47 protein-coding genes and 1 pseudogene (1 of these 48 running past the window's edge) are annotated in these 57,671 nt (G+C 44.8%); 36 read left to right on the top strand and 12 right to left on the bottom strand.

The annotated features are described in order from the left end of the window. Together nifU and GPK58_RS01495 are read left to right on the top strand one after the other, a co-directional pair. Positions 1-162 carry the end of a Fe-S cluster assembly scaffold protein NifU gene (nifU, locus tag GPK58_RS01500; RefSeq protein ID WP_015526995.1) on the top strand. Its footprint begins 285 nt before the window's first position, so the window shows 162 of its 447 coding nt (coding positions 286-447); its start codon lies off the left edge, out of view; the stop codon is at positions 160-162. An 89-nt stretch (positions 163-251) separates the two neighbouring features. Then, a complete protein-coding gene (locus GPK58_RS01495; protein WP_215638090.1) occupies positions 252-2,810 on the top strand; it encodes an HAD-IC family P-type ATPase in 2,559 nt (852 codons plus the stop codon). Positions 2,811-2,953: 143 nt separating this feature from the next. On the opposite strand, the gene GPK58_RS01490 is transcribed toward GPK58_RS01495, so the two are convergent. Together GPK58_RS01490 and GPK58_RS01485 are read right to left on the bottom strand one after the other, a co-directional pair. After that, positions 2,954-5,068, bottom strand: a complete 2,115-nt coding sequence (locus GPK58_RS01490; protein ID WP_215638089.1) for a hypothetical protein — start codon at positions 5,066-5,068, stop codon at positions 2,954-2,956. 75 nt (positions 5,069-5,143) lie between these two features. Then, positions 5,144-5,962 carry a histidinol-phosphatase HisJ family protein gene (locus GPK58_RS01485; protein WP_215638088.1) on the bottom strand — a complete coding sequence of 273 codons (819 nt, stop codon included), beginning with the start codon at positions 5,960-5,962 and terminating at the stop codon, positions 5,144-5,146. A 305-nt stretch (positions 5,963-6,267) separates the two neighbouring features. Between GPK58_RS01485 and gap the strand changes: the two genes are divergently transcribed. From gap to tpiA, 3 genes are all read left to right on the top strand, one after another. Next, positions 6,268-7,287: a type I glyceraldehyde-3-phosphate dehydrogenase gene (gene gap / locus GPK58_RS01480; RefSeq protein ID WP_021652276.1), complete on the top strand. Its 1,020-nt coding sequence runs from the start codon at positions 6,268-6,270 to the stop codon at positions 7,285-7,287. Between the two features lie 185 nt (positions 7,288-7,472). Then, positions 7,473-8,669 (top strand): phosphoglycerate kinase, encoded by a 1,197-nt coding sequence (locus GPK58_RS01475; RefSeq protein ID WP_015527000.1) that lies wholly within the window; start codon positions 7,473-7,475, stop codon positions 8,667-8,669. A gap of 44 nt (positions 8,670-8,713) precedes the next feature. Next, positions 8,714-9,463, top strand: coding sequence for a triose-phosphate isomerase (tpiA, locus tag GPK58_RS01470; protein WP_015527001.1), 750 nt, complete (start codon positions 8,714-8,716; stop codon positions 9,461-9,463). 115 nt (positions 9,464-9,578) lie between these two features. On the opposite strand, the gene GPK58_RS01465 is transcribed toward tpiA, so the two are convergent. Beyond that, positions 9,579-9,857: a helix-turn-helix domain-containing protein gene (locus GPK58_RS01465; RefSeq protein WP_015527002.1), complete on the bottom strand. Its 279-nt coding sequence runs from the start codon at positions 9,855-9,857 to the stop codon at positions 9,579-9,581. Between the two features lie 101 nt (positions 9,858-9,958). Between GPK58_RS01465 and GPK58_RS01460 the strand changes: the two genes are divergently transcribed. From GPK58_RS01460 to GPK58_RS01430, 7 genes are all read left to right on the top strand, one after another. Beyond that, positions 9,959-10,180, top strand: a complete 222-nt coding sequence (locus GPK58_RS01460) for a hypothetical protein (protein WP_021652279.1) — start codon at positions 9,959-9,961, stop codon at positions 10,178-10,180. Positions 10,181-10,363: 183 nt separating this feature from the next. Next, a complete protein-coding gene (locus GPK58_RS01455; RefSeq protein WP_215638087.1) occupies positions 10,364-11,482 on the top strand; it encodes an Mbeg1-like protein in 1,119 nt (372 codons plus the stop codon). A gap of 53 nt (positions 11,483-11,535) precedes the next feature. Beyond that, positions 11,536-12,831 carry a homoserine dehydrogenase gene (locus tag GPK58_RS01450; protein WP_118513128.1) on the top strand — a complete coding sequence of 432 codons (1,296 nt, stop codon included), beginning with the start codon at positions 11,536-11,538 and terminating at the stop codon, positions 12,829-12,831. Positions 12,832-13,042: 211 nt separating this feature from the next. Continuing rightward, on the top strand, positions 13,043-14,584 hold the full coding sequence (gene gpmI / locus GPK58_RS01445) for a 2,3-bisphosphoglycerate-independent phosphoglycerate mutase (RefSeq protein WP_215638086.1): 1,542 nt from the start codon (positions 13,043-13,045) through the stop codon (positions 14,582-14,584). 257 nt (positions 14,585-14,841) lie between these two features. Next, positions 14,842-16,194, top strand: coding sequence for an MATE family efflux transporter (locus GPK58_RS01440; protein WP_015527008.1), 1,353 nt, complete (start codon positions 14,842-14,844; stop codon positions 16,192-16,194). Positions 16,195-16,321: 127 nt separating this feature from the next. Further along, positions 16,322-17,956 carry a L,D-transpeptidase family protein gene (locus tag GPK58_RS01435; protein WP_252195739.1) on the top strand — a complete coding sequence of 545 codons (1,635 nt, stop codon included), beginning with the start codon at positions 16,322-16,324 and terminating at the stop codon, positions 17,954-17,956. 82 nt (positions 17,957-18,038) lie between these two features. Then, complete coding sequence (locus GPK58_RS01430) at positions 18,039-18,338, top strand: DUF3784 domain-containing protein (protein ID WP_015527011.1); 300 nt, start codon at positions 18,039-18,041, stop codon at positions 18,336-18,338. A gap of 106 nt (positions 18,339-18,444) precedes the next feature. On the opposite strand, the gene GPK58_RS01425 is transcribed toward GPK58_RS01430, so the two are convergent. Together GPK58_RS01425 and GPK58_RS01420 are read right to left on the bottom strand one after the other, a co-directional pair. Beyond that, complete coding sequence (locus GPK58_RS01425) at positions 18,445-19,803, bottom strand: MATE family efflux transporter (protein ID WP_173775648.1); 1,359 nt, start codon at positions 19,801-19,803, stop codon at positions 18,445-18,447. A gap of 2 nt (positions 19,804-19,805) precedes the next feature. Next, positions 19,806-20,426: an HAD family hydrolase gene (locus GPK58_RS01420; protein WP_173775632.1), complete on the bottom strand. Its 621-nt coding sequence runs from the start codon at positions 20,424-20,426 to the stop codon at positions 19,806-19,808. Positions 20,427-20,729: 303 nt separating this feature from the next. On the opposite strand from GPK58_RS01420, the gene sfsA reads away from it, so the two are divergent. The 3 genes from sfsA to GPK58_RS01410 are packed head-to-tail and all read left to right on the top strand — an operon-like array spanning position 20,730 to position 23,491. After that, the gene (sfsA, locus tag GPK58_RS13025) at positions 20,730-21,410 is read left to right on the top strand and encodes a DNA/RNA nuclease SfsA (RefSeq protein WP_173758972.1); all 681 of its coding nucleotides are present in this window, start codon (positions 20,730-20,732) and stop codon (positions 21,408-21,410) included. Positions 21,411-21,422: 12 nt separating this feature from the next. Further along, positions 21,423-22,478: an A/G-specific adenine glycosylase gene (mutY, locus tag GPK58_RS13020; RefSeq protein ID WP_252195738.1), complete on the top strand. Its 1,056-nt coding sequence runs from the start codon at positions 21,423-21,425 to the stop codon at positions 22,476-22,478. Continuing rightward, a complete protein-coding gene (locus GPK58_RS01410; protein ID WP_021652289.1) occupies positions 22,475-23,491 on the top strand; it encodes a glycosyltransferase family 2 protein in 1,017 nt (338 codons plus the stop codon). The genes mutY and GPK58_RS01410 overlap by 4 nt, the downstream gene beginning before the upstream one ends. 25 nt (positions 23,492-23,516) lie before the next feature. On the opposite strand, the gene GPK58_RS01405 is transcribed toward GPK58_RS01410, so the two are convergent. Both GPK58_RS01405 and GPK58_RS01400 read right to left on the bottom strand, forming a co-directional pair. Then, positions 23,517-24,206 (bottom strand): phosphatase PAP2 family protein, encoded by a 690-nt coding sequence (locus GPK58_RS01405; protein ID WP_021652290.1) that lies wholly within the window; start codon positions 24,204-24,206, stop codon positions 23,517-23,519. Positions 24,207-24,279: 73 nt separating this feature from the next. After that, a complete protein-coding gene (locus tag GPK58_RS01400) occupies positions 24,280-25,212 on the bottom strand; it encodes a diacylglycerol/lipid kinase family protein (RefSeq protein ID WP_118752573.1) in 933 nt (310 codons plus the stop codon). A 180-nt stretch (positions 25,213-25,392) separates the two neighbouring features. Here GPK58_RS01400 and GPK58_RS01395 point away from each other — a divergent pair, with 180 nt between their 5' ends. The 6 genes from GPK58_RS01395 (at position 25,393) to GPK58_RS01370 (ending at position 31,677) form a co-directional block, all read left to right on the top strand. Next, complete coding sequence (locus GPK58_RS01395) at positions 25,393-26,067, top strand: response regulator transcription factor (protein ID WP_118752572.1); 675 nt, start codon at positions 25,393-25,395, stop codon at positions 26,065-26,067. 154 nt (positions 26,068-26,221) lie between these two features. Further along, on the top strand, positions 26,222-28,417 hold the full coding sequence (locus GPK58_RS01390; protein ID WP_118752571.1) for a DNA topoisomerase III: 2,196 nt from the start codon (positions 26,222-26,224) through the stop codon (positions 28,415-28,417). Between the two features lie 48 nt (positions 28,418-28,465). Continuing rightward, a complete protein-coding gene (locus tag GPK58_RS01385) occupies positions 28,466-28,912 on the top strand; it encodes a DUF6483 family protein (protein WP_015527020.1) in 447 nt (148 codons plus the stop codon). Continuing rightward, a complete protein-coding gene (locus tag GPK58_RS01380) occupies positions 28,912-29,583 on the top strand; it encodes a YkgJ family cysteine cluster protein (protein WP_118752570.1) in 672 nt (223 codons plus the stop codon). The genes GPK58_RS01385 and GPK58_RS01380 overlap by 1 nt, the downstream gene beginning before the upstream one ends. 79 nt (positions 29,584-29,662) lie before the next feature. After that, entirely contained in the window at positions 29,663-30,562 is a 900-nt protein-coding gene (locus tag GPK58_RS01375) for a LysR family transcriptional regulator (protein ID WP_215638085.1), read from the top strand. A gap of 326 nt (positions 30,563-30,888) precedes the next feature. Beyond that, positions 30,889-31,677, top strand: a complete 789-nt coding sequence (locus GPK58_RS01370) for a shikimate kinase (protein WP_021652296.1) — start codon at positions 30,889-30,891, stop codon at positions 31,675-31,677. A 141-nt stretch (positions 31,678-31,818) separates the two neighbouring features. Here the strand turns inward: GPK58_RS01370 and GPK58_RS01365 are convergent, their stop codons facing one another. After that, positions 31,819-32,727, bottom strand: a complete 909-nt coding sequence (locus GPK58_RS01365) for a LysR family transcriptional regulator (RefSeq protein WP_173775628.1) — start codon at positions 32,725-32,727, stop codon at positions 31,819-31,821. Between the two features lie 286 nt (positions 32,728-33,013). Between GPK58_RS01365 and GPK58_RS01360 the strand changes: the two genes are divergently transcribed. From GPK58_RS01360 to GPK58_RS01340, 5 genes are all read left to right on the top strand, one after another. After that, a complete protein-coding gene (locus tag GPK58_RS01360; RefSeq protein WP_215638084.1) occupies positions 33,014-33,853 on the top strand; it encodes a sugar phosphate isomerase/epimerase family protein in 840 nt (279 codons plus the stop codon). Between the two features lie 113 nt (positions 33,854-33,966). Next, positions 33,967-35,892, top strand: a complete 1,926-nt coding sequence (locus GPK58_RS01355; protein ID WP_015527026.1) for an FAD-dependent oxidoreductase — start codon at positions 33,967-33,969, stop codon at positions 35,890-35,892. Between the two features lie 144 nt (positions 35,893-36,036). Beyond that, positions 36,037-36,918: a shikimate dehydrogenase gene (aroE, locus tag GPK58_RS01350; protein ID WP_015527027.1), complete on the top strand. Its 882-nt coding sequence runs from the start codon at positions 36,037-36,039 to the stop codon at positions 36,916-36,918. A gap of 5 nt (positions 36,919-36,923) precedes the next feature. Further along, a complete protein-coding gene (locus tag GPK58_RS01345) occupies positions 36,924-38,123 on the top strand; it encodes an MFS transporter (RefSeq protein ID WP_021652301.1) in 1,200 nt (399 codons plus the stop codon). A 231-nt stretch (positions 38,124-38,354) separates the two neighbouring features. Beyond that, positions 38,355-39,737, top strand: coding sequence for a hypothetical protein (locus tag GPK58_RS01340; RefSeq protein WP_129974530.1), 1,383 nt, complete (start codon positions 38,355-38,357; stop codon positions 39,735-39,737). Positions 39,738-39,973: 236 nt separating this feature from the next. Here the strand turns inward: GPK58_RS01340 and aroD are convergent, their stop codons facing one another. The 3 genes from aroD to GPK58_RS01325 form a co-directional block, all read right to left on the bottom strand. Beyond that, positions 39,974-40,735: a type I 3-dehydroquinate dehydratase gene (gene aroD / locus GPK58_RS01335; protein ID WP_059085374.1), complete on the bottom strand. Its 762-nt coding sequence runs from the start codon at positions 40,733-40,735 to the stop codon at positions 39,974-39,976. 37 nt (positions 40,736-40,772) lie between these two features. After that, a complete protein-coding gene (locus tag GPK58_RS01330) occupies positions 40,773-41,651 on the bottom strand; it encodes a shikimate dehydrogenase (protein WP_215638083.1) in 879 nt (292 codons plus the stop codon). 221 nt (positions 41,652-41,872) lie between these two features. Continuing rightward, on the bottom strand, positions 41,873-43,870 hold the full coding sequence (locus GPK58_RS01325; RefSeq protein WP_215638082.1) for an oxidoreductase: 1,998 nt from the start codon (positions 43,868-43,870) through the stop codon (positions 41,873-41,875). Positions 43,871-44,257: 387 nt separating this feature from the next. On the opposite strand from GPK58_RS01325, the gene GPK58_RS01320 reads away from it, so the two are divergent. From GPK58_RS01320 to GPK58_RS01290, 7 genes are all read left to right on the top strand, one after another. Beyond that, positions 44,258-44,761, top strand: coding sequence for an NUDIX hydrolase (locus tag GPK58_RS01320; RefSeq protein ID WP_092069605.1), 504 nt, complete (start codon positions 44,258-44,260; stop codon positions 44,759-44,761). Between the two features lie 341 nt (positions 44,762-45,102). Continuing rightward, positions 45,103-45,468 (top strand): BMC domain-containing protein, encoded by a 366-nt coding sequence (locus tag GPK58_RS01315; protein WP_015527035.1) that lies wholly within the window; start codon positions 45,103-45,105, stop codon positions 45,466-45,468. 11 nt (positions 45,469-45,479) lie between these two features. Then, on the top strand, positions 45,480-45,911 hold the full coding sequence (locus GPK58_RS01310) for a BMC domain-containing protein (RefSeq protein ID WP_015527036.1): 432 nt from the start codon (positions 45,480-45,482) through the stop codon (positions 45,909-45,911). A gap of 18 nt (positions 45,912-45,929) precedes the next feature. Next, positions 45,930-46,460: a EutP/PduV family microcompartment system protein gene (locus GPK58_RS01305; protein ID WP_021652307.1), complete on the top strand. Its 531-nt coding sequence runs from the start codon at positions 45,930-45,932 to the stop codon at positions 46,458-46,460. 304 nt (positions 46,461-46,764) lie between these two features. Next, positions 46,765-48,216: an alanine/glycine:cation symporter family protein gene (locus GPK58_RS01300; protein WP_021652308.1), complete on the top strand. Its 1,452-nt coding sequence runs from the start codon at positions 46,765-46,767 to the stop codon at positions 48,214-48,216. Positions 48,217-48,219: 3 nt separating this feature from the next. Then, entirely contained in the window at positions 48,220-49,830 is a 1,611-nt protein-coding gene (locus GPK58_RS01295) for an amidohydrolase (protein WP_173741533.1), read from the top strand. A 263-nt stretch (positions 49,831-50,093) separates the two neighbouring features. Next, positions 50,094-50,657, top strand: a complete 564-nt coding sequence (locus GPK58_RS01290; protein ID WP_252195737.1) for a hypothetical protein — start codon at positions 50,094-50,096, stop codon at positions 50,655-50,657. Between the two features lie 88 nt (positions 50,658-50,745). Here the strand turns inward: GPK58_RS01290 and GPK58_RS01285 are convergent, their stop codons facing one another. Continuing rightward, positions 50,746-51,609, bottom strand: a complete 864-nt coding sequence (locus tag GPK58_RS01285) for an AraC family transcriptional regulator (protein ID WP_044961974.1) — start codon at positions 51,607-51,609, stop codon at positions 50,746-50,748. Between the two features lie 199 nt (positions 51,610-51,808). Here GPK58_RS01285 and GPK58_RS01280 point away from each other — a divergent pair, with 199 nt between their 5' ends. The 3 genes and pseudogenes from GPK58_RS01280 to GPK58_RS01270 all read left to right on the top strand — a co-directional run bounded on the left by GPK58_RS01280 (position 51,809) and on the right by GPK58_RS01270 (position 57,565). Continuing rightward, the gene (locus tag GPK58_RS01280; RefSeq protein ID WP_215638081.1) at positions 51,809-54,847 is read left to right on the top strand and encodes a glycoside hydrolase family 2 TIM barrel-domain containing protein; all 3,039 of its coding nucleotides are present in this window, start codon (positions 51,809-51,811) and stop codon (positions 54,845-54,847) included. A gap of 169 nt (positions 54,848-55,016) precedes the next feature. Continuing rightward, positions 55,017-56,413: pseudogene (locus tag GPK58_RS01275) on the top strand (MFS transporter). A 351-nt stretch (positions 56,414-56,764) separates the two neighbouring features. Further along, positions 56,765-57,565 carry a helix-turn-helix transcriptional regulator gene (locus tag GPK58_RS01270; RefSeq protein WP_015527044.1) on the top strand — a complete coding sequence of 267 codons (801 nt, stop codon included), beginning with the start codon at positions 56,765-56,767 and terminating at the stop codon, positions 57,563-57,565. Positions 57,566-57,671: the final 106 nt, after the last annotated feature.

Below are 57,671 nucleotides of genomic sequence, written 5' to 3'. Positions count from 1 at the left end.
GGACTTCCGCCGGTAAAGATCCACTGTTCCCTGCTTGCTGAGGAAGCAATTCATGCAGCTCTCTGGGATTATGCAGAGAAACATCACATTAAGATCGAGGGTCTTTCCAAACCGAAGTCTGATATCCACGAGGGTGAAGAGGATACAGAAGAGGAGTATTGATCCCTTTTATTTACGATCATAACCGGGGCATGAGCAAGCTTCAGTCGAACAGAACCGTAAGCCATTGAAAGGACAGGTAAGTAAGAAGCATGACAGGACTTACGAACGAAGAAGTTCAGGAAAGAATTGCGCAGGGCCAGGTAAATAATAACGAAAACCCCAACACCAGGACATATAAGCAGATCATTCTGGAGAATACGTTGACATTCTTCAATTTTCTGAACCTGGTGCTGCTGGTTCTCGTACTGCTGGTTGGTTCCTACAAAAACTCCATGTTTGTAGGAATCATTTTTATTAATACCGTGATCGGGATCATTCAGGAGGTCCGTGCTAAGAAGACGATTGACAAGCTGGCCATCCTGACAGAATCCAAGACGGTTGTTCTGCGTGAAGGAAAAAAATGGAAAATTTCTACAGAGAAGCTGGTTGTCGATGATCTGATATTCCTGAAGGCCGGAGAACAGGTTCCGGCAGATGCGAAGATCCTGGAGGGAAGCCTTGAGGTCAATGAATCTCTGCTTACCGGTGAGGCAGACAATCTTCCGAAGAATCCGGGAGATGAGCTTTTTTCCGGAAGCTTTGTGACGGCGGGACAGGCCTGCTGCCAGATCATCCATGTGGGAAGTGATAACTATGCGTCAAGGATCACCAGCGAGGCAAAGGAATTCAAACGACATAATTCAGAGCTTAGAAATTCCCTGAATGCCATTCTGAAGGTGATCAGTATCATTATCGTACCAATGGGTGCGCTGCTTTTTTATAAACAGTATTATTTTGTGGGAGACAATATCCGGGATTCTGTTGTCAATATGGTTGCAGCGGTCCTGGGAATGATCCCGGAGGGACTGGTCCTTCTTACCAGTGTGGCACTGACTCTGGGTGCGCTGAAGCTGGCCCAGAAGAAGACGCTGGTACAGGAGCTGTACTGTATAGAAACTCTTGCACGCGTGGATACGCTCTGCCTGGATAAGACAGGAACTATCACAGAGGGTACCATGTGTGTGGAGGCGGTGGAGAGCTATCCGCCGGTGTATGATGAGATTTCAGAGACAATATCCGGGAAAGATCCTGAATCCGGCGAAGGTGACGGCAATGGAACTGAGAGTTCTGCGACTTCTGCAGTTTCAGCAACAGATGCGATCGCAAAGGAGGATGGAAGCGCGAATCTCGTATTACAGGAAAAGTCAGAAGCTGACCCGGAGAAACATAGTCAGGAAGATCCGGAGAAGATCCGGGAGATCGAGCATATCATGGGAAATCTGCTTTCTGTGCTGAAGGATCAGAATGCCACTGCCGATGCACTCAGGGCAAGATTTAAAGTATCTCAGGATATGAAGCTGGATCATGTGATCCCGTTTTCTTCTGACAGGAAGTACAGCGGAGCTGCATTTACAGATACAGGTACTTATCTGATGGGTGCAGCGCAGTTTCTTTTTCCGGAAGGGAACCTGGAGCTGATGGAGTATTGTGGCAGGTTTGCAGAGGAAGGTCTTCGTGTGCTGGTTCTTGCCCATAGTGTAAATGTGAGTGAGGGAGTGGAGCTTCCGGAGGGACTGGAACCTGTCGGACTTTTGCTTATTACAGATGTGATCCGTGCAGAGGCACCGGATACGCTGGCATATTTTGAAAGCCAGGGAGTTGATCTGAAAGTGATCTCCGGTGATGATCCGGTGACGGTTTCTGCCATTGCCAGACGTGCCGGTCTTAAAAATGCAGAGCATTATATCGATGCGACAACGATCACAACCCAGGAACAGATGGACGAGGCAGTTGCAGAATATAGTGTGTTCGGGCGTGTAACACCTCAGCAGAAGCAGGCAATGGTGAAGTCTTTACAGGCTCAGAAGCATACGGTTGCCATGACCGGTGATGGTGTCAATGATGTTCTGGCGCTTAAAGAGGCGGACTGCAGTATTGCCATGGCTGAGGGCAGTGATGCTGCCAAGAATATTGCCAATGTGGTATTGCTGGATTCTAATTTTGCAGCAATGCCGGAAATTGTGAATCAGGGACGCCGGGTTGTAAATAATATCCGTACTGCGGCATCTATGTTTTTGATCAAAACGATTTTTTCCGTGCTGCTGTCACTGATCACGATCTTCTTCGGGGATTCCTATCCCTTTGAGCCGATCCAGATGTCTCTGATCAGTGCCTGCGCTGTTGGTATTCCTACATTCCTTCTGGCACAGGAGAATAATTATGAGAAGATCGACCATACATTTTTGCGTCATGTATTTATGAATGCATTTCCGGCTGCTGTGACCATCACGGGCTGTGTGTTCAGTGTGATGCTGGTATGCCAGAATGTATACCATTCCAATGTTATGCTGAATACAGCCTGTGTGCTTGTAACAGGATGGAATTATATGGCGGCACTTAAGACAGTTTACGCACCTCTGAATAAGTATCGAAAGGTGATCATTTACAGTATGCAGGTGATTTTTTTCGGTGCGGCGGTGGTTCTGCAGAAGCTTCTGACACTGGGATCGCTGGAATTCGGAATGATCATTCTGGTGTTCCTTCTGATGACATTTTCTCCGATCCTGATCGATGTGATCACGGCCTGGCTCAGAAATATTTACAGCCGTTCGCTGGATAGTGGGGAACAGGGGAAATTTGCTGCATTTATTGATAAGCTGAGAAAATAATAATATGAGAAATAAAAAAGGACACTGCCCGTTGAAAATGGCAGTGTCCTTTTTTTGCAAATAAACTGTGAAGCAGTTATCCAGTTATCCGGTGCAGAGCTGTGTAGAGAATGCAGATTGTGGATATCCGCCTGACAAAGCTATTATTTTGTGTGCATAAGCCAGATAAATCCGAAGGCCGGGATCTCTACAGCCTGTGCGTCTCTCTGAACTCCTGTGAGAAGATCTGTGTAGGTACCGTCCTGTTCGTTGATCCAGGCTACCTTATCCTGGTCGCTGAAGTTGTAGATGCAGATCAGCTTTTCTTCAGAAGTTTCTCTTACCAGGGCAAGGAGAGCTTTTTCCCAGGTTTCCAGTGTATGTGCAGAAACTTCAGGTGCAAATACCGGATGGCTGGCACGGATGGATTCCAGCTGCTCAAGGCTGTTGAAAATGCGTCCTTGGATCGTTTCGGCATCGGCTCTGTTCCGGGCAAGTGCCCAGTTGAAACGTCCATTGTGGAGCCAGCGGGGATCAGCTGCTTTGGAAATGTCTGTTTTATAGGTGTAGTCATTCAGCTGTCCGACCTCGTCACCGCTTCGAAGTACCGGAATTCCGGGGAGGGAAAGAAGCAATGCATGAAGTGCTACGTCATAGCGGATTCCCCGGCTGACACCCTCCATATTTCCTTCATAATCAAAACGCTCGATTCCTGCAAGAGATGCGGTTGTTCCGCAGAGCTCCGATTCCTCGGTTTCCGGATTCACATAAATTTCACCCCGGGCAAAGGAATCAGGGAAAATACCTGCCAGGAATTCATTCAGATAATCTCTGTGAGGCCCTTCTGTGATAAAGCTTCCTTTCAGGAAATCATAGTCCAGATTCCAGCGTACCGTGTTGCGGTTACGGAGGTAATTCTGGAATACCGGTGCCTGCGGAAGGTCTGCAGCTCTGTCGATTCCCCGGCGGAGAAGGGCAGTGTCCTTTGTAGCAACGGTATGCCAGAGATCGGACATCAGCTGTGTGCTGTTTACAATGTGAAGTTCCGGCATATCGGAAGTTCCGCCGAATGCAGCAGCCTCTGCAGGTGGGCGGTCTGTTTCGCCAAGGAGAAGAATTCCGGGGCATACGATCTCACACACCATTCGGGTCATACGCAGCAGAGAGTGAAGCTTCCAGAGATTTTCTTCCGGCATCATCGGAAGGATACCAAGGCTGAATACAGAAGCACCTTCATTTGCAAGCTCCAGGATCTGAAGAAGCATTGCATTGAAATAAGCCGGAGTCTGGAGCACACATGGCGCACCGGACTGTGGGTCATCCACAGAAAGACTTAACGGGATCTCAAGAGCCAGGCGGATACCTGCTTTCCTACAGTTAGCTGCAAGTGTGTACAGATCTTCGGAGGTTCCGATCTCCGGGATAATGCGAAGAGAGCAGTTGGAGGTTGCCTGGAAAAGATCTGTCAGGTACAGAGTGTCTGCATTACATTCGCTGATATAGTCCAGTTTATTAGATAGACCGGAAAGAGTATCTGCGAAGTCAGCAGGATTTACAGCCATTCCGGTGAAAGTAGTCTTACGGAACCAGTCAGGATCAGCAGCGCAGTTCTGGTCGGCTTCCTTCATGGAAAGAGAACGCTCACGGTAGATTTCTTTCATCTTTTTTGTGAGGCTTGAGAATGTGCCGGTAACTTCCGGGTGATCGCGGAACAGTTCGCAGTAAAGCCATTTCAGATCATTGTAGTAGTATTTCAGACGTTTCTCGTAGAGGGCATCGTAAGCTGTGTCCTCCTTGGAAGTTTCGACTTTCAGAGGCTCAATCTTGGAAGTAGTAACTTTCGCCGGTTCAGTCTTTGAGGTCTCAACCTTGATCGGCTCGGTCTTGGAAGTCTCGACTTTGATCGGCTCAGTCTTGGAAGTCTCAACCTTGATCGGCTCAGTCTTGGAAGTCTCGACCTTGATCGGTTCGGTCTTGGAAGTCTCGACCTTGATCGGCTCAGTCTTGGAAGTCTCGACCTTGATCGGCTCGGTCTTGGAAGTCTCGACTTTGATCGGCTCGGTCTTGGAAGTCTCGACTTTGATCGGTTCAGTTTTGGAAGTTTCGACTTTAAGCGTTTCCTTCTTTACGGTTTCAAGTTTTTTCACTTCGGCTTTAGCATTTTCAACAGATTTGGCAGCATTGGAACTGGTGCCGGCAGCAGAGGTATTTTTTTTCAGCTGCTTTTCTTTTTTTGCCTGCATGGCAGCTTTCTTTTTCTGGAGTCTTTTTGTTGACATATAGAGTTCCTCCTTAGATAAAATGATATTTTCGGTATAAAAATGTAAACTCTCTCACCGGAGAGAGAAACAGAGCTACAGCTTATGAAAAACAGGACGGCGGTTTTTAAATACAGCATAATAGGAAAAACCACATTCACGGAGAACATCAGCCGCCTTGTCAAAAGCATAGCCGATCTTATCCGGAGTATGGGCATCTGCACCGATGGTGATGATCTCACCGCCAAGCTCACGGTAACGTCGGATAATATTGACACAGGGATTCGGTTCACCAAGCCCGTAGTGATAACCGCCTGTGTTCAGCTCGATTCCCATATTTTTGCGGATCAATGTCCGCAGGATCTCGTCCAGGATCTCCTTATATCGTCCGTAAGAATACTGACGGTTCTGATTTGGACCATAACGTACTACATAGTCGATATGTCCGTACACATCCATCTCGTCAAAAGCAGCGATATTTTCCAGGATGGATTCAAAATATTCCATGTAGCATGCGGATTCCTTACGGCCCTCAAAATAAGAAGGATAATAAGGATCGTATCCGTGCACCACATGGGAGGAACCAATAACGAAATCAAAGGGAACTTCTTTCAGAAGATCGGAAAAAGATTCTGCAAGCTGAGGCTGAAGTCCAAGCTCGATCCCGAAGTTAACCTGAATCTGGTCTTTAAAAGCATCCGCAAGACTCTCAAGTTTCTGGCGGTATGCAGGGATGTTCAGGGAAAAATCAAGATTTTCCGGAGTATCGGGATAATCCGGATCAAAATGTTCAGTAAAACAGATTCCCGTGAGACCCTGGTCTGCGGCAGTCTGGATCATTTCTTCCATCGGTGTATCGGAATCTGCGGAAAAAGAGGAGTGCATATGGCAGTCCCATAAAATTTTCTGGTCCATTTTGTACCTCCATATTCAAGCCTTTATATTCTGTGACAATGATCGTATCTGCCTGTTATGAATCCGGGAAAGTCAAACTCCCAGCGGGAATATAGATATCCGTTTTGGGAATCAGCAGGACAGAACTTTCTATCAGAGAATTATAGCACATTTTTCAGAAATTTTCTTAATATTTATTTTAATGTTCTTTTTTATAAATAGCTCTTGAATTTTTGTTTGGAATTAGGTACAATATGAAACAGGTTGATGTTTCTTTAACAAAGGAACGATTTAAATCACCATTCAATTCATAGGAGGAATTTATCATGGCAGTAAAAGTTGCAATTAATGGTTTTGGACGTATCGGTCGTCTTGCATTCCGTCAGATGTTTGGAGCAGAAGGATTTGAGATCGTAGCAATCAACGATCTTACATCTCCTAAGATGCTTGCTCACTTATTAAAATATGATTCTACACAGGGAAGATATGCTCTTGCTGATAAAGTAACAGCAGGCGAGGATTCCATCACAGTAGACGGAAAAGAGATCAAAATCTATGCTAAGGCTAACGCTGCAGAGCTTCCATGGGGAGAGATCGGTGTAGACGTAGTTCTTGAGTGCACAGGTTTCTACACATCCAAAGACAAAGCTCAGGCTCATATCGATGCAGGTGCTAAGCACGTAGTTATTTCCGCTCCGGCTGGAAACGACCTTAAGACAATCGTTTACAACGTAAACCATCAGGGTCTTACAAACGAGGACAAGATCATCTCCGCAGCTTCCTGTACAACAAACTGCCTTGCACCAATGGCTAAGGCTCTTAACGATCTTGCACCGATCAAATCCGGTATCATGTGCACAATCCACGCTTACACAGGCGATCAGATGACACTTGACGGACCGCAGAGAAAAGGCGATCTGAGAAGATCCCGTGCAGCTGCAGTTAACATCGTTCCGAACAGCACAGGTGCTGCTAAAGCTATCGGACTTGTTATCCCAGAGCTTAACGGCAAACTTATCGGTTCTGCACAGCGTGTACCTACCCCAACAGGTTCTACAACAATCCTTACAGCAGTAGTTGAAGGAAACGTTACTAAAGAGCAGATCAACGCAGCTATGAAAGCAGCTTCCAATGAGTCCTTCGGATACAACGAGGATGAGATCGTATCCAGCGATATCGTTGGTATGAGATTTGGTTCCCTCTTCGATGCTACTCAGACAATGGTACTTCCACTTGAGAATGGCACAACAGAGGTTCAGGTAGTTTCCTGGTATGACAACGAGAACTCCTACACAAGCCAGATGGTTCGTACAATCAAGCACTTCGGAAAACTTCTGAACGCTTAATTTTCTGCGAACGGGTGTAGAAGAATAGACTCAGAAAGGGTCCGGTCTGAAGAGGACCGGGCCCTTTTTTTCCAAAAGACCAAACAAAAAAATGTCTGAGGAATGACTGTTAACAGAGCGGACAACAATACCGCTCGCCCTTATTCATCTGCTTTTGCAGAAATAAAAGTTAAGGAGATATAGAGATGCTGAACAAAAAAAGTGTTGACGATATCAATGTAAAAGGACAGAAAGTACTTGTAAGATGCGACTTCAATGTTCCGCTTCAGGATGGAAAGATCACAGATGAGAACCGTCTTGTAGCTGCTCTTCCTACAATCAAGAAACTGATCGCAGACGGCGGAAAGGTTATCCTTTGCTCCCACCTTGGAAAACCGAAGGGAGAGCCGAAACCGGAGCTTTCTCTTGCACCTGTAGCAGTTCGTCTTTCTGAGCTTCTTGGCCAGGAAGTAAAATTTGCAGCAGATCCTGAGGTAGTAGGACCGAACGCAAAAGCTGCTGTAGCAGAGATGAAAGATGGCGATGTAGTTCTTCTTGAGAACACACGTTATCGTGCAGAAGAGACAAAGAACGAAGACAAGTTCAGCGAAGATCTTGCTTCCCTCTGTGATGTATTTGTAAATGATGCATTCGGAACTGCTCACAGAGCTCACTGCTCTAACGTAGGTGTTACCAAATATGTAAAAACAGCAGTTGTAGGATATCTGATGCAGAAAGAGATCGATTTCCTTGGAAACGCTGTAAACAATCCGGAGAGACCATTCGTAGCAATTCTTGGCGGTGCTAAGGTTTCCAGCAAGATCTCTGTAATCAACAACCTTCTTGACAAGGTAGATACACTGATCATCGGTGGTGGTATGTCCTATACATTCTCCAAGGCTATGGGCGGACATATCGGAACATCCCTCTGCGAGGATGATTACCTTCAGTATGCTCTTGACATGATGAAGAAAGCAGAGGAGAAGGGCGTGAAGCTTCTTCTTCCTGTAGATAACAGAATCGGTGATAACTTCTCCAATGACTGCAATATCCAGGTTGTAAAACGTGGTGAGATTCCGGACGGATGGGAAGGAATGGATATCGGACCGGAGACTGAGAAGCTTTTTGCAGACGCTGTAAAAGATGCCAAGACTGTTGTATGGAACGGACCGATGGGATGCTTCGAGATGCCGAACTTCGCTCATGGTACAGAAGCAGTTGCCAAAGCTCTTGCTGAGACAGACGCAACAACAATCATCGGTGGCGGCGATTCTGCAGCAGCTGTAAATATCCTCGGATATGGCGACAAGATGACACACATCTCCACAGGTGGCGGTGCTTCTCTTGAGTTCCTTGAGGGCAAAGAGCTCCCAGGTGTAGCAGCAGCTAACGATAAAGACTGATAAAAAATAAAGTGTTCCAAGAACACAAAAAAGGAGATAAAACCATGGCAAGAAAGAAAATCATTGCTGGAAACTGGAAAATGAACATGACACCAAGCGAGGCTGTAAAGCTGGTTGAGACTTTAAAACCGCTTGTTGTTAACGACGAAGTTGATGTAGTATTCTGCGTACCGGCTATCGACATCATTCCTGTTGTTGAGGCAGCTAAAGGAACAAACATCCAGGTTGGCGCTGAGAACATGTACTTCGAGGAGAAGGGTGCTTACACAGGCGAGATCGCTCCGGCTATGCTCGTAGATGCTGGCGTTAAGTACGTAGTACTTGGACATTCCGAGAGAAGAGAGTATTTCGGTGAGACAAACGAAGACGTTAACAAAAAAATGCTCAAAGCTTTCGAGCATGGTATCACACCGATCATGTGCTGTGGTGAGACACTTACTCAGAGAGAGCAGGGCGTAACAATGGACTTCATCCGTCAGCAGGTTAAGGTTGGATTCCAGGGTGTTACAGCTGATCAGGCTAAGACAGCAGTTATCGCTTACGAGCCGATCTGGGCTATCGGAACAGGTAAGACAGCTACAACAGAGCAGGCTCAGGAGGTTTGCGCTGATATCCGTAAATGCATCGCTGAGATCTATGATGACGCTACAGCAGCAGAGATCCGTATCCAGTACGGCGGATCTGTAAACGCTGCAACAGCTCCTGACTTATTCGCTCAGGCTGACATCGACGGCGGTCTTGTAGGCGGCGCTTCCCTGAAACCAGATTTCGGAAAGATCGTAAACTACAAATAAGATTCACTTAAAAAGGGGCTTCGGCCCCTTTTTTTATATCTTTTTATAAAAAAACCAGAAAAACTCTCCCTGACACGGATAGCACAGCTAACAAAAAAGCTGCATCTGATCACAGTCAGAGAGAGTTTTTCTTATCTTCAGAGTAAGGATTGTTTTTCTCTGAAGCTTTTTCTGTATGTTCGTTCCTTTCGTCAGGCTCGGGAACGTGTTCCACAATGTCCTCGATCTCGCAGTGGAGAATGGAACACAGCCTGTCTATGGTATAAATTTCAACATTTTTATTTTTTCGAAGTCTGTCCAGAAGTGAACGGGTGATCTGGTAATGTTCATAAAGATCATACTGAGTGATTCCACGCTCCTTCATCGTGACCCAAAATCTGTCATATTTTATCATATATATATCCTGTCCGATTCATCCTTGAATTAATCTTATTATGAAGGTAAAATTGGAATCACAACAGTGTCCTTATATCGACACTACAGAAAGGAGAAGCAATGAGGAAGTTTTTTAAAATCTTAATTTCAGTGGTGATCACACTGTATTTTTCAGCTACCATGTTCTACTGCTTTGTGGCAGGAACACCGGATGACGGAAAAGGGGCAGTGATCTATATGATGTCAGCAGCAGGCCTGTCGATACTGTTTCCGGCTTTTACCTGCGGCTGCATTCATTACATCCTTTATCTCAGAAAAAAAATGGATGAAAGGAGCAAATGATCAGGATTTATGGTATGATAACAATAAATATCTGGCAGGGTATGTCGTTTCAGAAAACGGTTATCTGATAACGGCAGAAACGCATCAGATGGCTGTGCTGTGATGCAGCCGTTACGTATTATAATAGAAAGAAAGCCTGCAGCTGTGCGTAAGACGCTTATATGATCATTTGCGGAGGATTTTATGGGGAATATTCTGGATTATCTTGACTGGAGAGGAGATCTTACCTTTGAGCAGTCACCCTTTAATGAAGTTGACAATCTGATACTGGCGTGTTTTTCCTATCTTGATCTGGATGAGAGGGCAGAAGTAAAAAACGGAAATACTCTTTCTGTAGAAGAACTCTTTGCGGCTTTTTCCAGACGGGAAATGAAGAAGGATCTGAAAGCAGAAAGCGCCTTTCTGCAGAATACACCGGTGCTCCTTGAAAAAATGGCCTGTGCGGAGAGATTCCGGAAATGTACAGTAGGAGGCTTTGTCAATGAAATCCTTTCCAGTCAGGCTCAGCAGTTTGCGGCAGTGACTATAGGACTGGATGATGGAACCACATATATTTCCTTTCGGGGAACCGATGATACCATTGTGGGATGGAAGGAGGATTTTAACTTAAGCAACGGAGTTGTTCCTTCGCACAGAAAGGCGTTGGGATATCTGGAAACGCATGGAACTTATATACAGTCCATGCTGCGGATCGGCGGTCATTCCAAAGGAGGAAATCTGGCTATGTATGCAGCGATGCAGTGCAGTGACATCCTGCAGGAAAAGCTTCTTTCTGTCTATGATAATGATGGCCCGGGTTTCCCGGAAGGATTTTTCAGTCCCGGAAGAGTGGAAAGGGTTTTGCCAAAAGTCACTCGTATCATTCCTGAGGCATCTGTGATCGGTATGCTGCTCAGCCACCAGAAAGATCCGCGGATCGTAGCCAGTACACAGAAGGGGATCCTGCAGCATGATGCTTTTACCTGGGAGGTAATGGGGCCATCCTTTATAGAGAAAGAAAGTTTGACAAGAAGAGCTGCGGCGTCAGATCGAAGTATTCATAAATGGATCGACCATATGGATGAAAAGCAGAGAGAGCATCTCATCGGGGAACTCTTTTCTGTGTTGGAAGCAACCGGAGCAGATACCATTTCCCAAATCCAGGAAGGTGGTCTGAAAAGTTTGGCTGCCATGGTGCGCCAGCTGGATAAACTGGAACCACAGTCAAAAGCTATGGTGCAGGAACTGATCACCGGACTTTTTGGCAGCTGGCTGGAATTGCTTCCTCTGCCGGAACTTGACAAAAAGCGTTTTCTGCCATAACATAGGAGTTACTCTGATAAAAATTGGAAAAAACGGAAAGGGGACATCAGAAAATGAACGAAAAAGTCGTAAATGCGGCCCTTCTTGGTCTCGGAACAGTAGGAACCGGTGTATATAAAGTGATCAAAAGCCAGGAGCAGGAAATGACAGCCAAGCTTGGATGCCAGGTAAAGATCACAAAGATCCTGGTGCGTAACCTTGAGAAAGCGTCCGGGAAGGTAGACGATCCTTCTGTTCTTACAACAGACTGGGCAGATATTGAGGGAGATCCTTCCATTGATATTGTGATCGAGCTGATCGGCGGGATCGAGCCGGCACGTACGTATATCCTTGCAGCACTGAAAGCCGGCAAGAACGTTGTAACTGCAAACAAGGATCTGATCGCAGTCCACGGAAAAGAGATCTTGGAAACTGCCAGGGCAGCGCAGAAGGATTTTCTGTTTGAGGCAGCAGTTGCCGGAGGAATCCCGATCATCAGCCCGTTGAAGAACAGTCTTGAGGCCAACCATGTAACGGAAGTTATGGGAATCGTAAACGGAACTACGAACTTTATCCTTACCAAGATGTCCCAGGAGGGAATGGAATTTTCAGATGCTCTTGCTCTTGCTACAGAACTTGGATATGCAGAGGCAGATCCTACTGCAGATATCGAGGGAATTGATGCTGGAAGAAAGGTTGCCATCCTTGCATCAGTTGCCTTTAATTCCAGAGTTACCCTTGATAATGTTCATATAGAAGGAATCACAAAGATCACGGCAAAGGATATCCGTTACGCAAAAGAAATGGGCTGCGAGATCAAGCTTCTGGGTGTTGCACGCTGTCAGGAGGACGGCGTTGAGGCCTATGTCTGCCCGATGCTGATCCCGGCAGAGCATCCCCTTGCATCCGTCAATGATTCTTATAATGCGGTTTTTGTACACGGAGATGCAGTAGGAGATACCATGTTCTACGGACGTGGAGCAGGTGAGCTTCCTACAGCAAGTGCGGTTGCTGGTGATGTATTTGAGGTAGTCCGTAATATGAAGGCAGATTGCTGCGGAAGAGTAGGCTGCACCTGCTATAAGACACTTCCGGTAAAAGATATGGCAGATACCCATAACCGTTATTTCCTCCGCCTGCAGGTAGAGGACCGCTGCGGTGTGCTGGCTGAAATCCTGGAGCATTTTGCAAAATATCAGGCAAGCGTGGCACAGATCATGCAGAAAGAAAGCAAGAGACCGGATACCGCAGAGGTTGTTGTGATCACCAAACTTGTAAGCGAGGGCGCTTTCTTTAAGGTTAAGGAAGAACTGGAAAACAGCGCATCTGTAAGAAAGATTTCTTCTATGATCCGCGTATACCAGAAATAATATCTTTCGCGTAAATTTACAGATCAGCCGTATCAGTTGTCAGGAAATTGAAAACAGACAAATTTTTGTCAAAGAAAACGTTGCAAAATTTCTGGATTTTGGTACTATATAAAATGGAAAACAAAAGAATCCTGAATGGTACAGAGGTTTTCAGAATCAGTGAAGAGCTGTGCCGGACAGATTTTCGATCAAAGATAAGAAGGGGAAAATTATGAGCAAAAAACCAACAGTTTTAATGATCCTTGATGGATACGGACTCAATGACAGACATGACGGAAATGCTGTATATGAGGCAAAAACACCGGTTATGGACGGACTCATGAAAGATTATCCGTTTGTAAAAGGCAATGCCAGCGGTCTTGCGGTAGGTCTTCCGGACGGACAGATGGGTAACTCCGAGGTTGGTCATATGAACATGGGCGCAGGCCGTATCGTATACCAGGAGCTTACAAGGATCACAAAAGAGATCCAGGACGGCGATTTCTTCAAGAATGAGGCACTTCTTACTGCTATGAAGAATGCAAAAGACAACGATTCCGCGATCCATTTTATGGGACTTCTTTCTGACGGTGGCGTACACAGCCACAATACACATCTCTACGGACTTCTTGAGATGGCAAAGAGAGAGGGACTCAAGAAAGTTTACGTACACTGCTTCCTGGATGGTCGTGACACACCGCCTGCATCCGGTAAAGAGTTTGTAGAGCAGCTGGAAGCTAAAATGAAAGAGATCGGCGTTGGTGAGATTGGTGTGATCTCCGGACGTTATTATGCAATGGATCGTGATAACCGCTGGGATCGTGTTGAACTTGCATATAAAGCTCTTACACAGGGCGAAGGCGTAAAGGGAACAGATGCTGCAGCAGCAGTTCAGGCTTCCTATGATGATGACAAGACAGATGAATTTGTGCTTCCGACTGTTATCGAGAAGGACGGCAAACCGGTTGCAACTATTTCCGATAAGGATTCCGTTGTATTCTTCAACTTCCGTCCGGACCGTGCAAGAGAGATCACAAGAGCTTTCTGTGATGACGATTTTAAGGGCTTTGAGAGAGCAAAGAGACTGGATACCACATTCGTATGCTTCACAGAGTATGATGATACCATCCAGAATAAGCTGGTAGCATTCCACAAGGTTCTTCTTCACAATACCTTTGGTGAGTACCTTGCAGCTCACGATATGACACAGGCACGTATCGCCGAGACAGAGAAATATGCACATGTTACATTCTTCTTCAACGGTGGTGTTGAGGAACCAAACAAAGGAGAGGACAGAATCCTTGTAAAATCCCCGAAGGTTCCGACCTACGATATGCAGCCGGAGATGAGTGCACCGGAGGTTTGTGAAAAGCTTGTAGAGGCGATCAAATCTGACAAATATGATGTGATCATCATCAACTTTGCGAACCCGGATATGGTTGGCCATACAGGTGTTGAGACAGCTGCGATCAAGGCTGTTGAGACTGTTGATGCATGTGTTGGTAAGGCTGTAGAGGCAATCAAAGAGGTTGACGGACAGCTCTTTATCTGCGCTGACCATGGTAACGCAGAGCAGCTTGTAAATTATGAAACAGGTGAGCCATGGACAGCTCATACAACTAACCCGGTACCGTTTATCCTTGTAAACGCAGATCCGAAATACACACTTCGTGAGAACGGATGTCTTGCAGATATCGTTCCGACTCTGATCCAGCTTATGGGTATGGAGCAGCCGAAGGAAATGACAGGAGAGTCTCTTCTTGTTGAGAAATAAATAAGCTTCACGGAATCCCGGCAGATTTTTACGGATCTGCCGGGATTTTTTCATCCGATTGTTTCTGTTTCCACACATGAAAAAAATTTTCAAAATCATCTTGTAAAATCATTCCATTTCAACTATAATCCCTCTGATACATAAAAACAGGTAACTTTTGAGCAACTGTAAAGTTACAGAAAGAATAATAAAAAGAATAACAAAAAGCAGCACAAAGTTTAGGAACGATCAAATTAAATGGGGGGAAAAAAGATTTCATGAAAACAGACATGACACAGGGAAAACCGGTAAAAGTGCTCCTGGGATTTACGATCCCGGTATTTATTGGTAATGTATTTCAGCAGTTCTACAATATGGTAGATGCGGTGGTTGTAGGAAAATTTGTAGGAACAAAGGCACTGGCGGCAGTTGGCTCAACAGGAACTATCATCTTTTTGATCATAGGCTTTCTTCTGGGACTTACTGCCGGTTTTACCGTACTGACTGCACAGAAGTACGGTGCGGGAAAAATGGATGAGATGCGTCAGACCGTGGGAAATGCACTGATCCTGACAGCGCTGGTCTCGGCAGTGATGACAGCAGTCAGCATGACAGGTATGCATGCACTTCTGAAATTTATGCATACGCCGGATGATATTTTCAAGGATGCATATGCTTACGTTATGATCATCTGCGGAGGGATTTTTGCCCAGGCATTATATAATATCCTGGCCAGTATCCTCCGTGCACTGGGAAACAGTAAGGTACCACTGTATTTTCTGATCTTATCTGCAATGCTGAATATTGTGCTTGACCTTGTATTTATCATCGTGTTTAAGCTGGGAGCACCTGGAGCAGCCTGGGCTACCATTATTTCCCAGGGAGTTTCAGGAGTCTTATGTCTGGTATATATCTGGAAGTTTGTGCCGGAGCTCCGTATGAAAAAAGAAGACTGGTATTTTAGACGTAACCTCGCAGCCAAGCAGATCGGTGTGGGAATCCCAATGGGACTGCAGTATTCCATTACGGCGATCGGAACCATGATGGTACAGTCAGCCTTAAATATGCTTGGCTCTTATGCGGTGGCGGCGTTTACAGCAGGAAGTAAGATCGAGCAGATATTCACCCAGGCATATGTGGCACAGGGAACTGCCAGCGCTACCTACAATGCACAGAATATCGGAGCCGGAAAGCTTGAGAGAGTGCGGGAAGGCTTCCGGGCTTCGCATTTTATAGGAATTGTATATTCTGTTGTTGTTGGCAGTTTTCTGTTCTTTGCGGGAAAATATTTCGCATATCTGTTTATCTCAGATAACATTGAAGAAGTGCTTCCTATGGTAGCAATCTATGTAAAATGTGTGGCACTGTTTTTTATTCCTCTGTATTTTGTCAATGTACTGCGAAACGGGATCCAGGGAATGGGATATGGTCTTCTTCCTATGATGGCCGGTGTAGCTGAGCTTGCAGGAAGAGGGATCACCGCTACCATTGCAGCCGGAAAAAGTAGCTATATCGGTACCTGTCTTGCAAGTCCGGTGGCCTGGATCTTTGCGTCAGTGCTCCTTTGGGTAATGTACGTCTATGTTATGAAAGATATGGCGCGGAAGCTGTACGGTACAAATAAGTTATAAAAAAACCGTGAAATGAGATGCAATTTCCGGAAAGTATGATATAATGAAAAAGCTGGTGAGTAAGACCAGAAAGTATCAATGGAAAGATGCCTTTTTTGAAGGCACATGAACATAGAGGTGAATAAATATGAGCAACGATGAAAAGAGGGATATCGAGGACAGGATCAATGATGCCATGGCAAAAATCGTCAGTGATACTGCAGGAGAGCCTCAGCCTGAAAATAAAAATAACAGATCAGCTGCTCACAAGTCGGCAAGACCTTCGAAATCAGCAAGGCCAAGGAAGATCACCTACGTACCTATCGATGAATCTGAATTTGAACCTATTGTTATACCCGAAAAGAAAAAGCATAAGGCACTGAAGGTAACTGGAATGATCGCCGCCATGGTTTTGGTAGTGGCAGGCTGTGCATATGCAGGAGTATCTTATTATTACACCAGTCATTTCTTTGAGGGCACAACGATTAACGGGATCGACAGCTCCAACAGGACTGCATATGAGGTTGAGCAGGAGATCGCAAAAAAAATGGAAGGCTATTCCATCCAGGTAAAGGCCAGAGATCAGGAACCGCAGACGATAGAAGGAACGGATATCAGTTATCGTTATATATCCAGTGGTGAAGTTCTGAAGCTTTTGAAAGCGCAGAAGCCCTATGAATGGGTGAGAGGATTTTTTGAAAAGACGACTTACACAGCCAGTGAGCAGACAGCTTTTGACAAGTCAAAGCTGGAGTCAGAAGTGAAAGCACTGAACTGTGCCCAGAAAGAGAATCAGGTAGCACCGGAGAATGCGTACGTAAGCTTTAATGATTCCGAGTTTACGATCGTGCCGGAGACAGTGGGAAGTGAACTGAAGGTAAAAGAAGCCTATCAGATGATCAGTGATGCTATCAGCAGCGATGACGGGGAAGTAGATCTTAGCAGTAACCCGGATGCTTATGTGAAAGCAGATGTGACCAGCGACAGTGCAGATCTGCAGGCAACGGTGGATGCATATAATAACTTTGCGAGGGCAAGCATCACCTACACATTTGGAGATGAGACAGTAACACTTGATGGAAGCACCATCAAGAACTGGCTGCAGTTTGACGAAAAGGGCCAGCTGATCCAGGATGAAGCATCCTTCAAACAGCATATCGTGGATTATGTGGCACAGCTTGCAGCGGATCATGATACAGTAGGTACAGAGCGTCAGTTCCAGACAACAAGCGGAAGAACTGTTTCGGTTTCCGGTTCTGCATATGGCTGGAAGATCGATCAGGACGGAGAGGTGGCACAGCTTACCCAGGAGATCCAGTCCGGAGCTCAGACGACCAGAGAGCCGGTTTATTCCATGAGAGCCAATTCTTATGGTGTGAATGATCTGGGAAATACCTACATTGAAGTGGACCTTACAGAACAGTATATGTGGTATTATCAGGATGGAAATGTGATCTTTGAATCAGATATCGTATCCGGACTTGCAAGTGATCCGAAGAGAAAAACACCTCCTGGAATCTTCACATTGTATTATAAGAAGAGCCCGGATGTGCTACGTGGCACCAAGAAACCAGACGGAACCTATTCCTATGAACAGCCGGTAACCTACTGGATGCCGTTTAACGGAGGCATTGGATTCCATGATGCAGACTGGCAGCCGTATTTTGGAGGCGATCGGTATCTAACCGGAGGTTCCCACGGCTGTATCAATATGCCGCCGGATAAAGCGGGAGAGCTTTACAACATTATCCAGTATAATGTTCCGATCGTCTGTTTCTATTGATCGGATCTGTAGTCAAAAAACAAACAGGAGCCAGCCGGTGATCCGGTGTGTGGCTCCTGTTCTTTAGCAGGAGGAAAATATTATGTTTGATCAGTCATTCAGCTTTATACTTACAATCGCAGCACTGGTAGTAGGATTTATGCTTTTTACCGGACACGGTTCCTTTTTTATGAAAGGCGGAAACACACAGGCCAGAGCCCAGAAGTATGATGAGAAAAAAATGGAAAAGGTTTCAGGAATCTGTCTGATACTTATCGGAGTGGCTACAGGAGTTGACGCATTTACCACAAGTGTAGCAGCAAAGATCGCCTATGTAGTAATTCTGTTTGTGATACTTGCGGTATTTCTGTTTGTACTCAGAACAAAATGTATCAAAAAATGATCAGAAGTATCAGAACTATCCTTTAGGTAAAAAAGCAGAACTCCCCGTGAAACGGTAACCTGTCTGATCAGGCTCCGGTATTTGCGGGGAGTTTTTCTGTCTGTATTTAGTTTAATTTCGTTCGGCTGGTCTGCCGGAATGTCAGAGTAAAGATGATTCCCTTTACGATGGAAGTAAGGGAAAGTGCCCACCAGATACCATTAAGTCCCATTCCCGCATGAGTCAGCAGCATGGCAAGCGGGATTCTGGCCCCTGTCAGGATAATACTGATGATACTGCAGAGCTTGGTCATACCAAGGCCGGACAGTGCACCGATGGTCATCAGCTCAATGGCCATGAAAGCCTCACAGAAGCCGATGATGATCAGGTAATTTACAGAAATCCCAAGGGATTCCGGATCATGGAAAAACAGTCCGGAGATCGGGCGTGGGAGCAGCACAAAGGCTGCAGTTATGATAAGGCCCCAGATTGTCAGGATACCAAAGGAAATACGGTAGCCCTGGCGGATGCGGTCGTATTTTTTTGCACCGAAATTCTGTGCGGTAAAAGCATTTAAGGCAGAGGCAAAGCCGTCCGCGGTGTTCCAGGAAACGGATTCGATCTGTCCGCCCACACGCTGGACAGCAATGGCAGCAGCACCGAAGGCGGAAACCATTCTGGTCAGTACCATGGAGATCATACAGTAGAGCATGCTCTGGATAGCGGTTGGAAAACCAATGCGGAAGATATTTTTATAAAATTTTCCCGGAAAACGTGAAAAAAGATGAAGTTCACGAAGTACATTTGTTTCCAGCCCGGAAGTAAAGATCCGGAAAACCAGCACTGCAAAAACCAGAAACTGTGCAGTTACTGTGGCAATGGCAGCACCTAACGTTTCAAGCCGTGGAAAAGGTCCAATGCCAAGGATCAGGAGCGGATCCAGGAGCATATTTCCCACAAGTCCAAGAAAATTGGCCATCAGCGGAGACTTGGAATCTCCCTGGGCTGTAAAAAGTCCGGTGAGAGTCAGGTTCAGGAAGGAAAAAATGATCAGTCCGCAGGTGATCAGCATATAAGATCTGGCAGAAGAATATGCTTCCGGGTCTGTCAGATTAAAAAATCCGATTAGAGGATCAAGAAATATAATACTTGCTGCAGAAAATAAGAGACCGAACAGAATGGTCATCTGCAGGGCACTGGCCGCGTAGGAACGTGCCTCTTTATAATCCTTCCGGCCGCAGGACTGTGCGGTGTTTACCTGTCCGCCCATTCTCGGAAGGGCTACCAGTCCCTGGGAAAGCCACACATACATGCCGCCCACACCGACACCGGCAACTGCCTTGGATCCCAGAAGCCCGATCCAGGCCATATCTGTGATATTATAGGCAGTTCCAAGAAGGGAAGATGCCATGATAGGAAGAGCAAGCTCTGAAAGCGTTTTCAGGATCGGACCGGAAGTAAGGTCTATGGATTTTGATTTTTTCATACTCATCTGCATATCTCCGTAAGGTCAAAAGGCCTGGTGATCCGGTAATCCGGTTTATCCACCTGACCGAAACCGTATTCAGCAAAGATAAAAGGAACTCCTGCTTTCTGGCAGGCATTAAAGTCTCCTATAGTATCACCGATATAAACCGGATCGGAAAGATTATTATCCTCGCGGATTTTCATGATATTTTCCGCTTTGGCCATGCCGGTGTCACCGGGACAGAGATGGCCCTTGAAATAGTGTCCGAAGCCTGTGGATTTCAGGAACACTTCAATATATCCGGCCTGGCAGTTACTGACGATAAAAAGAGGAAAACGGCTGGAAAGAATCTTCAGTGTTTTCTCAAGATCCGGATACAGCGGAGCACATTTGCGAAGCAGTGCCTCGTGCTCTGCCTGGCAGCAGCCGTCGATGATACGAAGCTGTTCGGCTTCCGGAAGCTCGGGGAAAAGAGCCTTTGCGATATCCGGCAGCAGCTGGCCGAAAAGCCCCATCAGTCGTTTGGCGCTTACGTCGGTATCCATGTGCTCCGTATGGATAAGGTAATCACTCCAGGCCTCAGCTACGATCCCGGTGGAATCCCAGAGCGTACCGTCAACATCAAAAATAATACTGTCCATCAGAAAAACCTCCCCAAAAAACTATGATATGTAAAAAAAGCAACCCTTTGTACTGGACATAGTACAAAACAAGTTACTGTTCACTCCGTTCTCAGCAATACGCTTCGCGATGCACAGAATTTATGTTAATCGCATAAATTCGCGCGGTATGTCTCGGGTTTTCTGTGGCCTTCGCTCACAAAAAACACCTCGCGGAATATTACCAGTGAACAGTTATCAAAACAATTCTATATGAGAAAAGAAAAAAAAGCAACTGCGCTTTTGAAGATTTTATGTTATAGTAAGGGTTACGAGGGAAAAACTATGAATTATAAGAATACGATCAGAGGTATATTCAAAGACAGGCCTAACCGTTTTATCGCTCATGTGCAGATCGGGGATCAGCTGGAAACGGTCCATGTGAAGAATACAGGCAGATGCCGGGAACTTCTTGTTCCGGAAGCAGAAGTGATCCTGGAAAAGAGTGATAATCCTGCCAGGAAAACGAAATACGATCTGATCAGTGTGAACAAGGAGGGCCGCTGGATCAATATGGATTCCCAGGCCCCAAATAAAGCAGCAGAAGAGTGGGTGGCGGCCGGAAATCTTTTTCCGGAGAAAGTGACTGTCAGGAGAGAAAAGACATACGGAAATTCCCGTTTTGACCTGTATGTGGAATCCGGGAAGCGAAAGGCTTTTATCGAGGTAAAAGGCGTCACTCTGGAAGAAAATAATATCGTGCGCTTTCCGGACGCACCTACAGAACGGGGGATCAAGCATCTCTGTGAGCTGATGCATGCAGCAGCTGACGGCTATGAGGCGTATCTTCTTCTGGTGATCCAGATGAAGGATGTAAGGTATTTTGAACCAAATCGGGAGACACATCCGGAATTTGGAGAAACACTTAAGGCGGCAGCAGATGCCGGTGTTCACATCCTGGCCTATGACTGTGCCGTCACGGAAGATTCCATGAAGATCTGTGATCCGATACCGGTAAGATTATAGAAAGGAAATGATATGCCTGAAAACATTGCAGAACCCCTTCTGAAATGGTACGATAAAAACAAAAGGCTCCTGCCCTGGAGAGATAAAGACAATGCCTATTATACCTGGGTATCTGAGATCATGCTCCAGCAGACCCGAGTGGAAGCGGTGAAACCTTATTTTCAGCGCTTTATCCAGGAACTTCCGGATGTAGCAGCCCTTGCGGCGGCACCGGAAGAGAGGATCATCAAGCTGTGGGAAGGCCTTGGCTATTACAGCCGTGTCCGCAACATGCAGAAAGCGGCTGTTCAGGTCATGGAAGAATATGGAGGCAGGATCCCTGAGGATTTTGAGACACTTCTCTCGTTAAAAGGAATAGGAAGATATACGGCAGGTGCCATTGCGTCCATTGCCTACGGAAAGAAAGTCCCTGCAGTAGATGGAAATGTGCTGCGGGTATACGCAAGACTCACCGAAAACCGTGGAGATATCATGAAACAGTCTGTACGGAAATCAGTGGAAAATGATCTTACAGAGCAGATGTCTGAGGACAGACCAGGGGATTTCAACCAGGCTATGATGGAGCTGGGAGCTGTAGTCTGTGTTCCAAACGGAGCAGCAAAGTGCGAAGAATGCCCGCTGGGGCATTTTTGCCTTGCTAGAAAGCATGGAACTGTAGAAGAACTTCCCGTAAAAGCACAGAAGAAAGCCCGCACCATAGAACAGCGAACGGTCCTTGTGATCCAGGACGGAGCAGGTACAGCGATCCGTAAACGTCCGAATACAGGACTTCTGGCAGGCCTTTATGAGCTTCCAAATGTGGAAGGACATCTGACGGAGAAGGCGGCACTTGCCCGGGTAAAAGCCATGGGACTGGAACCACTGCGGATTGAAGCACTGCCGGATGCGAAGCACATTTTTTCTCATATTGAATGGAGGATGTGTGCTTATCGTATCGCTGTATCCTCTCTGGAAGAAGCACCGCAGGGGGAGTTCCTGTTTGTGGATAAGAGAGAATCCGATAAAAAATATGCAATACCATCTGCGTTTCGCGCATACACCAGATATATGAAGGAGGAAAACACATGAAACTTTTGAGCGTAGCAATACCATGCTATAATTCAGAGGCTTATATGTCAAAATGCATCAATTCCCTGCTGATCGGAGGAGAGGAAGTAGAGATCATCATTGTAGATGATGGCTCCAGTGACCGTACTGCCGAGATCGCAGATGATTATGCCGAGAAATATCCAACTATCGTAAAAGCCATACATCAGGAAAATGGCGGCCATGGACAGGCAGTCAACACAGGGATCAAAAACGCAACAGGACTTTATTTCAAGGTTGTGGACAGTGATGACTGGGTAAATCAGGATGCCTACTATGAGGTCCTGAAAACACTTTATGAACTGATACGTGGGGCTGAGACCGTGGATCTTCTCATCAGTAATTTCGTTTATGAGAAGCAGGGAGCTACCCGCAAAAAGGTCATGCAGTACAGACACTGTTTTCCGACAAACCAGATTTTCGGATGGGATGAGGTACGCCACATGAAAAAAGGCCAGTATCTCCTTATGCATTCCATGATATACCGTACAAAACTTCTCCATGACTGTGGAATGGAGCTTCCGAAGCATACGTTCTACGTAGATAACCTGTTTGCGTTTGAGCCGCTTCCCTATGTAAAAAATCTCTATTATCTGGATGTAAATTTCTATCGATATTTTATTGGAAGAGATGATCAGTCTGTCAATGAGAAAGTGATGATCAAGCGTATCGATCAGCAGATCCGTGTAAACAAACTGATGGTGGACGCCTATCTGAAGGCTAATGTGAGCAACCGCAGACTTCGTGCTTATATGTTCAGCTATCTGGATATCATCACAACCGTTTCTTCGATCATGCTGGTAAGAGCTGCAACGCAGGAATGCCTGGATAAAAAACAGGAGCTGCAGGATTACATCAAAGATCAGAATATGGGACTGTACCGGAAGCTTCGGAGAAGTCTCTTCGGAAGGGTGTCCAATCTTCCCGGAAGAGGTGGAAGAAAGATGTTTGTGGCAGCCTATAAGATCTGTCAGAAGTTTTATGGATTTAATTAAAAAAAAGCCCCCAACGGGGCTTTTTTTATAAATTCTGTTCCGGCTTCTTCTTGCGCATATGAGATAGGGAGCGCTGTTCCTCGTAATCCTCCACTCTCTGTGGATAGAACAGGAGATGTCCGAACAGTGCCAGTGTGGTACCAAGACATACATCGATCACGGAGTGCTGCTTGATAAACATGGTGGACAGGATGATCAGAACAGAAAGGATCAGGGCTCCTCGCTGAAGCCATTTCCTGTCTTTCAGTGCCTGGCAGTGATGAATGGCAAAATAAACAGCCAGGGAATTAAATACATGGATACTTGGCAGGATGTTGGTGGGAGTATCTGTCCGATAGAGCTCGGCCACCAGTCGTGTAAAGATGTTGCTTCTGGGGAATACCGCAGGGCGGAGATACTGAACGTTCGGATAGATGTAGGAAACAACAAGGAAAACCGTCATTCCCATCATCAGGTTGAAGATCAGCTGGAAATATTCCTTTTTATTCTTATTGCGAAACAGGAAATACACAACCGTTATTACCACATATGGAAACCATAAAAGGTACGGAATAATAAAAATCTCGCAGAACGGGATCATATCATCAAAAACAGTATGTACAACATGGTAGGCTCGTACAGGCCGCTGCTCCAGATATCCAAACAGGATAAGATAGGCAACGAAATAGATTGCTATGATAAAACCGTGCCTGTATTTTTTTATTTTACTCAACATTTTGCCGCTCCTTTTCTTGAGGTATGGCTGATGTCAGCCTTAAGCTTCTTTTTTGTTAAGTATCTACCTGCTACTATAACACAGGCATTATGATTTTTAAAGGTTTCTTTTCAATGGTCACAGAAAATTCACGCTGGATTCCGCCGGATTCTCCGTCTTTATGCACAGGAAGGGAATGGTCACTTGTAATATGTACGTTCCTGCACTGTAAAATATGTACACCGCGAATGCGGGTATGTTTTCCCCAGAGAGCGCTCGGCAGGCAGAACAGCATTTTCAGCTTGGAGATTCCTTCAATAACGATCACATCCAGTAAACCATCCTCCGGACTGGCGTTTGGACAGAATTTAAAGCCTCCGCCTTCATATTTCTGGTTCATTACAGCCGCAAACCAAGTCCTGCTGAAGGTTTGTGGCTTGTTCCCGTCAAGTGTTATCGTGACCGGGGACGGAGTAAGGAAGAGAAATTGCTTCAGTGCCACCATAAGGTAGATGAGTTTACCCATATGGAGACGGTTGAGAAATTTTTTGCCAGGTGTGATCAGGACTTCCTGACAGATTGCCGCATCGTAGCCCATTCCTGCACTGATGCCGAAACGGTAGGAATGGCTGCCAAGGTGGAGAACAGGAACATCCATGAAAATGGTCCGTCTGTTTTCAAGGATAGAGCGAAGCGCTTCAAAAGGATCAAAGGGCAGGCCCATACTGCGGCAGAAATCGTTGCCGGACCCGACCGGGATAAATCCGAAAACAACCGAAGACAGATCAATGATCCCGGTAAGTACTTCGTAAATAGTGCCGTCACCGCCTACTGTTACCAGAGTTACCGGATCCTCCGGTGTTCCGGCGGCACTGATCCTCTGTGCCAGTACTGTGGCGTGTCCCACATATTCTGTGAGAAAATACTGATATGAGATCCCCTGACTTTCCATGATGCTGCGAAGCCGGTTCCAGACATTACGTCCCTCACCGGATCTTGAATTGGGATTCACAATAAAAGAATACATAATAAAAAACCTCCAAACAACTCTCTGCTTTATCATAACATTGACGTTCGGCTTTTACAAATTAAAATTTCTTAAGGATTTCTATATTTTACATAAACTTAACCTTTTTTCTATGTTGGATTTTACGAATGCACTTTATACTTGCACGTATCAGATGAAAAATGAAGCTGGAGGAAAATTATGATATATCTTGTGGAAGATGATGAAAGTATCCGTGAACTTGTTGTATATACATTAAACAGTCAGGGTCTGGAGGCACAGGGTTTTGAACGGCCATCACTTTTCTGGAAAGCGCTGGAAAAAGAACTGCCTTCACTGGTGCTTCTGGACATTATGCTTCCGGAGGAAGACGGACTGTCTATTTTAAAAAAAATCCGTATCCGTCCGGATGTGCGGAAACTTCCGGTGATCATGCTTACTGCAAAAGGAAGTGAGTTTGATACCGTGGTAGGTCTGGACAGCGGTGCAGATGATTACATTCCGAAGCCGTTCCGTATGATGGAACTGATCTCCAGGGTACGTGCCCTTCTTCGGAGAGCAGAGGACAATGGCGCAGAGGAGTATCGTATGGAAAATCTTTATGTATGTCCGGGAAGACATGAGGTAACTGTTGATCAGGAGCCTGTGAATCTGACACTGAAAGAATACGAGATGCTTTGTCTCCTTCTGAAAAACAGTGGTACGGTTCTTTCCAGAACACAGCTTTTAAATCAGATCTGGGGATATGAATTCGACGGGGAGAGCAGAACCGTAGATGTACATATCCGTACCCTTCGCCAGAAGCTTGGCCCGGCAGGAGATCTGGTGGAAACAGTTCGTGGAGTGGGCTATAAGATCAGCGGAAAATGTGCATGAACAGCTGCTGAGAGTAATATGAAAGTAAAGAGCATTTCGACGGAAAAAGGCTTCGGCCCTTTTCTGGACGAAGTGCTTTTTTCATGCTATAATAGTTGAACCCCGGAGCCATTAGGAAACAGGCTCCAAAGAGTAAGAGGTGAAAGAAAAAAATATGAAATCATTAGTAATTGCGGAGAAGCCATCCGTTGCCAGAGACATTGCCAGAGTCCTCCACTGTAGTCAGAAGGGGAACGGAACCCTGGAAGGAAAAGACTATGTAGTGACCTGGGCCCTGGGACATCTGGTAACACTGGCAGATCCGGAAGAATACGATAAAAAATATACCAAATGGGAGCTTTCCACGCTTCCCATGATGCCGGAGAAAATGAAACTGGTGGTGATACGCCAGACCTCCAAGCAGTACAATGCGGTGAAAACCCAGCTTTACAGGAAGGATATCGGGGAGATCATCATTGCCACAGATGCCGGACGAGAGGGAGAACTGGTTGCAAGGTGGATCCTTGCAAAGGCAGACTGCCATAAACCTATTAAGCGTCTGTGGATCTCATCCGTAACGGACAAAGCAATCCGTGACGGCTTTGCCCACCTTAAAAACGGCCATGATTATGATGATCTTTACCGTGCGGCACAGGCCAGGGCGGAGGCGGACTGGCTGGTGGGAATGAACGGGACCAGAGCGCTGACCTGTAAATATAATGCCCAGCTTTCCTGCGGACGTGTGCAGACCCCCACCCTTGCCATGATCGCAAGAAGAGAGCAGGAGATCCGGGAATTTAAGCCGGAGGATTATTACGGGATCACTCTGCAGGCGGGAAATGTACGCTGGACTTGGCGTGACGGAAAAAGCGGAAGCCTCCGCACCTTTAAGAAGGAGCGTGCCCAGGAGATCCAGACAAAGGCAGGAAAAAGCAACCTTACCATAACAAAGGTTTCCAGAAAGCCGAAGAAGACCTATGCGCCGGGGCTTTATGACCTGACCACTCTTCAGAGAGAAGCCAATCAGAAATACGGCTTTTCTGCAAAGGAAACTCTGAATATCATGCAGAGGCTCTACGAGAATCACAAAGTCCTTACCTACCCAAGAACGGATTCCAGATATATAGGAAAAGATGTCGTTCCTACCATTAAAGAACGTCTTCAGGCATGCGGGACAGGTCCTTACCGGAAACTTGCCGGTGCGTTGGCCAATAAACCAATCCAGGCCAATGCAAGTTTTGTAGACGATAAGAAAGTCAGTGACCATCATGCCATCATTCCTACAGAACAGTTTGTACAGCTGGATCATATGACAAACGAGGAGCGGAAGATCTACGATATGGTTGTGCGCCGTTTCTTAAGCGTTCTGTATCCGCCGGCTGTATATGAGCAGGTTAGTATGGAAGGAACGGCAGCAGGAGAGACTTTTGCGGCAAGCGGACGGATCGTAAAAAGCGCCGGATGGAGAGAAGTCTACGAAGGCGGCTGGCAGGATGAGGAAGAAGAGGATTCATCGGATAAGCTGAAAGACCAGAAGCTTCCGGAGCTTACGGAAGGTCAGATACTTACTGTGGAAGGAGCAGCTCTTACAGCAGGCAAAACAAAACCACCGGCCAGATTTACAGAGGCCACACTTCTTGGTGCCATGGAAAATCCGGTTCATTTTATGGAAAGCCACGACAAAAAAGCGGCAAAAACCCTTGGTGAGACCGGTGGACTTGGAACGGTAGCCACAAGAGCGGACATCATTGAGAAGCTTTTCAACAGCTTTATGATGGAAAAAAGAGGCAATGAGATCTACATTACCTCCAAGGCGAAACAGCTTCTGGAGCTGGTTCCGGAAGAACTGAAAAAGCCGGAGCTTACCGCAGACTGGGAGATGAAGCTCAGTGATATTGCAAACGGAAAGCTCCGTCAGGATAAATTCCTCACAGGGATCCGTAAATATGCCTGTGAGATCGTAGATGAGATCAAAGGCGGACAGGGAACCTTCCGCCATGACAATATGACAAACAAGAAGTGCCCCAACTGCGGCAAACATCTCCTGGCAGTCAACGGAAAGAATGCCAAAATGCTGGTGTGCGAGGACCGGGAATGCGGATACAGAGAGACAGTATCCAGGACCACCAATGCGCGCTGTCCGAAATGCCATAAGCGTATGGAGATGCTTCTGAAGGGAAAAGAAGAGACCTTTGTATGTCAGTGCGGCTATAAAGAAAAGCTTTCATCCTTCCAGGCAAGACGAGCCAAAGAGGGTGCAGGTGTGAATAAGCGTGATGTGCAGCGTTATCTTAAGAAACAGCAGAAAGAGGCCAATGAGCCGGTGAACAATGCATTTGCGCAGGCGTTGTCAGGAATTAAACTGGATTAAATAAATTGCCTGTCCAGATATCCGGGGTTCGGATGAGCGGAGGACCGGATGCAGATACGTCGGTCGGAGAAATGTGTCTGGCAGAACAGGACAGCAGAAAGAGAGGAAAACGATTTGGGATTACAGGATGACAGAATGTCAGGAAATATTCAGGATATCGCAAGACTGATCACAAGACTTCTTCTTAAGGGAGATATGCCGCAGTATACACTTCCTGCAGCAGAGGCAGATTATACAGAGGCAGACCAGCTTTTTAAGAAGGTTATCGGACTTGCTGATGAGGGTGACATCAACGGAGCGGAAAATGAGCTTCTTATGAACATGGAGGAAGATGATCCGGATTATCTGGAGCTTGCCCTTACCTTTTATCTGCATCTCAATGATATGGACGTAGATTACCTGGATGATCACGATTATTCCAGGGAGGAGATCCTGGACGGGTTGAAAAGCCTGGCTGAGGACTGGGGAGTTACAGGACTGGAGGCACTTGTCTAATGCGGCGGGAGGTTACACTGGAGGAAATTTCCGACGGTCGTTTATACGAGGCAAATGACATGGTAAAGGCAGACTGTCAGGACTGTAAGGGCTGTTTTGACTGCTGTACGGGAATGGGAGATTCTGTTGTACTGGATCCGCTGGATGTATGGCGGTTAAGTCAGGGACTTCACTTAAGTGTGGACCAGCTGCTTGCCGGAAAAATAGAGCTTGGCGTCACAGACGGAAATATTCTGCCGCATCTTAGGATGACAGGGGCAGAGGAACGATGCGTATTTCTGAATGGCAACGGAAGATGCTCCATTCACAGTTTCCGTCCGGGCTTCTGCCGTTTGTTCCCGCTGGGAAGATACTATGAGGACGGTGGTTTTAAATACATTCTTCAGATCCACGAGTGCAAAAAGACCAGCCGCAGTAAGATCAAGGTCCGGAAATGGGTAGATACTCCGGATTTTCGAAATTACGAAAAATTTGTCTGTGACTGGCATTATTTTCTTCTGGATGTCCAGTCGGTTCTCTATGAGAGCGAGGACAGTGATCTGATCCGAAACCTGAACATGTATGTGGTAAACCAGTTTTACAGGAAGCCTTATGATGAGAAGCGGGATTTTTATGAGCAGTTTTATGAGAGACTTGCGGCGGGAAAAGAACTCCTGAGCCTTGGAGTGTGAAACAGACCAGGCAGCGAGGTGTCTGAGCTTACCTGCCTGAAAGTCTCTCGCGCGGAGGAAAGAAAGGATTTTTTGACATATGAACTTAAATCAGCTCACATATTTTGTGACTCTTGCCCAGATCGAAAATTATACCAGAGCAGCCAAGCGGCTGGATATAACCCAGCCAAGTCTGAGCCATGCGATCTCCAACCTTGAAAAGGAACTGCAGGTTCCACTTTTTGAGCGTCACGGAAGAAATGTGACCATGACCAAATACGGGGAAATGTTTCTGAAATATGTGCAGGACTCCTTACATATCCTGAATCTTGGTGTGGAGAGGATACAGGAAGCGGCAAGGATTCCGGGAGGAAGTATTTCCATCGGGTATATCCATACCCAGGGACGCAGATTTATCCCGGAGCTTGTCCGGGGGTTCCTTAATGAACAGGAGGGGAAGAAGATTGATTTCCGTTTTCAGAATGCAACTACCGGAAGTCTGATCCGGGGTCTGAAGGAAGAGAAATTCGACGTGATCTTCTGTTCCCGGGCAGAGGGCGAGAAGGAGATCAGCTTTGTGCCGGTGTCAGAAGAAAAGCTGGTGGCTGTAGTGCCTGAGAACCATGCTCTTGCAGACCGAAATTCAGTGACCATAAAAGAGCTGGGGCAGTATCCGCAGGTGACCTTTACCCCTGCAAGCGGACTGTATTTTGTGATCCGGGAGCTTTTCGAAAAGGAAGGACTTTCACCGGAGACGGCCTTTGAGGTAGAAGAGGATGGTGCACTGGCAGGTATGGTGGCGGAGGAATTTGGTGTAGGCATTGTGCCGGATGTACCGGTGATCCATACACTTCCTGTGAAAATCTTAAATATTGAGAATCTGCACTGCCGTCGTTACATATACATGGGAATGATGAAAAACCGGTACCCAAGTGCGCTTGTGGAGCAGTTCCGGGATTATATATACAAGCATTACCGGATCTATGAAGTGATACAGTAGAATCTTGGTGATAAAATTTCTGTAAAAAATCTCTGCTTCTGTAAAAGGGCGGAGATTTTTTTGACACAGATCCTGGCGTGAATACTATAGCAATTCCATAAATTACTGCAAACAATCCAGTCCATCATAGCGTGAAGTCCTGCGTCAGATATCTTTGCCGTGCCTAAAAATTATAAAAATAATCTATAGATCACATGCGTAAATTCAATGAAAATTTGGGTTGAGATAAAAATGACCAGTTGGTATAATAAGGACAGATACTTGATTTAAAGTGATAAAGTAATGACGGAAATCCGTAATAAAATGAACGAAGTAAAGGAGATATTATGAACCAGTTAGAAGTATTAAGAGAAAGCCTTGGACAGTGCGATGAGATCATCCTGGACGCACTCCTTATGAGAAACAGGATCGTAGAGGACATCATGGTATACAAGGAAGCTAACGATCTTCCGGTACTTCAGCCGGAACAGGAGGCGAAGCAGAAAGGATGGCTGGAAGCCAGAATGGAAGGCAGACGTCATAAGAAAGAGGTCAATGATGTTTTTGCAAGCATCACACAGAACAGTAAAAGGATCCAGTCCAGAAATCTTTTCAATTATAATATCTTCCTGATCGGATTTATGGGAGCTGGTAAATCTACGATCTCCGATTATCTGAAGAATGTTCTTGCCATGGATGTTGTGGAGATGGATCAGTGTATCGTGGAGAGACAGGGAATGAGCATTTCCGATATCTTTGAGACTTACGGTGAAGAGTATTTCCGTGAGCTCGAGACAAATCTTCTGATCGAGATGCAGTCCAGATCGAATGTTGTAGTATCCTGTGGCGGTGGTGTTCCGATGCGGGAGCGCAATGTTACCGAGATGAAAAAAAATGGCCGTGTTGTACTTCTGACTGCAAAGCCGGAAACTATTCTGGAACGTGTAAAGGATAATCATGACCGTCCTTTACTTGAGAACAACAAAAATGTTTCATTTATCGCGGATCTGTTGGAAAAACGTCGCGCGAAATATGAGGCAGCAGCAGATATAGTTGTTGAGACAGACGGAAAGAGTGAGCTTGAGATCTGCGAGGAGCTGATCCACAGACTTCGTGAGGCAGAGGCAAATAAATAACTGCTGATCATAAAACAGAATAGTTTTACATATAAAAGGGACAGCTGTCCGATAAACCGTACAGAAACAGAACGGAGATCGGGCAGCTGTCCTTTATGATATAAAAGATCCGGACCATATATTTGCAGATGAACAGATCGTTTAATTGGTCTTATAAAAAATCTCCCTCGAGGTTTCCTCGATCACAAATTTTTTAAAGGCTTCCACGACCGGCGGATGGTATACATCCTTCAGCATGGCCATGTAGAAATTCCGCTGCCAGCTTGGAGAGACAAGGGGAAGGATCTTAAGGTTCAGAGAGTGCAGGATCGGGATATCCGGTGCAATGCAGATGCCGAAATCATTGGCAACAAACCCTGCGGCAACCTGATCTTCATCGATCTCAAAAGCCACATCCGGGTACTGACCGATGCTCTTAAATAACTGGTCAATGATCTGGCGGAGACCGCTTCTCTTCTTGAAGATGATCTGCTTGTATGGAAGCGTTTCCTCCAGATGGATCTCGGATTTCTCAGCAAGAGGATGTTCCGGCGGAACGATGACGACCAGATCCTGCTTGGCAACCGGAATAAATTCGATCAGTGGTTCGTCGTCAAATTTGGAACAGAAGCCGATGTCGTATTTCTTCTCTTTCAGTCCGGTGAGGATATCGCCGGTAAGAACCTTATCGCAGAACAGATTGAAATGGATCTGTTTTCCCATATTGGCATTAAGAAAGCTGCGGATGATCTTTGGCATAAAGTCAACACCCAGAGTTCTGAGAAAAGCCACATCGATCTGTCCTTCTCCCTTTCCTGCAAGCTGGAGACCGTTTACAGAGGAATCCAGCCGGTTCAGGGTTTGTTCCACATCCTCCAGAAAAGACTTGCCATATTTGGTGAGAGAAACATTCCGTCCGTTTTTTTCAAATAATTTCACTCCAAGCTCTTCCTCCAGAGAAGAGATCGCGTGACTTAGGCTGGGCTGTGTGATGGCCAGAACATCCGCAGCTTTTGTATAATGTTCCAGATGAGCCAGTGTCACGAAATAGCGAAGATGATACAGATTCATTTTTCAATACTCCTTTCGTAAGTTTATCTGAATGTTTTACTTCGGACAGATCCCCGGTAAGTCTGACAGACATAAGAGATTTGCCGGGCCGTATGCAGTGACGGCGGCAATACGGCTGAATATGTTTTATATAGTATAACATGATATATTGATAAAATCTATGGATTCTCCTGGTACAATCAATTTGTTTTGTATTTAACAAAGTTATATAATGCTTATAGAAAAAAGATACAAAATAATTTAAAAAAAACAAATAAAATTATTTAAATTTTCAGGAGGAATTATCATGTCAAAAGAATTTCCAATCACAATCAGTTCCTGGACACTGGGAGATCAGTGCAAATTTGAGGACCGTGTAAAAGCTGCCAAAGAGGCTGGCTATGAGGGAATCGGCCTGAGAGCAGAAACCTACGTAGATGCCCTGAATGAGGGACTTTTCGACGAGGATATCCTGGCAATCCTGGATAAATATGACATGAAGGTAACAGAGGTTGAGTACATCGTGCAGTGGGCAGAGGATCATCGTTCCTATGAGCAGAAATACAAAGAACAGCTCTGCTTCCATATGTGTGAATTATTTAACGTAAAACAGATCAACTGCGGACTGATGGAGAACTATTCCGTAGAGTACACAGCACAGAAGCTTCGTGAGCTTTGCCACAGAGCAGGCAAATACATCATCGGTGTTGAGCCAATGCCATACAGCGGAATCCCGGATGTGAAAAAGGGCTGGGCTGTTGTAAAAGCTGCTGACTGCGAGAATGCGAAACTGATCCTTGATACATGGCACTGGGTAAGAGCAAACCAGCCGATCGAGCTTTCCGTACTTGAGGGAATCCCGGCAGACAAGATCGTATCCATCCAGATCAACGATGTATGGGAAAGACCATATGCAACAACGATCTTAAGAGATGAGTCCATGCATGACCGTCTTGCTCCTGGAACAGGAATCGGAACAACAGTACCGTTCGTAAAAATGATCAAAGAAAAAGGCATCAGACCAAATGCCATCGGCGTAGAGGTTATCAGCGATGCAAACCTTGAAAAAGGTATCGAGTATGCTGCAAAACATACATATGAGAACACAAAGAAGGTACTAGAAGAGGCTTGGCCGGAAGTACTGTAATTAATATAAGAAACTAATATTTCAGACGGGCCCCTGTTTCCGACGTCATACCGGTGACAGGGCGTTACCGTGAAAGAAACAAAAAGATTGTTTCAAAGGAAAGGAGAACGCATATGAAATTCAATGCGATGTTTCAGCCGATCGAGATCGGTCCTATGACAGTAAAGAATCGTTTTGTTGTTCCGCCAATGGGAAATAACTTTGCAAACACAGACGGAACAATGAGTGAGCAGTCCGCTGCATATTACAGAGAAAGAGCAAAAGGCGGATTTGGTCTGATCACCATCGAGGCTACTGTAGTTCACAAGGGCGCAAAGGGCGGCCCGCGTAAACCATGTCTTTATGACGACTCTACAATCGAGAGCTTCCGCAAGGTTATCGACGGATGTCATGCAGAAGGAGCAAAGGTGTCCATCCAGCTTCAGAACGCAGGTCCGGAAGGAAATGCAAAAAACGCAGGAGCACCGATCACAGCAGCAACCAGTATCCCGTCAGTGTGCGGCCGTGATATTCCGAAGCAGCTTACAACTGAGGAAGTTTATGAGCTGATCAAAGGCTACGGTGAGGCAGCAAGAAGAGCAATGGAAGCAGGAGCAGATGCTGTTGAGATCCATATGGCACACGGTTATCTGGTAAGTACCTTCCTTTCTCCGAGAACAAACAAGAGAGTGGATGAGTTTGGCGGATGCTTTGAGAACCGTATGCGTTTCTCCCGTCTGATCATCGAGGAAGTTAAAAAAGCAACACAGGGAAAGATTGCAGTTCTTGCAAGAATCAACTGTGCAGATGAGGTTCCGGGAGGACTTGATGTCCACGACAGTGCAGCGATCGCAGCATATCTGGAAAGCTGCGGACTGGACGGACTCCATGTATCCCGTGCCGTTCATATCAAGGATGAGTTTATGTGGGCACCGACTGTTATCCACGGTGGATTCTCTGCAGCAGAGGTTGAGGAGATCAAACGTGCGGTAAATATCCCGGTGATCACAGTTGGACGTTATACAGAGCCACAGTTTGCAGAACTGATGGTAAAAGAAGGAAGAGCAGACCTTGTAGCATTCGGACGTCAGAGCCTTGCAGATCCGGCTATGCCGAAGAAAGCACAGGAAGAGCGTCTTGAGGATATGACTCCTTGTATCGCCTGTCTTCAGGGCTGTGTTGCAAACATGTATGCAGGAAATCCGGTATGCTGTCTGACAAACCCATTCCTGGGTCATGAGGCAGAGCCGCTTGAGAAAGCGGAAGAGCCGAAGAAGGTTATGGTTATCGGTGGCGGTGTTGCAGGACTTTCCGCTGCATTTATCGCAAAAGAGAGAGGACATGAGGTAACACTTTATGAGGCAGGAGATGTTCTCGGTGGAAACATGAGACTTGCTGCATATCCGCCGGGAAAAGGTGACATCACAAACATGATCCGCAGCTACATCCATCGCTGCCAGAAGGATGGCGTTAAGATCGTGATGAACTGTGAGGTAACTCCGGAGCTTATCAAAGAAGAGAAGCCGGACAGCGTGATCATTGCCACCGGTTCCAAGACTCTGATCCTTCCGATCGAGGGAATCGACAATCCGGCTATCATCCACGGCTCTGACCTTCTGGATGGCAAGAGAGCAGCAGGCAAAAAGGTTCTCGTTGTCGGCGGTGGAATGGTTGGATGCGAGACAGCTGCATTTTTAGGCGAGCAGGAGCATGATGTAACTGTTATCGAGTTCCGTGATACCGTAGGTGCAGATGTGATCCACGAGCACAGAGTATATCTGATGAAGGATTTCGAGGACTACGGAATCAAGGAGATCACCGGAGCAAAGGTATGCAAATTCTATGAAGACGGGGTAGAATATGAGACCGCTGACGGAGTGCGTCACGAGTCAAGAGGATATGATTCTGTGATCCTTTCCATGGGATTCCGCAACTACAATCCTCTGGAAGAGAAGATCAAAGACCTTGTACCTGAGACACATGTGATCGGAGATGCTATCCGTGCAAGACGTGCACTGGATGCAACAAAAGAGGCTTATGAGGTAGCTTCCAGGATCTGATCTGCCAGTCGCTGATCGTATTGATACAAAAGAAAATAACTATCCGATAAACCGGACAGTATAAAGATTAAAAAGATGGCCCGACAGACATCGGAGAAAAATAATCCGGTGTCTGACAGGGGAAAATGCAGGAGGTAAAAAGAAATGGAACAGAGAATTAAAGGAACAACTGGTTTACTTGCACTGATCGGAAGCCCTGTAGGACATTCCGGATCCCCGGCTATGTACAACTTCAGCTTCCAGTACCATAACCTGGACTATGCTTACATGGCATTTGATATCAAAGAGGATCAGGTTCCGGCAGCTCTTGATGCAATGCGTCTGTTCAAAATGAGAGGCTGTAATGTAACCATGCCTTGCAAGAACAAAGTAGCTCAGTGTGTAGACGAGCTTTCACCGGCAGCAAAGATCATCGGCGCTGTAAATACTATCGTAAATGAGGATGGAAAACTTGTTGGACATATCACAGACGGTATCGGATTTGTCCGCAACCTGAAAGAGCATGGTGTTGATGTAAAGGGCAAAAAGATGGTAGTCCTCGGAGCAGGCGGAGCAGCTACAGCTCTGACTGTACAGTGTGCCCTTGACGGAGCAGCATCCATCGCGATCTTCAACCCTGACGATCCATTCCTTGACAGAGCAAAAGGAACTGCTGAGAAGCTTGCAAAAGAAGTACCGGACTGCAAAGTAAGCGTATATTGCCTTGACGATCAGGACAAACTGAGAGAAGAGATCGCAAACGCAGATATCCTCGCGAACGGAACACTTGCAGGAATGAAACCACATGATGACATCACACTGGTTGATAAATCCATGTTCCATAAGGATCTTGTTGTTGCTGACTGCGTATACAATCCGGCAGAGACAAAGATGGTAAAAGAAGCAAAAGAAGCAGGCGTGAAGCTTGCTGTAGGCGGAAAAGGAATGCTTCTGTGGCAGGGTGCAGCATCTTACAAGCTTTACACAGGTCTTGAGATGCCGACAGATGAGTACCAGAAATTTCAGGCTGAGAACGAAGGGAAATAAGAAAAATGAGCCAGACAGGTAAGAAAAATTTAGTGATTACTTCTATCGCGCTGTATTTTACATATTTCATCCATGGAATCGGAGCTTCCATCATGGGTCAGTACAAGCCGGAGCTTGCGGCTCACTGGGGAGCAAAGGCTTTAAGTGATGGAACTATGGATGTCAGCATGGTAGTATCTGTAATTGCCGCACTTGGACTTGGAAGACTGATCTCTCTTCCGTTTTCCGGTCCCCTGTCCGACAAATTCGGACGCAGATTAAGCGGAATCATCGGCGTGATCTGTTATGCAGCATACTTTATGGGAATCGCATTTGCTCCGTCTATGGGAGTTGCCTACGCCTTTGCCATTGTAGGCGGTATCGCAAACTCCTTCCTGGACACCTGCGTAAGCCCGACATGTATGGAGATTTATGTAAACAATCCTTCTGTAGCGAACCTGTTTACAAAATTCTCCATGTGTATCAGCCAGTTTCTGCTTCCTTTCCTCATCGGATTTGTAGCAGCGGCGAATATGTCCTACAGAACCATTTTTATTGTTGCAGGTGCTGCGATCTTTATCGATGGAATCCTGATTCTGTTCCTGCCATTCCCGGAGAGAAATACAGCAGGTACAGTAAAGAAAGAAAAAGCAAAATTAAAGATCACTCCTGCAGCTCTTGCAGCAATCCTCATCGGATTTACAAGCTCTTCTACATTCATGCTGTGGCTGAACTGTAACCAGGAGCTCGGAAAGCTTTATAACTTAAGTGATCCTTCCAAGATCCAGTCCTTTTATGCAGTAGGAACCTTTGCAGCGATCCTGTGTTCCTCTGTATTTATCAAAAAAGGACTGAAGGAGATCAATATCCTGATCATTTATCCGCTGATCTCTTTCATCATGCTGGGACTGTGTTACTTTATCCAGAATCCGACAATCTGTCTTATCGGTGGATTTGTGATCGGTTTTGCAGGCGCAGGCGGTGTGCTTCAACTGGCTGTTTCCACAACTGCGGAGTTCTTCCCGGAAAACAAGGGAACTGCAACATCCATGGTCATGATCGCATCCAGCGTTGCGAACTACACCATTCTGACACTGGCCGGCTACATTACAAAGACTGCCGGAACCAGTGCTCCGAGAATGATCCTGCTTCTCAATATGGCAGTGACATTCATAGGAATCCTTCTTGCACTGTTCGTTAAGATGAACCGTGGAAAAGAGGCTTGACTGAATCAAGGAAATCCCTTGGGGTGAATATCCGTTTGACTACAGTAAAAAAAGTGAATCATTGTATGGATACAGACAAAGATGACTGAATCTGTGCAAAACAAAGTTCCAATTCGGGAACAATTCCCGGATTGGACTTTACCGTTTCTGAAAATGTTTGTTAATTAACAAACTTACAAAATAAAAGATACTATATATGTATTATCAAAAAAACGACAAAGGAGAATCGTTATGGCACGTGCAGCAAGACAGCGAAGAGAAAACGAACTGCCCTACATTCCGTTTGGGCCATTTCAGATTCGTTTTCCGTTTATTCACTATAAAATTGAGTCCGTAGAGTTTATCCAGGGCCTGATCCTCGGGGTTACGGCACTGGCGGCGGTTCCTTATCTGGAACAATATCTGGGATTGCCTTATGAGCTGGCATGGAGCTGTGTGATCATAGAGACCATGCTGTATATGCTACACAGCTTACTTGGTGATCCGGTTGTACCGGGATGGATCACACCGACCCTTCCGCTGACGATCGTATTCCTGGAAGGATTCCCTATGGGAAAAGAACGTATCCAGGCAATGATCGCCCTGCAGATGCTGGTTGGTCTCGTGTTCATATTTATGGGTATCACCAAGCTTGCGGATAAATTTGTCCATGCAGTACCAAATTCTGTTAAGGGTGGTATCCTTCTTGCTGCGCCGGTGACGGTTATGGCAGGACAGCTGGGAGAGGGCGGCAACATGCATAAGTATCCGCTGGCAATCGTTGCCGGTGTAGGCCTTCTGATCCTGATCAGCTTTTCAGATAAATATCAGGAGAAGAGAAAGAACAACAAATTCCTGGATCTTGTTGCCAGGTATGGAAACCTTTTCCCGTATCTGATCGCCATGGTGGTAGGTCTTCTTGTAGGAGAGCTGGATGCGCCTGGTCTTGAGTTGGGAACCTTTATCAAGATCCCGCAGTTCAAAGAGATCATCTCACAGGTAAGTATCTTTGGTGTGGGAGTCCCGCCGGTCTCCATGTTTGTCAAAGCGCTTCCCCTGGCACTTGTATGCTATGTTATCGCCTTTGGTGATTTTGTTACCACAGAGACACTGGTTACAGAGGCACGTCAGTCCAGAAACGATGAGTATATTGATTTCAATTCCAGCCGTTCCAACCTGGTCAGCGGCATCAGGAACCTGATCCTTTCCGTCATTGCGCCGTTTCCGCCACTTTCCGGTCCGTTATGGGTTGGAATGACAGTATCTGTTTCCATCCGTTACAAGGAGGGAAAGAAAGCCATGAAGTCTCTGATCGGTGGTATGGCGTCTTTCCGTATCGCAACGTTTTTAAGTGTGCTGATCATTCCGGTTGTAAGCTTCTTCCGTCCGATCTTCGGAGTCGGTTCCTCCATTACTCTGATGTTCCAGGCATTTGTCTGTGCAAGGATCGGTATGGATTACTGCAGAACAGACCGTGACAAGATGATCGCAGGTGTTATGGCAGCGGTGCTTGCAACTCAGGGAACTGCATGGGCATCCGCATGGGCCCTGGCTGTAGGCTTCGGTCTGAATATCTTCCTTTCAAACTGGGACCCCAGAAAGAAAGAGGAGAATGCCATCGAGGATAAAAATTGATCAGAGGAAGAACAAAGATATAAAAAACAGAAAAAGAAGAAGTGTGCTGGATGGGTCAGCACACTTCTTCTTTTTGTCATGAGATTTGTTGTTTTTAATTATTATTTTAATAGATTTGCTATTATGGGATTAAAATTGCAAAAATTTGTTACATCAATTGGGTTTAAAAATTGGTTTATAATTCGCGTTCTGTTACAAAAATCTACCGTAGATCCTTTTTATGGGAGGTCACAGGATCACAGGCTTTTGTGGATAATGTCAAGAACCTGTGCAAGCTCGTTGACATTGATCTGTCCCGGTGCGGAAGCTTTGGTAGCTGCACCGAAGGTAAGGGCGGAACCGAAGGTTTCGCCAGCGAGACGGCTGACAACACCGGTACCTGCCATGGACATGGTAATGATCGGGCGGTCGGCGAACTGCTCGGACATTTCCAGCGTGGCACTTAAGAGTGTAAGCACGTCCTGTTTGTTTCTTGGCATAACAGCCATTTTCGGGATATCTGCGCCATAGTCCTGCATCATGCGAAGACGGCGCACGATCTCATCCTTCTCAGGAGTTGCGTCAAAATCATGGTTGGAAGCGATGACCTTTACGCCATAGCTGTGTGCTTCCTGGATCATGCTTTTTACGATCTCCTCACCTGTGAAGGCTTCTACATCAATGAGATCTATATAGCCGCTTTTTGCGACAGCCATGTTGAGTGCTTTGTAAGCTTCGTTGGAGATCGCTTTTTCTCCGCCTTCTTTTGCAGTACGGAAGGTGAAGAGGATCGGAGTGTCCTTTAAAACGGTCTGGAGATCTTTTGCCACATCCAGAACCTTGTCTGTGTCAAAAACGTCCTCAAACCAGTCAACACGCCATTCCACAACGTCTACGGGGATCCTTGCGAAGGTCCCTGCTTCAAGGAGGATATCATCCTTTGTCTGTCCCACGATCGGGACACAGATCTTCGGTCTTCCCTCTCCGAGTGTGATATTTCTTACCTGAACTGTTTTCATAATGGTCCTTTCTGATACGACAGGAACAGATAGCAGTTTAGTCGTCGTATCTGATGTTAAGAATCTCTTTCATATGTTCGATCGGCATCGGTTCGCCGGTCCACAGTTCAAATGCAGCGGAGCCCTGGAAAAGCATCATGCCAAGGCCGTTCATTGTCTTGCAGCCAACTTCCTTTGCCATAGAACGCATAGCAGTTTCAAGAGGGGAGTAAGGCACGTCAACAACGATAAGCTCCGGGCGGAAGTAAGACTTGTCTGGAACAACGGACTGACCTTCCAGTGGTTTCATTCCAACACCTGTCGCATTTACGAAAATATAACTGTCAGCCATTTCTTTTTTCAGCTGCTCAAGATCTGCCAGATCATAGAGAACAGCATGGCTTGAAGTTCTGGTGTTGATCTTTTCTACCGTAGATACTGCACGGTCCCAGAATTCATCTTTGCGGTTGAAGATCACGATCTCGCCTACACCGTCAAGTGCTGCCTGGATCTCGATAGCAGTTGCGGCACCACCTGCACCTACGATGGTCATTTTCTTTCCGATGGCGTTGATGTTATTGTCTTTCAGTGCTGCCATAAATCCGATACCGTCTGTGATATGGCCTGTAAGATGACCATGATCATTAACGATAGTGTTTACAGCGCCGCACATTTCTGCTGCCGGTGAAAGCTCGTCAAGGTACTGGCCTACCAGAGTTTTGTTCGGCATGGAAACGTTGGAACCTCTCATTTTCAGAGTACGGATGGCCTTTACAGCATCCTCGATCTCGTCTGCACCAACCTCAAATGCAAGATATGCATAATCATAGCCAAGCTTTGCAAAAGCTTCATTCTGCATGGCAGGAGAGCTGGAGTGGCGGATCGGATATGCCATAAGACCAATCAGTTCGGTATGTCCTGTGATTCTTTCTGACATGGTAATAACTCCTCTCATTGGTAAAATCTGGATGAAGATTTGTCTTTTTAAACCTCCCGCCACATAGATCTGAAGAAGTTGCGGACATTCTCCGGACGGCTGCGGGGGAGGAAGACGTGGAAAAACTATGTTACGGATCACCGAGTGAACTGTAACAGATCTATATACACTTTCCGGTAGAAGGATTGAAATGTTCCCGGAAAGGGTATAGCGGAAAAATATTAAAGGTATCCTTTCTGCTCAAGAATGGTAAGGATATTGCGTCCTTCCTGGGTACCGTCAATGATTCGTCTTGCTCTCTGGCTGTCGCCGATGTTCATGATCTCAACATCCTCAGAAGAAAATTCCTCTGTGAGGTTCTGGTAAAGCTGTCCCTGAGCTCTCATTCCGAGACATACGAAGCCGTACTCAAATGGAAGCTCATAAGGCTCACCGTCGCCCCTGACAAGGAAGGAAGAATCCTTAACCTCAAGGAGAGCAGTTTTTGTAAGCTGATGTACATTGTGTTTTTTCATCATGGTCTTTGTGTCATTTTTGCTTACCGGGTCAAGATCACGTCCGATCTGATCCATCATCTCAACGATAGAGATGTCTGCGTTTCTGTCAGCAAAGAATTCCACAACATCAAGACCTACAGCACCGCCGCCTACAACAACAACCTTTTTGCCTTCCAGATCCTTCGGAAAATCATTAATGTGGCTGATCATACCAAGAATAGAATAAATATTATGGTTCTCGTTGTCAATACGATCCTTCAGTCCTGCGATCGGAGGCAGAAGCGGAGCGGAGCCGGTGGAGCTTACGATGATATTCGGATGGAACTTGCGGATGTTTTCCGGTGTTCCTTCTGTGTTTTTGAAGATGTAAAGATTATCAAGCTGTTCTGCACGATGCATGAGATAGTGCGGGAAATCAGCAAGACGGTTCTTTGCAGGGATCTTTGAGATCAGAGATGCAAGTCCGCCAAGCTCATTGCTTTTTTCCAGAAGGAAGGTATTGCATCCAACCTCTGCGGCTGTACAGGCAGCTTCCAGTCCGGCAGTGCCACCGCCGATAACGACCACGTTGCAGTTTTTATTTACATGTTTTTTCTTATATACATCGCCCTCAAGAACAGATGGGTTTACAGTACAGCGGATCGGACGGTTTACACCGATACGGTTTCCGGCACAGCCAACGTTACAGGAGATACATTTGCGGAGGTCACACTCATGACCTGTGGCAACCTTGTTTACCCATGCAGGGTCTGCGATCAGACCACGGCCCATACCGATCAGGTCTGCATCACCGTCAGCCAGGATACGCTCAGCAACCTTCGGGTCACGGACATTACCCATGGAGATACATGGCTTGTTGAATTTTTCTCTTACGGCCTTTGCCATGTAGGAACGCCATCCGTCCGGGAGATAATTTGCATCGATCTGGTACTGGATGGAACCGTTAAGTCCGCAGGAAACATCAAAGATATCAACCTCTTCCTGAAGATAATCCAGGTATTCCAGAGTATCCTCCAGTGTATTTCCGCCTTCCATCAGCTCATCCGCACTGAGACGGAGCATGATCGGGAAGAAAGGTCCTACCTGTTTCCTTACCTCATCGATGACCATACGGCAGAAACGGGTACGGTTCTCAACAGATCCGCCGAACTCATCGGTACGCTTGTTTGTGATCGGGGAGAGGAACTGACTGATCAGATAGGAGTGTCCTGCATGGATCTCTACCGCGTCAAATCCAGCTGTCTGTGCACGTTTTGCAGCCTCACCGTATTTTTTTACGATGTGAAGGATCTCGTCTTTGGAAAGAGGACGCGGGATCTCGCCGCCTTCTTTGGATGGAACGTCAGATGCGGAAACCGGCTGCATGTTGATCCTGGAAGAAACAGCGGAAGCTCCGGCATGGTTGATCTGGATCGCGATCTTTGTTCCGTATCTATGAATATTTTCACAGAATTTGAAAAGACGTGGCAGATAGTTGTCATGATCGATGCGCAGCTGTGTGGTTCCGTTGGAGCCCTGCGGGGAATCGATGCTTGCGTTCTCTACGATGATGAGACCTGTGCCACCCTTTGCACGCTGCTCATAATAATTGATATGAAGAAAACTCATTTCGCCGTTCTGTTCACCGTAGTTGGTGCCCATCGGCATCATAACAATACGGTTCTTGATAGTCATATTTTTAACGGTTAATGGGGAAAAAATATGCGGATAATCATTCTTCATCTGAAAAAAACCTCCCTGGTTATTTTAAATAGAATCGTTTGTTTGTGTTAATTATATAACAGAATAATCTATAAAACTAATTCATAATACGAGCGATATAATAAAAATAATCTATAGATTTTTGCATATCATCTTTCAGGCTGCAGGTACTTGCATGTTTATAATGTGAAAAAAAACAGATGTAGAAGGGTAACTGGTTACTGAGAACGGAGTGAACGGTAGCGCTAACTGGAAAATGGTATCGGATCCAGGGGTTTACATATATGATTTTAACGTGTTATCATAACAAATAAAAAAGATACAGAAAACGGAGAAACGGGCAGGCTGAAACGGATCAAATGTAAGACTGTATTTCCGCGTTCTGTAAAAAGACAGGAGATAGATAAAATGGAATTCTGGGATATTTACGATGCAGATAAGAAACCGACAGGACGAACTATGAAGCGCAATGACTGGTGTTTAAAGGATGGAGAGTATCATCTGACAGTTTTGGGTGTGGTAGCAAGACCGGACAAGACCTTTCTTATTACCAAACGTGTGATGACAAAGGCCTGGGCTCCGGGCTGGTGGGAGGTTTCCGGCGGTGCAGCCCAGGCAGGAGAGGCTTCCCGTGATGCAGTACTCCGTGAGGTGAAAGAGGAGACCGGACTGGACGCCAGTGAGGCAGAGGGCGGATACCTTTTTACATATAAAAGAGAGAATCCGGGGGAAGGAGATAATTACTTTGTGGATGTGTACCGTTTTGTCATGGATGTGGAGGATAAGGATCTGAAGCTTCAGACAGAAGAGACAGACGGATATATGTTTGCAACCCTGGAGCAGATCCGGGCGTTTGCCGCAGAGGGAAAATTCCTACATTATGACAGTATTAAGAAGGTGTTTGAGTTTTAAGCAGATTTTTGAATGATTTTTATCCTGATGTGGAAATAGATGTTGTTTTCTGTGGATTTATATTTCAATTAACGTTGTTTTTTGCCTTATTTTCGAAGAATTGTATTGACATTAAGAGGCTCAGATAGTAAAATTTAACGTAGGGAAATTATAAGCCGGATGAACAGAGTCCGGCTTATCGAATATTACGTACGTCGAGAACATCTGACGCATCAAATTATGTTTTGCACAGCTGAACTTGATGCAGTAATTTCTGAGAGTGCTATAGATCAATCGGGAAGAATATAGCAGTAATTAAAAAAATGCTGTAATACGAAATTTTTGAAAGCGAGGAATCATCAATGGCGGATGAACATAGAGATCAGATCAGAATCGTACAGGAAACCGTAGCCGGTAAGGAGATCACATTTGCCCATATCATGGGTGGTCCGGCACCTATCATATATCAGAAGCTTGGACTGAATCCGCAGGTGGACTATGGATCATCTGCAATTGGTATCATGAATATGACACCTTCCGAGTCTGCTGTGATCGCATCCGATATTGCTGTGAAGAGCGGTAATGTGTATCTTGGATTTGCAGACCGTTTTACAGGAACACTGATCATAACAGGAGAGATTTCCGATGTGCAGACTGCAATGGAGGAGATCGTGGATTATTTCCGTGATACTCTGGGATATGTAGTATGCAATATCACCAAGCGATAAGGAAGTGTACCATGGAAGAACGGATAACAAAGGAAGAACTGCTGGAGAGGCTGTTTCATGATGATTATGAGAACCTTAAGGGAAGAAGACTTCGGCTGACCCGGGTGAGAGTACCTGGAAAGGAGCTTTCCTTTGCACATGTTTTTACACCAAGTGATAAATCTGTTTATGAGAATCTTGCGTTACATATCGGTGTTCATGAAGGTGAAGATCACAGAGGAGATGCCATCGGCATGGTCCGTGTCACACCCTGGGAGGCAATCGTGGTTGCGGCAGATGTTGCAGTGAAGGCAGCTCATGTGGAAGTAGGATTTATGGATCGTTTCTGTGGGACGCTGATCCTGACAGGCGGTTTTACGGAAGTGATGACAGCTGTGGAGGAAGTGGTACGATTTTTCCATGAGACATTGAAATTCGATGTCTGTAAGATCCACAGAAGCTGAGGCAGGACGGGATAAAAAATGAAAAAAATTTTTCTGATGGGTCGAAGTGAAGCCGGCAAAACATCCCTGACACAGGCGCTTAAAGGGGAAGAGCTTCATTATCATAAGACTCAGTATACCAATACAAATGAAGATACTATTGATTCACCGGGAGAATATGCGGAATCCAAGCATTTCAGCGTAGGACTGGCCTGCTTTTCCTTTGAGGCGGATGTGATCGCCATTGTACAGGCAGCCAATGAGCCATTTAACCTGTTTAGTGACGGCAGCAGGAATTTTCTCCTACGGCCGCTGATCGGGATCATCACCAAGGTGGATTCTCCCCATGCCAATATTCCTATGGTCAGACAGTGGATGGAGAACATGGGCTGTGAGAGGATCTTTATGGTAAATAACAAGACCAGGGAAGGCATCAGCGAGCTGATGGATTATCTGCAGGATGATCTCCCGAAGCTTACGCTTGAACAGGCGAAATTCAAGCAGAGCCTTGGTCTTAACGAATGGGATTCCATGCCGGAAGGGGTGGAGTATCCGGAATCCATACGGTAAAATAGTAATATTCACGAAAAATGAATAAAAATACAAAATTCAAACAGAAAAAGTAGAAATTCCTCCGGAACTGTGATATACTGTCATCGTTTGGAAGATTCGTGGGCTGAAATGTAAGATCCCCAGAGCATGAAGGATAAAGAGGATAGAAACGGGGCTCGCAGATATATGGCAGAAGAGCTGTATGTCGGGAACACCGGGTATCCGTATCGGCCTTCATGTTCCGGGGATTTTTTATATTCTATACACAGATTTTCCGAATGGATGCAAAAGACAAAAAATAAGAAGGACAGGAGAGGAAAAGATGTTTGAATTATTTGAAAATCTGACCAACTGGCTCTGGGGACTGCCGTTGCTGATCACGATCCTCGCTACAGGCGTATATCTGACAGTACGTTCCGGTTTCTTCCAGTTCCGCCATTTTGGTTACATTGTGAAAAACATGTTCAGTAAAGAACGTCGCCAGGAAGGCGGAGATGACGGAAAGAGCCTGACACCGTTCCAGGCTATTTCCATTGCGATCGGAGGTACTGTTGGTGTATCCAATATGTCCGGTGTTGCAACGGCTATTGCAACAGGAGGACCTGGGGCATTATTCTGGCTCTGGATCGCAGCGCTTCTTGCCATGGTCATCAAGATGGCAGAGGTAACACTTGCTGTATACTACAGAGAGAAACAGCCAAACGGTGAGTACCAGGGAGGCCCGACCTACTACATGCAGAAGGGTCTTGGCGGAGAGAAAAAGCTTCCTTTCTGGAAACTTTTTGCAGTACTGTTCGGCGGCTGTATTTTCATGACATGGTTCATTACTTTGCAGAATTATACAGTATCAGAGGCTGTCGGAAGTACCTTCCACCTGCCGTACATCGTACCGTCACTTTTGTATGTGGCAGCGATCTATCTGATCATCATCGGCGGTGTAAAGAAAGTCGGCGTGATCTCTTCCTATATGACACCGATCATGTGCATGCTTTATATTGTAGGCTCTCTCGCAATACTGGTAGTGAATTTTGACAAGCTGCCGGAAACCTTTGGACTGATCTTCAAGGGTGCATTTACAACACAGGCGGCAGTCGGCGGATTTATGGGAGCCGGTGTTGCAACAGCAATGCGTCTTGGCTTTGCCCGTTCCGTATACAGCAACGAGGCAGGCTGGGGAACATCTCCTATGATCCATGCTTCCGCAAAGACAGACCATCCTGTAAAACAGGGACTGATGGGAGCATTTGAGGTATTTGCAGACACCATCGTAGTCTGCTCCATGACAGGTCTTGTTGTTATCATCACCGGCTACTGGAATTCAGGACTTCAGGGATCAGAGCTGACACTGACAGCATTTGAGTCTGGAATGGGCTCCATTGCGAGAGCACTGATCGCGATCAGTATTTTTCTTTTTGGATTAACAACATCAACCGGATGGTTCACCTACTACAGCGTGATCCTGAAGCACTGGCTGAAAAATAATCAGAAGGTTCTGAAGATCGCAGAGAAGGTTTTTATCCTTGGAACACCATTATGGGGTCTTCTGGTCACAGTGCTTACTCTTTACGGAAACGGAACACCGGCGCAGCTGTGGGTAATTGCAGACTTTACAACCGTATTCCCTACATTTGTAAATGTTGCCACATTATTTATCTTAAGTGGTACTTTCTTTAAACTGCTGAAGGATTACAAGGCGCGTTACATGGGAATCGGAAAGGTAGACAAGGATATGGCACTTTTCTACGAGGATAAAAAAGAAAAAGAGGAAAAATAAACAGTGGATACAATTTTTTTTAACGGATGTATAAGAACACTGGATGACAGTGAAAAAGTGGCAGAGGCTGTGGGAATCGAAAATGGCCGGATCGTTTTTGTGGGAACTGATAAAGAAGCGGAAGCTTTTTCCTGCAAAAAGCGGATCGACCTTAAGGGAAGGCTGATGCTGCCCGGTTTTGTGGATACACATATGCATATGCTGCATTATGCATTTGTGGAAAGATCTGTAAAACTGTTTGACTGCACAAGTGTTGAGGAAATGCTTGCCGCAGCAAAAAAAAGACTGGAGGAGAGCAAAGGTCAGAAGCTGACCTGGCTCTACTGCAGAGGCTGGAATGAGGAACATTTTGATAAGCCACGCTATCCGCACAAGGATGAGCTGGATGCGCTCTCAACGGAAATCCCCATCATTATGGTGCGTGTCTGCGGGCATGTGGCTGTGTGCAACAGCTGCGGTCTGGAGCTTCTGAAAAAAATCCCGGAGTTTCCGGAGATTGAGAAGGAGGTTGACCTGGATACCGGACTTCTGAAGGAGAATGCAGTACAGTTTTATTCTTCCGTATTGGAAGCACCATCCCAGGAAGAAGTGGAAGACTACATCAAATACAGTGCGAAGAAGCTGAATGAATGTGGATTTACAGGTGTACAGTCCGATGATCTTGCCTCACTTCCGGGGAAAAACTGGCGTCGGATCATGGCCTCCTACAAGGCACTGGATGCCAGAGGAGAGCTGAGTATCCGCCATTATGAGCAGTGCCTTTTTGAGCGGGCGGAGGATGCGAAGGCTTTTATTGAGGAAGGATATCGTACCGGACAGAGGGGGGATCACTTTACTGTCGGACCAATGAAGCTGATCCAGGATGGTTCCCTTGGTGCAAGAACAGCGGCCATGAATGAGCCTTACGAGGATTCGCCGGGAAATACCGGGATCATTACATTCAGTCAGGAGGAGCTTGACGATCTGTTTGCTTTTTTTGACCGGCATCAGATGCAGGCAGCGGTACACTGTATCGGCGATCGTGCCATGGATATGGTCATTGAGGCAGCTGCGAAATCTCCTTACCGGAAGGATAATAAAAAGGGCAGACATGGTATCGTACATTGCCAGATCACCAATCCGCGTATTTTGCAGGGGATGAAAGACCAGGATCTTCTGGCATATATCCAGCCGGTATTTATCGATCTGGATATGAACACAGTGGAACCTGCCATCGGCGCACACCGTATGGATAAGGTGTATGCATGGAAGAGCATGCTGGATATGGGAATTCATACGTCCGGCGGTTCGGATGCTCCTGTGGTAAGCTTTGATGCCATGGAGAATATTTATTTTGCAGTCACCCGCAAAAATATCAGTGGTCAGCCACAGGAAGGCTGGATTCCATCTGAAAAAATGTCTGTAGATGAGGCGGTGAAGCTTTTTACAAAAAACGCAGCTTACGCTTCCTATACAGAAGACGAGAACGGAACCATCGAAGTGGAAAAAAATGCAGACTTCGTAGTTCTGGAGAAAGATATTTATAAGATTGATCCGGATGAGATCAAGACCACGAAAGTGGATATGACAGTTCTTGGCGGTGAGATCGTTTATGAGAGAAAAGTAGAAGAATGACGGCAGTATAAAAAGAAAAAAGTGAGAGGCAGAGTCTGAGTGGAGCAGGCTCTGCCTTTTTTGTGTGGTGCAGTAAAAAGTACAGAACAAATATTCGGTTGTCCTATACTTTTTTTACGCTGAATGATATACTGTAAAAGCAACAATAATAAAGATAAAAGCACTCTCTTTACATATAGTAACAGGCAGTATTTACATATCCACAAATTTCAGAACAACAAGGAGAACCGTATGGATCATTTCAAATTGTAGTGGGAATATCTATGGTTACTTTTGGATCCATCGTATGTAATAAATTGCGACAACCACAAAACTATATTGAAGCAGTAGACTCAGATAGTATAGAAATGAAAACTGCTGAATTGTTATCAGGAATTGATGGAACAATGATGTTTCGATACAATTCAAGGGATACATTTAAAACGTTATCTATTTACTTGTCAGAATATCAGCTTGGACAACGAGTTTCACATAAAAAAGTTTTGGAACTTTCCTATGAAAATGTGAAATCTTCCACAAATGGATTGATTGTCATTACACCGGATTTTGATAATTTTACTGCAAAGCTCATCGCAGCAGATAAATATTCAAAATATATGACAGAAATACCAATTTTGGAGGGAGTTAAAAACAGGGAATATTATGGAAAATCAGCAACGACTATTGAAAACAAATGCAAGATAGAGTATGGAACAGAGCAAGGATTAGCAGCACTGATTTATGGAGAAAAAGGGTTAAGCTCGTTGCCAATACAGGATATTGCAGGGGAGCATATAGATACAGATAATGAGTACATGTATTACTATTCGGTTGAATTTATAAAATAGCACTAATAAAAAGAAGAGGATGTCACGTAATCTGCTTTGATTCGTTGGCATCCTTTTTTGACATTTAGTTTTTATGACATTATAGATTTCATAACCTATTTCTTATTTTTCGGTATTCTCTCGGCGAATATCCTTTCAACTTGTGAAAAAGTCGGCTGAAATAAAGCTGGTTATCATATCCGACAATCTTAGAAATCTCATGGATGGAATAAGTTGTTGTTTCAAGTAACATCTGAGCATTGTTGATGCGGATTCCCACAATGAATTGCATTGGTGTAGAACCGGTATATTTTTTGAAATTTCGGATAAACCAGCTGACACTCATGCCTCGTGAGGCAGCATAATCATCAATATTGATATTTTGATTGTAGTTTTCACTGAAAAAGGTAACAGCATTATCCATCTCATGATCAAGGTATTCATTTTTTAATATGTGCTCTCTTGTCAGTTCCCGGTGGAAACTGATCAGAAGATGACGTAGCAAAAGGACAAGCATTTCCTCATAATTGTCTTGACAGCGTTGCAGCTCGATAATGATACGTTTGAAAATTTGTTCATATTCATTAGATGTACCCACTTGAAAGACACGTTCTTTATCCGGAAACCCATATTGACGTAAGATATTTTTCACATTGCTTCCTGTGAAGTGAATCCAGTATACTTCTGTCTTATCTTCTCCGTAATATTCATATTTTTGGAGTTCTTTCGGTCTGTACAGTACAATGTTGCCGGCTGGAACAATCGTTTCATTATTTACATTATCAAAATGAAAATGCCCACAACCAGCAGTGATATATATAATCTGATAATCCAGACGACCCTTTGGACGGTAGGTCGGAAGTTTGGGATGTCTGGAAAGACGGTAAGTACCACAGCTACCGACAATCAGCGGACGACTTTTGTCTTTGAAATCCATATGTGAGTGGTTCAAATAACCGGTGTTCAAATACATAGGACAGCACCTCTTTTCGTACTTTTTATCATTGTATCATTTAGTGCATATTTTGTCTAATCCAATTCATAGACATATTTTGCGAATTAGGATAAGCTATATATAACATAACTAAGGAACGTAAACAAAAAGTAAAGTATAAGGTTTGCTTTAGGAAAACAAAGAACAAAAAAGTATATGTATTGGAGGAGAGTTATTTATGATCGTACCACGTTATTATGAAAATCTAAGCGTACTGCACGAAAACACAATGCCAGCTAGAGCCTATTATATTCCGGCATCCAGAAGAATGGATAACTTGGTGGAACACAGAGAAGAGTCAGATCGTATGCAGTTATTGAATGGAACTTGGAAATTCCAGTATTTTAACAGCATCTATGACATTCAGGATTCTTTCTTTGAGAAGAATTATGATACAGAAAATTTTGATGAGATTCAGGTTCCAAGTGTATGGCAGATGGCAGGATATGATACACACCAGTATACAAACATCCGGTATCCGTTTCCGTTTGATCCACCATATGTGCCACAGGACATTCCGTGTGGAGCCTATGTACATACTTTTGAGTACAGTAGAGATGAGAATGCGCCAAAATCTTTTTTGAACTTTGAAGGAGTAGACAGTTGCTTTTACGTATGGATCAATGGCTCTTACATAGGATACAGCCAGGTTTCGCATATGACCAGTGAGTTTGATGTTACCGATGTACTTCAGGATGGAACGAATACGGTGGCAGTGTTGGTAATGAAGTGGTGTGATGGTTCCTATTTGGAAGATCAGGACAAATTCCGTATGAGTGGTATTTTCCGGGATGTGTACATTTTGAAACGCCCAAAAGAGGCAATCAGTGATTATCATATTAAAACAAGAATTGAGGATATGCTTGCGAAAGTAGAAATTGAAATGAAATTCTACTCTCCGTTAAATGTAAAAATTTCGATTGAAGATAGAAACGGAGCAGTTGTAGCACTAGGAAGTATTGCTGAAGAAGGAACAGCTGTATTAGAAATCGCAAGTCCGGAACTTTGGAATACAGAAAATCCATATCTATATAAACTGATTCTTGAAACAGAGAATGAAGTAATTGTAGATCACATTGCATTAAGAAAGATAGAGATTAAAGACCAGGTTATTTATTTAAATGGACAGAAGATTAAATTCCGTGGTGTCAATCGACATGATTCTGATCCGGTTACTGGATTTACAATCAATCCGGAACAGATTACAACCGATCTTACGTTAATGAAGCAGCATAATTTTAATGCGATCCGTTCCAGCCACTATCCGAACGCACCATTTTTCTATGAAATGTGTGATAAGTATGGATTCATGGTAATAGATGAAGCAGATATTGAAGCTCATGGTCCATTTATGATCTACAGAAAAGAAGACACTGATTACAATCGGTTTAAACGATGGAATGAGAAGATTGCAGATGATCCGGTATGGGAAAAGGCAATCGTTGATCGCGTAAAACTCATGGTGGAACGTGACAAAAACCGTTTCTGTATTGTTATGTGGTCAATGGGAAATGAGAGTGCTTATGGCTGTAACTTTGAAAAAGCACTGGAATGGACAAAGAATTTTGATCCAGACCGTATCACACAATATGAGAGTGCAAGATACCGTAATTATGATGAAACATATGATTACAGCAATCTGGATGTGTACAGCCGGATGTACCCAGCGCTTTCCGAAATTCAGGAATATCTGGATAAAGATGGAAGCAAACCCTTCCTTTTGGTAGAGTACTGTCACAGCATGGGAAACGGACCTGGAGATTTTGAAGATTACTTCCAGATGATTCAGGATAATGATAAAATGTGCGGCGGCTTTGTCTGGGAATGGTGTGACCATGCGATTGCTCATGGAACTGCTGAGAATGGAAAGACTATATATGCTTATGGGGGCGACCATGGCGAAGAAATTCATGATGGCAACTTCTGTATGGATGGATTAGTATATCCGGACAGAACGGTACATACAGGACTTTTGGAATACAAGAATGTTTATCGCCCGGCAAGAGTTATTTCCTATAACAAAGAAAGCGGAGAACTGGTGCTTCATAACTACATGGATTTTGATGACTTGAAAGATTATGTGAAGATTAGTTATGAGCTGACACAGGATGGTCTTGTGATCAGCAAAGGCATACTTCCGGAGTTTTCTGTGGCACCACACGGGGAAGGAAAAACAAACCTGAAGATCAATGTTCCAGAGAATGGGAAATGTTATTTAAAACTTATTTACCATCTGAAAAAAGAATTGCCACTGTTGGATGAAGACCATATTCTTGGATTTGATGAAATTGAGGTAAGTAAAGAGGATACAAAATGTAAACTTGCAGAGAAATGGATACCAAAAACAGTAGTGGACTTTGAATTACAGGTAAATGAAAATGATACACAGATTCATATCAAGGGGCGTGAATTTGCTTATACCATAGACAAACGTACTGCACTCTTTACAGAGATGAAATTTGCAGGTCGGGAATATCTGAACCACCCGATGGAATTAAATATCTGGAGGGCACCAACAGATAATGATATGTACATCAAGTCTGAATGGAAGAAAGCCCACTATGATAAGGCTTACACAAGAGCCTATACGACAGAGGTTGTGCAGGGAAAACATGGTGTGAAGATTACAAGCCATGCTTCCGTTGTGGCAGAGACAGTACAGAAGATTCTTGATGTGACGATTACATGGAAAATAGAAGCTGCTGGAAAGATTGATGCAGATATTGCAGTAACAAAAGACGATGAATTCCCGGATCTTCCGAGATTTGGTGTGAGGATGTTCCTGGATAAAAAACTTTCAGCTGCACGATACTTTGGAATGGGACCACAGGAAAGCTATTGTGACAAACATCAGGCTGCGAGCCACGGTTTGTATCAGGCAAATGTAGATGATTTGCATGAGGATTATATTCGCCCACAGGAAAATGGAAGCCATTATGATTGTGAATATGTAGAGCTTAACAACAGCCGATATGGAATTGTGGCATCCGCAGAAAAGGCATTTTCATTCAATGCTTCTTATTATACGCAGGAAGAACTTGAGAAGAAAACGCATAATTATGAACTGACAGAATCAGATAGTGTAGTATTTTGCGTTGACTACGCATTAAATGGCATTGGTTCTAATAGTTGTGGTCCAGTTGTATTGGATCAGTACCGATTTGATGATGTATTATTCCGGTTTCAGTTTACACTGATACCGTATGTAAAGGGATAATAAAGTTTCATGTAACCCGTAAACAAGGAAAGAGAGTCTGATTGTTATGTAAAGTCCGGATATACAGAGCAATCAGACAAAAACAGAGAAAAAACTAGAATTAGACATCATACTCTGTTAGACATCTTGAAATTCTAAGTGCGATGAAGATGAGGAGCAAAGAAATTCGATGGAAGAAAAAAAGTATTTGAAATGGTATAACAAAATTGGATATGGATCAGGCGATATTGCAGGTAATGTAGTCTATGCGTTCCTGACATCTTTTATGATGGTCTATCTGACGGACTCAGTAGGACTTGCTGCGGTGTCGTAGGTACCCTGATTGCCGTATCAAAACTATTTGATGGTTTTACGGATATATTTTTTGGATCAATGATTGACAAAACACACAGTAAAATGGGAAAAGCGAAACCCTGGATGCTATACGGATACATTGGTTGTGCCATTACGCTGGTCTGCTGCTTTGCAGTACCAGTCAGCTTTGGAACAACGGCTAAATACGCATGGTTCTTTATCTCTTATACACTGTTAAATGGTGTGTTTTATACAGCAAACAATATTGCTTACTCAGCACTTACGTCACTGATTACAAAGAACAGCAAAGAGCGTGTGCAGATGGGATCTTACCGTTTTATTTTTGCGTTTTCAACAAGTCTTCTGATTCAGGCGATTACAGTTGGATTTGTAGATAAATGTGGTGGAGATGCTGCGGCATGGAGAACGGTTGCTATTATCTATGCAATCATTGGTCTTGTCATAAATACGATTTCAGCACTTTCTGTTAAGGAACTTCCTGAGGAAGAACTTAACGAAGGAGAAGTAAAGGATGATAATGAAAAGTACGGAATGGTACAGGCATTCAAGCTTCTTGTTAAAAACAAATATTACATGATGATTTGTGGAACATATATTTTACAGCAGTTATATAGTGCCATGATTGGAGCTGGCATTTATTACATGACATGGGTACTGAAAAATAAGAATTTGTTTGGACAATTTGCATGGGCAGTAAATATTCCACTGATCATTGCTCTGATTTTCACACCGACATTAGTTGGTAAGTGGAAAGGTATGTATAAACTGAACTTAAGAGGTTATGTCTTAGCAGTCATCGGTAGAGCACTTGTTGTTGTTGCAGGATATATGGGCAGTGTTCCGCTGATGATGGCATTTACAGCTCTTGCAGCCTTAGGTCAGGGACCATGGCAGGGAGATATGAATGCAGTTATCGCATCCTGCTCTGAATACACTTATCTTACACAGGGAAAGAGAATTGACGGAACGATGTACTCTTGTACTTCTCTTGGCGTAAAAATCGGTGGAGGTATTGGAACCGCTGTTGTTGGATGGCTGCTTGAGTTCAGTGGATATATCGGAACAAATGCAACTCAGCCGCAGTCTGCACTTGATATGATGCAGTTTATGTATCTTTGGCTTCCGTTAATCTTTGATGTATTGATTATGTTTGTACTTTCAAGAATGAATGTAGAAGATGCAAATAAAAAACTGAAAGCAGAAAAAGGAATTGCTGCAGATGAAGTAACAGATGCATTAGACATAAATTAGAATTGACAGGAGAAAGCGTTGTCTGGTCGTTGCTCGATGAGACAGTGCTTTTTTCTATATATAAAGTGATAGAACTGTATTTTGAAAATAAAAAAGGACCACTTCATTTTTGTGAAATGGCCTTAAGAAAATATTCAGTTTTCACAAAATAGTCCTTTTAGTATTTATACATGGTAAGGATGCTCAAAATATTCAGTGTAGAATACTAAAAGGTCATTCAGATATTTTTTTAGGTTGCTCATTTGCAATTCCTCCTTTCCTTATTTACAAGTTGATTATAAGATAGGTGTAAAAGGATTGCTTGCCAAATCGAAAGAAGATATAGACAAATGTTGCAAAGGGGAGTATTTCATGCAGTTAAAATATGTTGACACAAAAGAGGAGATCATAGCAATAAATAGGAAGTCAAAACATATTGAACCACATCTTCATAATGCACTGGAGATCGTTTGTGTAACAAGTGGATCATTAGAACTTGGTGTCGGACAGGAACTATACCATATGGAAAAAGGAGATATAGGCTTTGTATTTCCAGATGTTATTCATCACTATCAGGTACTGACACCCGGTGTAAATAAAGCGACTTATCTGATTGCATCGCCATTTACGATAGCCAAATTTGCAGATATCATGCAATCCATGGCTCCTGAATATCCAATCATCAAAGCGGAAAAGGTTGAACCGGAGGTATATAGGGTTATAAATGCAATTTTAGAGACAGAACAGTCGGATATTACTGTTGCACAGGCATATCTTCAAATTGTGTTGGCACGCTGCATAGGAAAATTAAATTTGGTAGAAAAGAGCAGTGTGGGGAGCAACGATCTTATTTACCAGACAGTTTCCTATATATCAGCAAATTTCAAGAAGAAGTTTTCGTTGGAAGAGATGGCAAAAGACCTGGGCGTGAGCAAATATGTTTTATCCAGACTCTTTTCCAAAACATTCCATAGAAACTTTAATCAATATCTTAACGATGCAAGGCTAAACTATGCATGCCATCGTTTGGAAAATACGAGTGATTCTATTACAAACATTTGTCTGGATAGTGGATTTGAAAGTCAGAGAACGTTTAACCGAGTATTTAAAGAAAGATATAAAATATCACCAAGTGATTATCGAAGTACTTGTGTGAAAGAGATGTTGTCATAAAAGGTTCTGTTGATCGAAATATTTACTTTGATTTTACAGTGCTATGTATTTGATTTCATGTGTGGATGATATAATATAAAAATATTTGTAGAAAACAGAGTTTTAT

This window comes from Blautia sp. MCC270 (assembly GCF_018785605.1).
In the GTDB taxonomy this organism is placed as follows: domain Bacteria; phylum Bacillota; class Clostridia; order Lachnospirales; family Lachnospiraceae; genus Blautia_A; species Blautia_A fusiformis.
This window is presented reverse-complemented; position numbering and strand designations above follow the sequence as displayed.

Bases quoted from the DNA above. Each gene is read 5' to 3' on its own strand.
- GPK58_RS01355 (WP_015527026.1), top strand. From the start codon at position 33,967: ATGAAATTCAATGCGATGTTTCAGCCGATCGAGATCGGTCCTATGACA.
- GPK58_RS01400 (WP_118752573.1), bottom strand. From the start codon at position 25,212: ATGTATTCTTTTATTGTGAATCCCAATTCAAGATCCGGTGAGGGACGT.
- aroD (WP_059085374.1), bottom strand. From the start codon at position 40,735: ATGAAAACAGTTCAGGTAAGAAATATCACACTCGGAGAGGGAAGACCG.
- GPK58_RS01375 (WP_215638085.1), top strand. From the start codon at position 29,663: ATGAACTTAAATCAGCTCACATATTTTGTGACTCTTGCCCAGATCGAA.
- GPK58_RS01440 (WP_015527008.1), top strand. From the start codon at position 14,842: ATGAAAACAGACATGACACAGGGAAAACCGGTAAAAGTGCTCCTGGGA.
- GPK58_RS01330 (WP_215638083.1), bottom strand. From the start codon at position 41,651: ATGTCAGAAAGAATCACAGGACATACCGAACTGATTGGTCTTATGGCA.
- GPK58_RS01370 (WP_021652296.1), top strand. From the start codon at position 30,889: ATGAACCAGTTAGAAGTATTAAGAGAAAGCCTTGGACAGTGCGATGAG.
- GPK58_RS01460 (WP_021652279.1), top strand. From the start codon at position 9,959: ATGAGGAAGTTTTTTAAAATCTTAATTTCAGTGGTGATCACACTGTAT.
- gap (WP_021652276.1), top strand. From the start codon at position 6,268: ATGGCAGTAAAAGTTGCAATTAATGGTTTTGGACGTATCGGTCGTCTT.
- GPK58_RS01385 (WP_015527020.1), top strand. From the start codon at position 28,466: ATGCAGATACGTCGGTCGGAGAAATGTGTCTGGCAGAACAGGACAGCA.
- GPK58_RS01390 (WP_118752571.1), top strand. From the start codon at position 26,222: ATGAAATCATTAGTAATTGCGGAGAAGCCATCCGTTGCCAGAGACATT.
- gpmI (WP_215638086.1), top strand. From the start codon at position 13,043: ATGAGCAAAAAACCAACAGTTTTAATGATCCTTGATGGATACGGACTC.
- GPK58_RS01340 (WP_129974530.1), top strand. From the start codon at position 38,355: ATGGCACGTGCAGCAAGACAGCGAAGAGAAAACGAACTGCCCTACATT.
- GPK58_RS01320 (WP_092069605.1), top strand. From the start codon at position 44,258: ATGGAATTCTGGGATATTTACGATGCAGATAAGAAACCGACAGGACGA.
- GPK58_RS01300 (WP_021652308.1), top strand. From the start codon at position 46,765: ATGTTTGAATTATTTGAAAATCTGACCAACTGGCTCTGGGGACTGCCG.
- GPK58_RS01395 (WP_118752572.1), top strand. From the start codon at position 25,393: ATGATATATCTTGTGGAAGATGATGAAAGTATCCGTGAACTTGTTGTA.
- GPK58_RS01315 (WP_015527035.1), top strand. From the start codon at position 45,103: ATGGCGGATGAACATAGAGATCAGATCAGAATCGTACAGGAAACCGTA.
- GPK58_RS01425 (WP_173775648.1), bottom strand. From the start codon at position 19,803: ATGAAAAAATCAAAATCCATAGACCTTACTTCCGGTCCGATCCTGAAA.
- GPK58_RS01410 (WP_021652289.1), top strand. From the start codon at position 22,475: ATGAAACTTTTGAGCGTAGCAATACCATGCTATAATTCAGAGGCTTAT.
- GPK58_RS01485 (WP_215638088.1), bottom strand. From the start codon at position 5,962: ATGGACCAGAAAATTTTATGGGACTGCCATATGCACTCCTCTTTTTCC.
- GPK58_RS01280 (WP_215638081.1), top strand. From the start codon at position 51,809: ATGATCGTACCACGTTATTATGAAAATCTAAGCGTACTGCACGAAAAC.
- GPK58_RS01380 (WP_118752570.1), top strand. From the start codon at position 28,912: ATGCGGCGGGAGGTTACACTGGAGGAAATTTCCGACGGTCGTTTATAC.
- GPK58_RS01455 (WP_215638087.1), top strand. From the start codon at position 10,364: ATGGGGAATATTCTGGATTATCTTGACTGGAGAGGAGATCTTACCTTT.
- GPK58_RS01420 (WP_173775632.1), bottom strand. From the start codon at position 20,426: ATGGACAGTATTATTTTTGATGTTGACGGTACGCTCTGGGATTCCACC.
- GPK58_RS01475 (WP_015527000.1), top strand. From the start codon at position 7,473: ATGCTGAACAAAAAAAGTGTTGACGATATCAATGTAAAAGGACAGAAA.
- GPK58_RS01345 (WP_021652301.1), top strand. From the start codon at position 36,924: ATGAGCCAGACAGGTAAGAAAAATTTAGTGATTACTTCTATCGCGCTG.
- GPK58_RS01325 (WP_215638082.1), bottom strand. From the start codon at position 43,870: ATGAAGAATGATTATCCGCATATTTTTTCCCCATTAACCGTTAAAAAT.
- GPK58_RS01360 (WP_215638084.1), top strand. From the start codon at position 33,014: ATGTCAAAAGAATTTCCAATCACAATCAGTTCCTGGACACTGGGAGAT.
- GPK58_RS01310 (WP_015527036.1), top strand. From the start codon at position 45,480: ATGGAAGAACGGATAACAAAGGAAGAACTGCTGGAGAGGCTGTTTCAT.
- GPK58_RS01465 (WP_015527002.1), bottom strand. From the start codon at position 9,857: ATGATAAAATATGACAGATTTTGGGTCACGATGAAGGAGCGTGGAATC.
- GPK58_RS01430 (WP_015527011.1), top strand. From the start codon at position 18,039: ATGTTTGATCAGTCATTCAGCTTTATACTTACAATCGCAGCACTGGTA.
- GPK58_RS01305 (WP_021652307.1), top strand. From the start codon at position 45,930: ATGAAAAAAATTTTTCTGATGGGTCGAAGTGAAGCCGGCAAAACATCC.
- GPK58_RS01490 (WP_215638089.1), bottom strand. From the start codon at position 5,068: ATGTCAACAAAAAGACTCCAGAAAAAGAAAGCTGCCATGCAGGCAAAA.
- GPK58_RS01405 (WP_021652290.1), bottom strand. From the start codon at position 24,206: ATGTTGAGTAAAATAAAAAAATACAGGCACGGTTTTATCATAGCAATC.
- GPK58_RS01270 (WP_015527044.1), top strand. From the start codon at position 56,765: ATGCAGTTAAAATATGTTGACACAAAAGAGGAGATCATAGCAATAAAT.
- GPK58_RS01450 (WP_118513128.1), top strand. From the start codon at position 11,536: ATGAACGAAAAAGTCGTAAATGCGGCCCTTCTTGGTCTCGGAACAGTA.
- sfsA (WP_173758972.1), top strand. From the start codon at position 20,730: ATGAATTATAAGAATACGATCAGAGGTATATTCAAAGACAGGCCTAAC.
- GPK58_RS01290 (WP_252195737.1), top strand. From the start codon at position 50,094: ATGGTTACTTTTGGATCCATCGTATGTAATAAATTGCGACAACCACAA.
- aroE (WP_015527027.1), top strand. From the start codon at position 36,037: ATGGAACAGAGAATTAAAGGAACAACTGGTTTACTTGCACTGATCGGA.
- GPK58_RS01285 (WP_044961974.1), bottom strand. From the start codon at position 51,609: ATGTATTTGAACACCGGTTATTTGAACCACTCACATATGGATTTCAAA.
- GPK58_RS01365 (WP_173775628.1), bottom strand. From the start codon at position 32,727: ATGAATCTGTATCATCTTCGCTATTTCGTGACACTGGCTCATCTGGAA.
- mutY (WP_252195738.1), top strand. From the start codon at position 21,423: ATGCCTGAAAACATTGCAGAACCCCTTCTGAAATGGTACGATAAAAAC.
- GPK58_RS01435 (WP_252195739.1), top strand. From the start codon at position 16,322: ATGAGCAACGATGAAAAGAGGGATATCGAGGACAGGATCAATGATGCC.
- GPK58_RS01495 (WP_215638090.1), top strand. From the start codon at position 252: ATGACAGGACTTACGAACGAAGAAGTTCAGGAAAGAATTGCGCAGGGC.
- tpiA (WP_015527001.1), top strand. From the start codon at position 8,714: ATGGCAAGAAAGAAAATCATTGCTGGAAACTGGAAAATGAACATGACA.